This is a genomic window from Mycolicibacterium xanthum (assembly GCF_019710635.1).
GTDB lineage: Bacteria > Actinomycetota > Actinomycetes > Mycobacteriales > Mycobacteriaceae > Mycobacterium > Mycobacterium xanthum.
Map to the genome: position 1 here is coordinate 57,208 of NZ_JAIFZS010000044.1, position 51,258 is coordinate 108,465.

50 protein-coding genes and 1 pseudogene (1 of these 51 only partly in view) are annotated in these 51,258 nt (G+C 69.4%); 19 read left to right on the top strand and 32 right to left on the bottom strand.

The genetic code is table 11. The features are described 5' to 3' along the window. Together JDV09_RS17275 and JDV09_RS17280 are read right to left on the bottom strand one after the other, a co-directional pair. Nucleotides 1-324: the start of an aromatic ring-hydroxylating oxygenase subunit alpha gene (locus JDV09_RS17275; protein ID WP_221370364.1), read on the bottom strand. It extends 1,062 nt beyond the left edge of the window; only the first 324 of its 1,386 coding nucleotides appear in the window; it begins with the start codon at nt 322-324; its stop codon lies off the left edge, out of view. 10 nt (nt 325-334) lie between these two features. Then, a complete protein-coding gene (locus JDV09_RS17280; RefSeq protein WP_221370365.1) occupies nt 335-1,189 on the bottom strand; it encodes an SDR family NAD(P)-dependent oxidoreductase in 855 nt (284 codons plus the stop codon). A gap of 139 nt (nt 1,190-1,328) precedes the next feature. Between JDV09_RS17280 and JDV09_RS17285 the strand changes: the two genes are divergently transcribed. The 5 genes from JDV09_RS17285 to JDV09_RS17305 all read left to right on the top strand — a co-directional run bounded on the left by JDV09_RS17285 (nt 1,329) and on the right by JDV09_RS17305 (nt 7,613). Beyond that, nucleotides 1,329-2,912: an SMP-30/gluconolactonase/LRE family protein gene (locus JDV09_RS17285; RefSeq protein WP_221370366.1), complete on the top strand. Its 1,584-nt coding sequence runs from the start codon at nt 1,329-1,331 to the stop codon at nt 2,910-2,912. Continuing rightward, the gene (locus tag JDV09_RS17290) at nt 2,909-3,748 is read left to right on the top strand and encodes a GntR family transcriptional regulator (RefSeq protein ID WP_221370367.1); all 840 of its coding nucleotides are present in this window, start codon (nt 2,909-2,911) and stop codon (nt 3,746-3,748) included. Before JDV09_RS17285 ends, JDV09_RS17290 begins: the two co-directional genes overlap by 4 nt. After that, on the top strand, nt 3,745-5,256 hold the full coding sequence (locus JDV09_RS17295; protein WP_221370368.1) for an AMP-binding protein: 1,512 nt from the start codon (nt 3,745-3,747) through the stop codon (nt 5,254-5,256). Before JDV09_RS17290 ends, JDV09_RS17295 begins: the two co-directional genes overlap by 4 nt. 1 nt (nt 5,257) lies before the next feature. Then, a complete protein-coding gene (locus JDV09_RS17300; protein WP_221370369.1) occupies nt 5,258-6,031 on the top strand; it encodes an SDR family NAD(P)-dependent oxidoreductase in 774 nt (257 codons plus the stop codon). A gap of 88 nt (nt 6,032-6,119) precedes the next feature. Further along, on the top strand, nt 6,120-7,613 hold the full coding sequence (locus tag JDV09_RS17305) for an acyl-CoA synthetase (RefSeq protein WP_221370370.1): 1,494 nt from the start codon (nt 6,120-6,122) through the stop codon (nt 7,611-7,613). 1 nt (nt 7,614) lies between these two features. Here the strand turns inward: JDV09_RS17305 and JDV09_RS17310 are convergent, their stop codons facing one another. After that, nucleotides 7,615-8,688 carry an NAD(P)H-dependent amine dehydrogenase family protein gene (locus tag JDV09_RS17310; RefSeq protein ID WP_221370415.1) on the bottom strand — a complete coding sequence of 358 codons (1,074 nt, stop codon included), beginning with the start codon at nt 8,686-8,688 and terminating at the stop codon, nt 7,615-7,617. Between the two features lie 191 nt (nt 8,689-8,879). Between JDV09_RS17310 and JDV09_RS17315 the strand changes: the two genes are divergently transcribed. Further along, complete coding sequence (locus JDV09_RS17315; protein ID WP_221370371.1) at nt 8,880-9,545, top strand: NAD(P)H-binding protein; 666 nt, start codon at nt 8,880-8,882, stop codon at nt 9,543-9,545. On the opposite strand, the gene JDV09_RS17320 is transcribed toward JDV09_RS17315, so the two are convergent. Genes JDV09_RS17320 through JDV09_RS17350 form a run of 7 tightly spaced genes read right to left on the bottom strand, consistent with a single transcriptional unit; the run spans nt 9,532 to nt 17,403 of the window. Next, on the bottom strand, nt 9,532-10,794 hold the full coding sequence (locus tag JDV09_RS17320; protein ID WP_308124153.1) for a class I SAM-dependent methyltransferase: 1,263 nt from the start codon (nt 10,792-10,794) through the stop codon (nt 9,532-9,534). The two genes, JDV09_RS17315 and JDV09_RS17320, sit on opposite strands and share 14 nt — an antisense overlap. Next, entirely contained in the window at nt 10,791-11,237 is a 447-nt protein-coding gene (locus tag JDV09_RS17325; RefSeq protein WP_221370372.1) for a type II toxin-antitoxin system Rv0910 family toxin, read from the bottom strand. Before JDV09_RS17325 ends, JDV09_RS17320 begins: the two co-directional genes overlap by 4 nt. Nucleotides 11,238-11,240: 3 nt before the next feature. Continuing rightward, a complete protein-coding gene (locus JDV09_RS17330; RefSeq protein WP_221370373.1) occupies nt 11,241-11,456 on the bottom strand; it encodes an antitoxin in 216 nt (71 codons plus the stop codon). A gap of 10 nt (nt 11,457-11,466) precedes the next feature. Then, the gene (locus JDV09_RS17335) at nt 11,467-13,854 is read right to left on the bottom strand and encodes an HAD-IC family P-type ATPase (protein ID WP_221370417.1); all 2,388 of its coding nucleotides are present in this window, start codon (nt 13,852-13,854) and stop codon (nt 11,467-11,469) included. 60 nt (nt 13,855-13,914) lie between these two features. After that, nucleotides 13,915-15,528, bottom strand: a complete 1,614-nt coding sequence (locus tag JDV09_RS17340; RefSeq protein WP_221370374.1) for a serine hydrolase — start codon at nt 15,526-15,528, stop codon at nt 13,915-13,917. A 28-nt stretch (nt 15,529-15,556) separates the two neighbouring features. Further along, nucleotides 15,557-16,666 carry an MBL fold metallo-hydrolase gene (locus JDV09_RS17345; RefSeq protein WP_221370375.1) on the bottom strand — a complete coding sequence of 370 codons (1,110 nt, stop codon included), beginning with the start codon at nt 16,664-16,666 and terminating at the stop codon, nt 15,557-15,559. A 2-nt stretch (nt 16,667-16,668) separates the two neighbouring features. After that, nucleotides 16,669-17,403, bottom strand: coding sequence for an enoyl-CoA hydratase (locus JDV09_RS17350; protein ID WP_221370376.1), 735 nt, complete (start codon nt 17,401-17,403; stop codon nt 16,669-16,671). Nucleotides 17,404-17,429: 26 nt separating this feature from the next. On the opposite strand from JDV09_RS17350, the gene JDV09_RS17355 reads away from it, so the two are divergent. Continuing rightward, nucleotides 17,430-18,902: an acetyl-coenzyme A carboxylase carboxyl transferase subunits beta/alpha gene (locus JDV09_RS17355; protein WP_221370377.1), complete on the top strand. Its 1,473-nt coding sequence runs from the start codon at nt 17,430-17,432 to the stop codon at nt 18,900-18,902. A 4-nt stretch (nt 18,903-18,906) separates the two neighbouring features. On the opposite strand, the gene JDV09_RS17360 is transcribed toward JDV09_RS17355, so the two are convergent. Continuing rightward, nucleotides 18,907-19,191 (bottom strand): hypothetical protein, encoded by a 285-nt coding sequence (locus JDV09_RS17360; protein WP_221370378.1) that lies wholly within the window; start codon nt 19,189-19,191, stop codon nt 18,907-18,909. Nucleotides 19,192-19,373: 182 nt separating this feature from the next. Between JDV09_RS17360 and JDV09_RS17365 the strand changes: the two genes are divergently transcribed. Next, complete coding sequence (locus JDV09_RS17365) at nt 19,374-20,528, top strand: epoxide hydrolase family protein (protein ID WP_221370379.1); 1,155 nt, start codon at nt 19,374-19,376, stop codon at nt 20,526-20,528. On the opposite strand, the gene JDV09_RS17370 is transcribed toward JDV09_RS17365, so the two are convergent. The 6 genes from JDV09_RS17370 to JDV09_RS17395 form a co-directional block, all read right to left on the bottom strand. Next, entirely contained in the window at nt 20,485-22,896 is a 2,412-nt protein-coding gene (locus JDV09_RS17370; protein ID WP_221370380.1) for a plasma-membrane proton-efflux P-type ATPase, read from the bottom strand. The genes JDV09_RS17365 and JDV09_RS17370 overlap by 44 nt on opposite strands. A gap of 40 nt (nt 22,897-22,936) precedes the next feature. Next, the gene (locus tag JDV09_RS17375; RefSeq protein WP_221370381.1) at nt 22,937-24,820 is read right to left on the bottom strand and encodes an ABC transporter ATP-binding protein; all 1,884 of its coding nucleotides are present in this window, start codon (nt 24,818-24,820) and stop codon (nt 22,937-22,939) included. Next, nucleotides 24,817-26,778, bottom strand: a complete 1,962-nt coding sequence (locus JDV09_RS17380; RefSeq protein ID WP_221370382.1) for an ABC transporter ATP-binding protein — start codon at nt 26,776-26,778, stop codon at nt 24,817-24,819. Before JDV09_RS17380 ends, JDV09_RS17375 begins: the two co-directional genes overlap by 4 nt. A gap of 279 nt (nt 26,779-27,057) precedes the next feature. Next, nucleotides 27,058-27,603, bottom strand: a complete 546-nt coding sequence (locus JDV09_RS17385; protein WP_221370383.1) for a chromate transporter — start codon at nt 27,601-27,603, stop codon at nt 27,058-27,060. Further along, a complete protein-coding gene (locus JDV09_RS17390) occupies nt 27,600-28,184 on the bottom strand; it encodes a chromate transporter (RefSeq protein ID WP_221370384.1) in 585 nt (194 codons plus the stop codon). The genes JDV09_RS17385 and JDV09_RS17390 overlap by 4 nt, the downstream gene beginning before the upstream one ends. Continuing rightward, the gene (locus JDV09_RS17395) at nt 28,177-29,157 is read right to left on the bottom strand and encodes a phospholipase D-like domain-containing protein (protein WP_221370385.1); all 981 of its coding nucleotides are present in this window, start codon (nt 29,155-29,157) and stop codon (nt 28,177-28,179) included. Before JDV09_RS17395 ends, JDV09_RS17390 begins: the two co-directional genes overlap by 8 nt. Nucleotides 29,158-29,267: 110 nt before the next feature. Here JDV09_RS17395 and prrA point away from each other — a divergent pair, with 110 nt between their 5' ends. Further along, nucleotides 29,268-29,978: a two-component system response regulator PrrA gene (gene prrA, locus JDV09_RS17400; RefSeq protein ID WP_221370418.1), complete on the top strand. Its 711-nt coding sequence runs from the start codon at nt 29,268-29,270 to the stop codon at nt 29,976-29,978. A gap of 82 nt (nt 29,979-30,060) precedes the next feature. On the opposite strand, the gene JDV09_RS17405 is transcribed toward prrA, so the two are convergent. Together JDV09_RS17405 and JDV09_RS17410 are read right to left on the bottom strand one after the other, a co-directional pair. Continuing rightward, nucleotides 30,061-30,423 carry an FKBP-type peptidyl-prolyl cis-trans isomerase gene (locus JDV09_RS17405; RefSeq protein WP_221370386.1) on the bottom strand — a complete coding sequence of 121 codons (363 nt, stop codon included), beginning with the start codon at nt 30,421-30,423 and terminating at the stop codon, nt 30,061-30,063. Nucleotides 30,424-30,624: 201 nt separating this feature from the next. Then, entirely contained in the window at nt 30,625-31,377 is a 753-nt protein-coding gene (locus JDV09_RS17410) for an SDR family oxidoreductase (protein ID WP_221370387.1), read from the bottom strand. 68 nt (nt 31,378-31,445) lie between these two features. Here JDV09_RS17410 and JDV09_RS17415 point away from each other — a divergent pair, with 68 nt between their 5' ends. Continuing rightward, nucleotides 31,446-33,032 (top strand): phytoene desaturase family protein, encoded by a 1,587-nt coding sequence (locus JDV09_RS17415; protein ID WP_308124154.1) that lies wholly within the window; start codon nt 31,446-31,448, stop codon nt 33,030-33,032. A 10-nt stretch (nt 33,033-33,042) separates the two neighbouring features. On the opposite strand, the gene JDV09_RS17420 is transcribed toward JDV09_RS17415, so the two are convergent. Genes JDV09_RS17420 through JDV09_RS17430 form a run of 3 tightly spaced genes read right to left on the bottom strand, consistent with a single transcriptional unit; the run spans nt 33,043 to nt 35,044 of the window. Beyond that, entirely contained in the window at nt 33,043-33,684 is a 642-nt protein-coding gene (locus JDV09_RS17420) for a hypothetical protein (protein WP_255605508.1), read from the bottom strand. Beyond that, nucleotides 33,681-34,367, bottom strand: a complete 687-nt coding sequence (locus JDV09_RS17425) for an MspA family porin (protein ID WP_221370389.1) — start codon at nt 34,365-34,367, stop codon at nt 33,681-33,683. The genes JDV09_RS17420 and JDV09_RS17425 overlap by 4 nt, the downstream gene beginning before the upstream one ends. A 53-nt stretch (nt 34,368-34,420) precedes the next feature. Next, nucleotides 34,421-35,044, bottom strand: a complete 624-nt coding sequence (locus tag JDV09_RS17430; RefSeq protein WP_308124155.1) for an MspA family porin — start codon at nt 35,042-35,044, stop codon at nt 34,421-34,423. Nucleotides 35,045-35,432: 388 nt separating this feature from the next. Between JDV09_RS17430 and JDV09_RS17435 the strand changes: the two genes are divergently transcribed. Next, the gene (locus JDV09_RS17435; RefSeq protein ID WP_255605509.1) at nt 35,433-35,948 is read left to right on the top strand and encodes an Rv2240c family protein; all 516 of its coding nucleotides are present in this window, start codon (nt 35,433-35,435) and stop codon (nt 35,946-35,948) included. Between the two features lie 31 nt (nt 35,949-35,979). Beyond that, on the top strand, nt 35,980-36,666 hold the full coding sequence (locus JDV09_RS17440; RefSeq protein WP_221370392.1) for a sensor domain-containing protein: 687 nt from the start codon (nt 35,980-35,982) through the stop codon (nt 36,664-36,666). Between the two features lie 3 nt (nt 36,667-36,669). Here the strand turns inward: JDV09_RS17440 and JDV09_RS17445 are convergent, their stop codons facing one another. The 5 genes from JDV09_RS17445 to pdxH form a co-directional block, all read right to left on the bottom strand. Continuing rightward, the gene (locus tag JDV09_RS17445; protein WP_221370393.1) at nt 36,670-37,092 is read right to left on the bottom strand and encodes a MarR family winged helix-turn-helix transcriptional regulator; all 423 of its coding nucleotides are present in this window, start codon (nt 37,090-37,092) and stop codon (nt 36,670-36,672) included. Then, complete coding sequence (locus JDV09_RS17450; protein WP_221370394.1) at nt 37,082-38,539, bottom strand: MFS transporter; 1,458 nt, start codon at nt 38,537-38,539, stop codon at nt 37,082-37,084. The genes JDV09_RS17445 and JDV09_RS17450 overlap by 11 nt, the downstream gene beginning before the upstream one ends. A 134-nt stretch (nt 38,540-38,673) precedes the next feature. Beyond that, nucleotides 38,674-39,978 (bottom strand): citrate synthase, encoded by a 1,305-nt coding sequence (locus JDV09_RS17455; RefSeq protein ID WP_221370395.1) that lies wholly within the window; start codon nt 39,976-39,978, stop codon nt 38,674-38,676. A gap of 103 nt (nt 39,979-40,081) precedes the next feature. Continuing rightward, a complete protein-coding gene (locus tag JDV09_RS17460; protein WP_221370396.1) occupies nt 40,082-40,729 on the bottom strand; it encodes a TetR family transcriptional regulator in 648 nt (215 codons plus the stop codon). 154 nt (nt 40,730-40,883) lie between these two features. Then, on the bottom strand, nt 40,884-41,540 hold the full coding sequence (gene pdxH / locus JDV09_RS17465) for a pyridoxamine 5'-phosphate oxidase (RefSeq protein WP_308124156.1): 657 nt from the start codon (nt 41,538-41,540) through the stop codon (nt 40,884-40,886). Nucleotides 41,541-41,607: 67 nt separating this feature from the next. Here pdxH and JDV09_RS17470 point away from each other — a divergent pair, with 67 nt between their 5' ends. The 3 genes from JDV09_RS17470 to JDV09_RS17480 all read left to right on the top strand — a co-directional run bounded on the left by JDV09_RS17470 (nt 41,608) and on the right by JDV09_RS17480 (nt 43,880). Beyond that, a complete protein-coding gene (locus tag JDV09_RS17470) occupies nt 41,608-42,726 on the top strand; it encodes a citrate synthase 2 (RefSeq protein ID WP_221370397.1) in 1,119 nt (372 codons plus the stop codon). Then, nucleotides 42,723-43,343, top strand: coding sequence for a maleylpyruvate isomerase N-terminal domain-containing protein (locus tag JDV09_RS17475; RefSeq protein ID WP_221370398.1), 621 nt, complete (start codon nt 42,723-42,725; stop codon nt 43,341-43,343). The genes JDV09_RS17470 and JDV09_RS17475 overlap by 4 nt, the downstream gene beginning before the upstream one ends. Nucleotides 43,344-43,427: 84 nt before the next feature. After that, nucleotides 43,428-43,880 carry a VOC family protein gene (locus JDV09_RS17480; protein ID WP_221370399.1) on the top strand — a complete coding sequence of 151 codons (453 nt, stop codon included), beginning with the start codon at nt 43,428-43,430 and terminating at the stop codon, nt 43,878-43,880. Between the two features lie 9 nt (nt 43,881-43,889). Here the strand turns inward: JDV09_RS17480 and JDV09_RS17485 are convergent, their stop codons facing one another. Next, nucleotides 43,890-45,569 (bottom strand): FAD-dependent oxidoreductase, encoded by a 1,680-nt coding sequence (locus JDV09_RS17485; RefSeq protein ID WP_221370400.1) that lies wholly within the window; start codon nt 45,567-45,569, stop codon nt 43,890-43,892. A gap of 33 nt (nt 45,570-45,602) precedes the next feature. Further along, the gene (locus JDV09_RS17490; RefSeq protein ID WP_221370401.1) at nt 45,603-46,631 is read right to left on the bottom strand and encodes an AurF N-oxygenase family protein; all 1,029 of its coding nucleotides are present in this window, start codon (nt 46,629-46,631) and stop codon (nt 45,603-45,605) included. 207 nt (nt 46,632-46,838) lie between these two features. Here JDV09_RS17490 and serC point away from each other — a divergent pair, with 207 nt between their 5' ends. Together serC and sepH are read left to right on the top strand one after the other, a co-directional pair. Next, nucleotides 46,839-47,966 (top strand): phosphoserine transaminase, encoded by a 1,128-nt coding sequence (serC, locus tag JDV09_RS17495; RefSeq protein WP_221370402.1) that lies wholly within the window; start codon nt 46,839-46,841, stop codon nt 47,964-47,966. A 182-nt stretch (nt 47,967-48,148) separates the two neighbouring features. Further along, entirely contained in the window at nt 48,149-48,928 is a 780-nt protein-coding gene (gene sepH / locus JDV09_RS17500; protein ID WP_221370403.1) for a septation protein SepH, read from the top strand. On the opposite strand, the gene JDV09_RS17505 is transcribed toward sepH, so the two are convergent. Next, a complete protein-coding gene (locus JDV09_RS17505; protein WP_221370404.1) occupies nt 48,896-49,177 on the bottom strand; it encodes a DUF2537 domain-containing protein in 282 nt (93 codons plus the stop codon). The two genes, sepH and JDV09_RS17505, sit on opposite strands and share 33 nt — an antisense overlap. Continuing rightward, nucleotides 49,174-50,025, bottom strand: a complete 852-nt coding sequence (locus JDV09_RS17510; protein ID WP_221370405.1) for a TrmH family RNA methyltransferase — start codon at nt 50,023-50,025, stop codon at nt 49,174-49,176. Before JDV09_RS17510 ends, JDV09_RS17505 begins: the two co-directional genes overlap by 4 nt. A gap of 73 nt (nt 50,026-50,098) precedes the next feature. Here JDV09_RS17510 and JDV09_RS17515 point away from each other — a divergent pair, with 73 nt between their 5' ends. Both JDV09_RS17515 and JDV09_RS17520 read left to right on the top strand, forming a co-directional pair. Further along, nucleotides 50,099-50,356: a DUF2530 domain-containing protein gene (locus tag JDV09_RS17515; protein WP_221370406.1), complete on the top strand. Its 258-nt coding sequence runs from the start codon at nt 50,099-50,101 to the stop codon at nt 50,354-50,356. A gap of 10 nt (nt 50,357-50,366) precedes the next feature. Next, entirely contained in the window at nt 50,367-50,819 is a 453-nt protein-coding gene (locus JDV09_RS17520) for an SRPBCC family protein (protein WP_221370407.1), read from the top strand. Nucleotides 50,820-50,964: 145 nt separating this feature from the next. Here the strand turns inward: JDV09_RS17520 and JDV09_RS17525 are convergent. Next, nucleotides 50,965-51,258: pseudogene (locus tag JDV09_RS17525) on the bottom strand (HNH nuclease); the annotation flags it as partial.

Genomic DNA, 51,258 nt, shown 5'->3' on the forward strand with positions numbered 1-51,258 from the left:
CTTGGCGCACTTCGCACCCTCGGGGGTGTCGACCAGCCGACGGCCCCGGTGCATGCAGACGTTGTGGTGCGCCGCGAACGCACCTCCCGAATCGCCGGCGGCCGTCCTCACGACGATGATCGAGTCGTCGAGGATGTCGTAGGTCAGGTAGCAGCCGACCTCGGGCACCTCCTCGACCCTGCCGACCTGCAGCCAGACCTTGCGCCACAGCCGATCCCGCTCCGCGCGCGCGTACTCCTCGGAGACGTAGGCCTCCACTGGGATGGTCATCGGCTCGGCGAGTTCTTCGGACGCGGACGTCTCGGATGCCTTCATGTCGGTCATCGCTTACCTCCTAGAACCGTTTGATGGTGCTGCGGAATGTCTCGTCCTTGAGGAACAAGGACGTGTGGTCGGCGCCCAGATGGCTCCATTTGAGATTCAGGCCGCCGTCGACCAGCAGCGTCTGGCCGGTGATGTAGCCGGCCAGGTCGGACAGCAGGAACAGGATCGCTCCCGCCTGCTCCTCGGGTGTGCCGCGCCGGCCCATCGCGATGGCCTGGCGGTCGCGGTCCGGGTCGTCGTCGACGTACATGCGCGACGCCGCGGTCTCGGTGACCCCCGGCGCCACCGCGTTGACCCGGATCCCATCGGTGGCCAGTTCCACCGCCATGGTGCGGGTCATCGCGACCACCGCCGCCTTGGCCGTTCCGTAGGCGATGTGAAACGGCGCAGTGTTCATCCCGCTGATCGACGACACCGACACGATCGACCCGGGGTTGCCCTGCCCACGGATCTCCGCCGCCACCGCCTGGCTCATGAAGAACGCGGTCTCCAGGTTGGCGGTGAACAGCGCGCGCCAGTCCTCGCGGGTGACCCGGGTGCACGGCATCCACGTCGACGGTGCGGCGCCGCCGGCGACGTTGACGAGACCGTAGAGGTCGCCGTCGGTATGCCGGACCGCGTCGAGCACCGTGGCGATTCCGTCATCGGTGGACGCATCGGCCGAGACCGGCACGACCGACAGCCCCAGCTGCGCCAACGGGGCGACGTGCTCGTCGAGGTTCTCCCTGGAGCGACTGACCGCGACGACCGTGGCGCCTGCTTCGGCTGCCATCCGGGTGACCGTCGTGCCGATGCCGCCGCCACCGGCACCGGACACCACCACGATGCGGCCGTCCAGCCGCACTGCCGTTCCGGCTTCGGTCATCGCATATTGTCCGGACAAATAATCGTACTCTGCATATTGCAGAACACTATTCCGCAGTTGTTATCCAGCCGTCAAGGGCGATCTCAGCGGACTGGCGGCACTATTGTCTGGACTAAGCCTGGTTGATAACGTCCGAATGATGAACGCCCGTTACGTCGCGCAGAACCCGTCCGCAGCCCAGGGTTGGCGGCTGGAGCGGGTGACCGCCCCCAGTCGGCTGTTCGGCGCGAACGGCCTGCGTACCGGCCCCGACGGGCGCGTGTACGTCGCCCAGGTCACCGGCAGCCAGATCAGCGCGGTGGACCTGAGCACCGGCGTGATGGACACCGTCAGCGCCAAGGGCGGCGACATCATCGCCCCCGATGACGTCGCCTTCGGCGCCGACGGCACGCTCTACGCCACCGAGGTGATGGACGGGCGGGTCAGCGCGATGGACACCAACGGGAACACCCGGGTGCTGCGCGACGACCTGCCGTGCGCGAACGGCATCACCGTGCACCGCGGCCGGCTGTTCGTCGGGGAGTGCCGCGACGGTGGCCGGCTGATGGAGTTGCCACTCGACGGCGGCCAGCCGCGAATCCTGCTGGAGAACCTGCCCTCGCCCAACGCGATGGAGGTCGGCCCGGACGGGCTGCTGTATTTCCCGCTGATGACCGCCAACGAGATCTGGCGCATCGACCTGGACCGGCCCGGCGAGCCCGAGCGCGTCGCCGCCGAGCTCGGGGTGCCCGATGCGGTGAAGTTCGACTCCGACGGATACCTGGTGTCCACCCAGGTCGCCAGCGGCCAGGTGTTGCGCATCGATCCGCGAACCGGCGAGAAGACCGTGCTCGCCCAACTCAACCCGGGCCTGGACAACCTGACATTCGTCGGGGACCGGCTGTTCGCGTCGAACTTCACCGGCGAGATCACCGAGATCCTGCCCGGTGGGCAGACCAGCACGCTGCTGCCCGGTGGGCTGAACTGGCCCCTGGACCTGACCGTCGCGGACGGCACGCTGTACGTCGCCGACGGCACCTACTTCTACGCCGTGACACCCGACGGTGGGCTGCAGACCGTCGGCATGCTGTTCTCCCCCGGTTACCCCGGCTTCCTGCGCGGGGTCACCGCGGTGTCACCCGGCGAGTTCGTGGTGACGACGTCGGGCGGCCAGGTCGCGCGCTACCGGCCGGAGGCCGGCGAAACCGATTTCCTGGCAACCGACTTCGACCAGCTCTACGGTGTGGCCGTCGACGACGGCGGCACGATCGTATTCGCCGAGCTGGGCACCGGACGGGTGCATTCGCTGCGGTCGGGCGCGGTCGAGACGCTGGCCGGCGGGTTGCGCGAACCGGTGGGCGTGGCGTTCGACCCCGACGGCGCACCGCTGATCGCCGAGTCCGGCGCCGGGCGCGTGGTGCGGCTCGCCGGCGGCGGGGTCGACACCCTGGTGGACGGCCTGCAGCGGCCACAGGGCATCGAGGTCGCCGACGGGCGGCTCTACATCGTCGATGCCGGAGCCAAGGAGCTCGTCGAGTTCGACCTGGCCACCAAGTCGCGCACCACCATCGCCGCCGGCCTGCCCGTGGGCCCGCCGCCGGGGGTGGAGCCCAAGCCGCTGAAGGGCATGCCGCCGTTCTCCGGACCGCAGGGGCCGTTCGCCGGTGTCACCGCCGGCCCCGACGGCACCCTGTACGTCTCGGCAGACGGCGACGGCAGCGTGTTGGCGGTCCGCCGGACATGACGGCCACCAACGGTGATCATCGCTACCTGCAGGTGGCGCGCACCCTTCGCAAGGAGATCGTCGACGGGGTCTACCCGGTGGGCTCTCAGCTGCCCACCGAACACGAGCTGTGCCAGCGCTTCGCGGTCAGCCGCTACACCATCCGCGAGGCGCTGCGCCGGCTGCGTGAGGACAACCTGGTGTCCTCGCGCCCCCGGGCCGGCACCCTGGTGGTCCCCCGCCCCGACACGAATTCCTATGCCCAGGACGTCATGTCGATCGACGACCTGCTGGCCTTCGCGCAGGGCGCCCGGTTCGCGATCGACACGAACGCGATGGTCACCGTCGATCAGAAGCTGGCCGAACGCACCGGCCTGAAACCGGGCACCGAATGGCTTGCCGTCACGGGATATCGGCGCACCGACGACGATTCGGCGCCGATCTGCCGGACCGAGTACTACATCAACCGCAGCTTCGCCGCGATCGGCAGGCTGCTGCACCGGCACAGCGGACCGATCTTCCCGCTGATCGAGGATCTGTTCGGCGTCAGCATCGTGCAGGTGCACCAGGAGATCACCGCCGTCATGCTGCCGCCCGAGCTGGCGGGCCCGCTTCGGGTCGAGCCGGGCACCGCCGCCCTGCAGATGCAGCGCACCTACACCACCTCCGACGGTGCGATCGCGCAGGTGACCGTCAACACGCATCCGTCGTCGCGATTCCGGCACGCGATGACGATGCGCCGCGTGCGGGACGCACGATCAGACCTGAGTCGGGACGCACGATCAGACCTGAGTCGGGACGCGCAATCAGACCTGAGTCGAGACGCACAATCAGACCCGGGAAGAGAGGCACCGTGACCGGCACGCTGGCCGACGCGCTGCGGGACGCGGCGGCCGCCACCCCCGAACGCGTCCTGGTCCGCGACGGGGTCGCCGATCTGACCTGCCGGGAGCTTCTGGACCGCTCGACGGCGCTGGCGCATGCGCTGGTCCGGCGCATGCCGGTGGGCAGCGTCGTCTCGTTCATGGTGCCCAATTGGCATGAGGCCGCGGTGATCTACCTCGGGGCCACGCTGGCGGGGATGGTGGTCAACCCGATCCTGCCGTCACTGCGCGATCACGAGCTGTCGTTCATCCTCTCCGACGCCGGCACCCGCGCGGTGTTCATCCCGCAGACCTTCGGCGGCCACGAGTACGCGACGATGCTGCACCGGGTGGTCGCCACACTGCCGGACCCACCGGAAGTCGTCGTGCTGCGCGGCGACGCGAGCGGCCACGGTGACTTCACCGCGTTCACCGACCTGCTCGCCGAGCCCGGCGACGGCCCGCTGCCGAGCCTGGATCCGGCGGCGACCCGGATGGTGCTCTACACCTCCGGCACCACCGGGCGCCCGAAAGGTGTACTGCACAAACATGAGTCACTGCACGCGCTGATCATGCAGTTGGGCCGGTACTGGCGGATCGATCCGGGCGACACGTTCCTGGTGGCGTCCCCGATCGCGCACATCGGCGGGTCGATCTATGCGTTCGAGATACCCCTGCTGCTCGGCGCGCAGGCGGTGCTGATGGAGCGCTGGGACGCCGACGCCGCGGTATCGCTGATGCTCGAGCACCGCTGCACCCACATGGCCGGTGCGACACCGTTCCTCGAAGGTCTGCTGGCGGCGGCGCAGCGGTCCGGTACCCGCCTGCCCGACCTGAAGGTCTTCATCTGCGGCGGCGCATCGGTTCCCCCGTCACTGATCCGGCGTGCCGCCGAGTACCTCGACGATGCCCTGGTCACCCGCGTGTACGGCTCGACCGAGGTTCCGGTGACGACCGTCGGTTCCCTCGACGACATCGATCACGCGGCCGACACCGACGGCAGGCCCGGCATCGCCGACGTCGTCGTCGTCGACGGCGAGATCCGGGCCCGCGGGCCGCAGATGCTCACCGGATATCTGCACCCCGAAGACGATCTCGATGCATTCGACGAGGCGGGCTACTTCCGTACCGGCGATCTCGGACACCTCACCGACGACGGCTATCTGGTCGTGACCGGGCGGGCCAAGGACATCATCATCCGCAACGGCGAGAACATCTCCCCCAAAGAGGTCGAGGACATTCTCGTCACCCATCCCCACATCGCCGAGATCGCGGTCGTCGGGATTCCGGACCGCCGCACCGGCGAGCGGGCGTGCGCGGCGATCGTCGCAGCCGATTCGGTCGGGCCGGATGTCGCCGAGCTGAAGGAATTCCTGGTCGCCCGCGGGGTCGCGAAGTTCAAGGTGCCCGAACAGGTGGTGCTTGTCGACGCATTGCCGAAGAACGACGCGGGCAAGGTGCTCAAGCACCGGATCAGGGCCGAGCTGTCGAAGGAGTCATGAGATGCAGGTAGCGATCGTCACCGGAGCCAGCAGCGGCATCGGATTCGGCTGTGCGACAAAGCTGGCCGAGGACGGGATGGCGGTGCTGGGCACCGGCCGGGACCCCGATCGGCTCGCCGAGCTGGAGAAGTCGGTCGGCAGCGACCGGGTGGCGACGCTCGCGGTCGACCTGACCGCCGACGATGCGCCGCAACGCATCGTCGATGCCGCCCTGGACCGGTGGGGCCGCATCGACTTTCTGATCAACAACGCGGGCGTCGGCTCCCCGAAGCCGCTGCACGAGACCGACGACGAATCCCTGGACTACTTCCTCGGCCTGATGCTGCGCGCGCCGTTCCGGCTGGCTCGCGACGTGATCGGGCAAATGCAGCCCGGGTCGGCGATCATCAACGTGACGTCGACCTTCGCCGTCGTCGGCGGCTTGCGGGGCGGGGCGTACTCGGCCGCCAAGGGCGGGCTGACGGCGCTGACGGGTCACATCGCGTGTCAGTACGGCGCGCAGGGAATCCGGTGCAACGCGGTCGCTCCCGGTGTGACGCTGACCCCGATGGTCGCCACCCGGCTCGAGGACGAGCGGTTCCGCAAGATCAACACCGAGATGACGCCGCACACCCGGTTGGGCCGGGTCGAGGACATCGCCGCCACGGTGGCGTTCCTGTGCTCGGATGGCGGCAGCTTCATCAACGGCCAGACCATCGTGGTCGACGGCGGCTGGAGTTCGACGAAGTACCTGTCCGACTTCGCGCTGAACTCCGACTGGGTTGCGCGCCGATGAGCGCTCGCGCGAAGAGCAGAGTGTCCGATGAGCGCTCGCGCGAAGACGAGCCCTCGGGCGAGGAGCCATCGGTGAAGAGGAGACAACAGTGAACCTGTTCGCACTGCTGGACCAGGCCGCGGCCCGGCACGGCGGCCGCGGCGCGGTGTATCACGGTGAGCGGCAGGTACATACGTTCGCCCAGCTGCGCGAGCGCGCACTGCGCCTGGCCACCGGCATCGGTGAGCTCGGCCGCGGTGCACGTATCGCGGTGGCCAGCGAGAACAGCCCCGAGATCGTCGAGTTGATGTTCGCGATCTGGGCGGCGGAGTGTTTGGTGGTTCCGATCAACTACAAGCTGCACCCGCGCGAGATGGAGCAGATCCTCGACGACTCCGGCGCATCGCTGGTCTTCGCATCGCCGAAGATCGGCGCCCAGCTGTCGGCCTCGACATCGGTGACCATCGAGATCATCGGTGAAGACGGGTACCGGAGTCGTTGTGCCGCAGCAACTGCGGGTACGCCGCGCCATACCGATCCGGCCAGCCTGGCCTGGCTGTTCTACACCAGCGGCACCACGGGCCGGTCCAAGGGCGCCATGCTGTCGCACCGCAACCTGATGGCGATGACGGTGTCGCACCTCGCCGACTTCGATTCGCCCGACCAGAACTGCAGCCTGATCCACGGCGCCCCCATGTCGCACGGATCCGGGCTCTACATTCCGCCCTACATCGCGCGGGCCGCCCGCCAGGTGGTGCCGGCCTCCGGCGCGTTCGAGCCGCCCGAGTTCCTCGACCTGTGCGAGCACCATCCAGGTTGCAGCGCGTTCCTGGCGCCGACCATGGTCGCCCGGCTGGTGCAGACCGGACGCGCCCGGCCGGCCAACCTGAACAGGATCGTCTACGGCGGCGGCCCGATGTACGTCGACAGCCTCAAGAAGGCGATGGGCGCATTCGGGCCGATCTTCGTCCAGCTCTACGGGCAGGGCGAGGCACCGATGACGATCACCGGCCTGCGTCAGAGCGACCACGTCGCCAATCAGGTCGCCGGAGACGGATGGGCACCGGATTCGGTGCTCGGCTCGGTCGGCTACGCCCGCTCCGGTGTCGACGTCGCCGTGCTGGGTACCGACGGTGAGCCGGCAGGCATCGGTGAGATCGGCGAGATCGTCTGCCGCGGCGACGTGGTGATGTCGGGGTACTGGAACAACCCGGAGGCCACCGCGGCCACGCTGCAGGACGGGTGGCTGCACACCGGGGACATGGGATCGTTCGACGAGCACGGATTCCTGACGTTGCGCGACCGCTCCAAGGACGTGGTGATCAGTGGGGGTAGCAACATCTACCCGCGCGAGGTCGAGGAGGCGCTGCTCGAGCACTCTGGCGTGGTCGAGGCCGGCGTGGTGGGCGCGCACGACGAGGAGTGGGGCGAGATCGTCGTCGCGTTCATCGTCGGTGAGGTTTCCGCGGCCGACCTGGATGCGCACCTGCTGGACCGCATCGCGCGGTTCAAGAGGCCCAAGCGCTACGAGTTCGTCGACGAGCTGCCCAAGAACAGCTACGGCAAGGTGCTCAAGCGGGAGCTGCGGGCCCGGCTGGGCTGACTCACCACATCAACCCGCGCAGCAGCGCGGTCGGCGGGATATCCTCTGCCGCAATCAGTCCGGGCGGAGCGTCGCACACCCAGTCGATCGCATTGACCACGCGTGCGGCTGTGGACAGGCACCCGGCGTCGGTGGCATCGAGCAGCGGGTGCAACAGGTGGGTGTTCATCTCCACCCGCGGCTCACCGTCCACCACCACCCGGTGAATGCCGACCAGGTCACCGGGCGGGAAGTCCCACTGCGGCGCCGCCGCGCGGGTGAGCCGGTTGATGTGCTCGACGGTGATCACCGGTATGTCGCCGCGCACCCCCTCGACGGCGAACCGCACCGCGGCCAGCCCGCCCGGCTCGACCGTCGTCATCGTGCATTCGATGCGCTCGGTGGTGTGCCACGGTTCGAAACGTTCGCGGACATCGTCGAGCTCCACGTCGAGGTGGCCGGCCAGGTTGCGCACCAACCCGCCGAAAAGCGCGGTGATCACCCCGGGCTGGAACGCCATCGGCAGGTCGTCGTCGGCGGTGCTGCCGAAACCCATAGCGGTGCCGGTGTATTCGAAGTCGTCGTAGTTTCCGTAATCGAAGATCTCCTGCACGGTCACCGAGCGTGCGCGGGTGACCAGGCTCAACGCGGCGTGCACGGCCGTGTCGCCCGAGAAGCCCGGGTCGACACCGTTGACGTAGAGCGAGGCGTTTCCGGCCGCACAGGCGCGCTGCAGCGGCCCGGTCAGCCAGTCGTCGGCCTGCCGCGGCGTGACCAACCACACCATCGACGTCCCGACCACGTTGATCCCGGCGGACAGCAGTCTCGCCAGCTGCTCGACGGCCTGCATCGGCCGCGTCTCGCCCAACGCGGTGTAGACCACGCAGTCCGGCCGCAGCGCGATCAGCGCGTCGAGATCGCCGGTGGCGATGATCCCGGTGGGTTCGGTCAGCCCGCACAACTCCGCGGCGTCCCGGCCGATCTTGTCCGCACCCGAGGCGTGCACCCCGACAAGTTCCAGATCCGGCCTGCCGATGATCGCCCGCAACGAATGGCGCCCCACGTTGCCGGTGGAGAATTGGACCACCCTGCGCATTCTCGGCATCCGTCCCATCGTCCGTCGCTGGCCGCGGTGAGCGCCCACCATCCTAGATCGCGACGTGCGCCGGCGGATCGAACCGGCCGCAACGGTCGACATCGGTCTGGTATCAATGGAGTTCGAGTCCGGGTGCCGCACTGCGGTGCGGTTCGCCGAGCCGACACGTCGACTTCTCGGAGGTGATCCGCATGCGCGTCGTCATTGCCGGTGGGCACGGCAAGATCGCCTTGGCCACCGAGCGCCTGCTGACCGACCGCGGGGACTCCGTCGCGGCGATCATCCGCAACCCCGACCACGCCGACGACGTACGCGCCGCCGGTGCCGACCCGATCGTCCTCGACCTCGAGGACACCGACGTCGAAGCAGTCGCGGCACACCTGAGCGGCGCCGACGCGGTGATCTTCGCCGCCGGCGCCGGACCCGGCAGCGGGGCGGCCCGCAAGCTGACCGTCGACCGGGACGCCGCCATCCTGCTCGCCGACGCCGCCGAGGCCGCAGGCGTGCACCGCTACGCGATGATCTCGGCGATGGCCGCCGACGTCGCGGCCCCCGACGCTGCCGGCGATCCGGTGTTCGTGGCCTACCTGCGGGCCAAGGGCGCCGCAGACGACGAGGTACGGTCCCGGTCTGCTCTGCACACGACGATCGTCCGACCGGGGCTGCTGACCGACGAACCCGGAACCGGCCGGGTGCAGATCGCCGCGCGCACCGGACGTGGCGCCATCCCCCGCGCGGACGTCGCCGCGGTGCTGGTGGCGGTGCTGGACTCGCCGGAGACCGCTCAGCACACCTTCGAGGTGATCGCGGGCGCCGACCGCGTCGGCGACGCGGTGGCCGCCCTCACCCGGGACTGACGGGCCGGCGCGCCAGTATCTGGTCGACGCCCATCCGGCCCTCCTCGAACGCCAGACCCCCGCCCACCAGGTAGAGTCGCCACACCCGCGCGACCTCCTCGCCGAGCAGTGCGACGAACTGCTGATAGCGGTCCTCGAACGTCGCGATCCAGGCGTCCACGGTGCGGGCGTAGTGTTCGCGCATCGCCTCGACGCCCAGCACCTCGAAACCGCTGTCCTGCAGGAACTTCACCGTCTGCCACAGCGGGCGCATGTGCATGTCCGGGGCGATGTAGGACTCGATGAACCGCCCGCCGCCGGGTGCGGCGCCGGCCCGCCGCGACATCTGCTGCAGCAGCAACCGGCCCCCCGGCCGCAGCGCGCGCAGCATCAGGGCGGTATACGTCGGGTAGTTCTGTTCCCCGACGTGCTCGCCCATCTCGATCGAGCTCACCGCGTCGTACTCCCCGTCCTCGTCCAGCTCGCGATAGTCCTGCAGCCTGACCTCGACGAGGCCGGAAAGCCCCAGTGCTGCAACGCGTTCAGCGACGAACCTGCGCTGCTGTTCGGACAGCGTGACCCCGGTGGCCGCCACGCCGTACTCGCGTGCGGCGTGGATCACCATCGAACCCCACCCGCAGCCGACGTCGAGCAGCCGTTGCCCGGGCCGAAGCTCCAGCTTTCGGCACACCAGTTCCAGCTTGGCGGTCTGCGCGTCGTGCAACGACTGCCCGGGGTCGGTGAAATAGGCCGACGAATACGCCATGTGCTCGTCGAGCAGCAGCTCGTAGAACGCATTGGACAAGTCGTAGTGATGGGCGATCGCCGCGCGGTCCCGTCGGCTGGTGTGCAGCCGGCCCGACAATCGGGCCTCCGACACCGGGGGCCGGGGCGGCGGACCGATCACACCCAGTCGCACCGCCACCAGCCCCACGGCCAGCTTGTCGCGCACCGTGAGCGGCAGGTCGACCGACTGCGAGCGCGCACTGCGCCAGGCCCGCCGGAAGCCCTCGGCGAGGTCGCCCTCGACGTCGATGTCGCCGGTCACGTAGGCGCGCGCCAGGCCCATCTCCCCCGGCGCCCACAGCAGACGGCGCAACGCCCGCCGCGACCGGATCACCAGGACCGGGCCGTCCGGCGGGCCGGCTTGCGAACCGTCCCACGCCCGCACCCGCACCGGCAGGTCGACCCCGACGGCGCCGCGGACCACCGCGGCCAGCCGACCGGCCACCGTCGGTCGGACCGACGGGTGAACGCCGTCCGCACTCACGACACCGCGAAGACCGCCTTGAAGCGGTTCAGCGACTCCTGGATGTCGCTCTTGAGCGCACCGGCCACCACCATGCCGATCGGCCCGAACAGCGCGGGCCCACCGAGGTGGACGTCGAAGGTGACCGTCGAGGCGTTCGGGTCGGCCTCGACGGGCCTGACCTTGCCGATCAGCTTGACCTTGACACCGCCCTTACCGTCGCCGTTGAGCGTCATCGCCTCCGGCGGCCGGTAGTGCACAACCGTCCAGCGCACCCGGTTGGCCATGCCCTTCACCTCGACGATCGAGTCGAGCATGGTGCCCTTCTCGATGACCTCCGGAGGCTTAGAACGCCACACCCGGTGAATGGACAGCCATTCCCGGTACCGCGACAGGTCCGACGCGCCGTCCCAGGCCTGCTCCGGCGACAAGGGCACGTCGACGGAAACCGACAGCTTGGCCACGGCTCAGCCCTGCGGCGGGGGCGGTGACGCGGGCGGCTCCCGGTCCGGCGTGGTGTTGTCGGCGACGGCCTTCTTGGCCGCGTCCTGCACCTTGTCGACCGTCGAGGCGTATTTGCCGTGCGTCTTCTGGTCGACGATGTCGGCGGCCTTGTCGATCGCGGTGTCCACCTTGTCGGCGTTCTTGGAGAGCAGATCCTTGGCCTTGTCCAGAAATCCCATGTGCCTCACCCTACCGCTCGGGCTGGCGCCACAATCTGCGGCGTTCCCCCAGGACCGCCCCCTGCACCCACCAGATCACCTCGACGGCGAGGGCAGCGAGCAGCCCGATGCCCAGCGCCGTCGACGTGGTGACGAGATTCGACGGATCGAGCATGAACAGCTTGCGTGCCAGCGGCATGCTGAAGATGACGACGTAGGCCAACGCCGAGGTCGTGACCAGTGCCACCCGCCACCATTCGTACGGGCGGGCCACCACCGCGAGTACCCACAGCGCCGAAACCAACAACGTGATCAGCGCCGCGGTCGAGGCCTGGGTCTGCTCGACCTCGCCGGCCGCCCGTCCCTGGTAGGCCAGCAGGTAGGAGGTGAACGTCGCGGCGCCGACGACCAGGCCGGACGGCAGCGCCGAGGTCATCACGCGGCGTACGAATCCGGGATGGGCCCGCTCGTTGTTGGGGGCCAGCGACAGGATGAACGCCGGGATGCCGATGGTGAACCAGGCCGCGATGGTCACGTGGATCGGCTGGAACGGGAACAGCAGCGGGTCGGTACCGAACAACCGGGCCGACAGCCCGGCCAGGCCGACCATGATCGCCAGCAGCACCGAGTACACGGTCTTGGTCAGAAACAGGTTGGACACCCGCTCGATGTTGCCGATCACCCGGCGCCCCTCCCCGACCACGAAGGGCAGGGTGGCGAACTTGTTGTCCAGCAACACGATCTGCGCGACCGCGCGCGACGCGGAGCTGCCCGAACCCATCGCGACACCGATGTCGGCGTCCTTGAGCGCGAGCACGTCGTTGACGCCGTCGCCGGTCATCGCGACGGTGTGGCCGCGCGACTGCAGGGCGTGCACCATCGCGCGTTTCTGGTCCGGGCGCACCCGGCCGAAGGTGGTGCAGTGGTCGAGTACGTCGGCCAGGCCCTCGGTGTCGTCCGGCAACTCGCGGGCGTCCATGGTGTCGCCGGCCAGGCCGAGCGATCCGGCCACCGCGCCGACCGACACCGCGTTGTCCCCGGAGATCACCTTGATCGACACCTTCTGCGAGGCGAAGTAGTCCAGGGTGTCGCGCGCGTCCGGACGCACCCGCTGCTCGAGCACCACCAGCGCGGCGGGTGTCACGGTGCCCGGCGCGGCCGGATCGTCGACCGGCCGGTCGCTGGAGCACAGCAACAGCACCCTCAGGCCGTGCGCACCGATGCGCTCGGCCTCCTCGGCAACCGGTGAGGCCGGATCCAGCAGGACATCGGGCGCCCCGATCACCCAGTTGCCGCGCTCGCCATACGATGTGCCGCTCCACTTGGTGGCCGACTTGAACGGCGCCGACGCGGTTGCCGTCCAGCCGGGCGGCATCTTGTAGGCCTCGGCGATCGCGGCCATGCTGGCGTTGGGCCGGGGGTCGTCGTCGGCGAGCTGGGCCAGCACGTCGGCGACGTGCCGGCCGTCGAGCGTCCTCAGATCGGCCACCCGCATGCCGTTCTCGGTCAGCGTGCCCGTCTTGTCCGCGCACACCACGTCGACGCGGGCCAGGCCCTCGATCGCCGGCAGTTCGTTGACCAGACACTGCCTGTGCCCCAACCTGATCACCCCGACCGCGAACGCGATCGACGTCATCAGCACCAGGCCCTCGGGCACCATCGGCACCAGCGCACCGACCATCCGCAGCACGGACTCTCGCCAGCCTGCCCCGGTGGTGAACAGCTGGGTGTAGATGATCAGCGCACCCGCGGGGATGAGCAGGTAGGTGATGAACTGCAGGATCTTGTTGATCCCGTTGCGCAGTTCGGATTTCACCAGCGTGAACTTGCTGGCCTCCTCGGCCAGCTTGGCGGCGTACGCCTCACGGCCGACCCGGGTGGCCCGGTAGGCGCCGCTGCCGGCCACCACGAAGCTGCCCGACATCACCGTGTCGCCGGCGTCCTTGGCGATCGGGTCGGCCTCGCCGGTCAGCAGGGATTCGTCGACCTCGAGGTTGGTCTCCTCGAGAATCTCGCCGTCCACCACGATCTGATCGCCGGGCCCGAGTTCGATCACGTCGTCGAGGACCACCTCGTTCGGCGGCAGCGGGCCGGTACCGGACCGCCTGCGCACCACGGGTTTGGCCTGCCCGACGATCGCGAGCTTGTCCAGCGTGTGCTTGGCCCGCAACTCCTGGATGATGCCGATGGCGCTGTTGGCGATGATCAGCAGGCCGAACGCGCCGTTGATCACCGAACCCGTCGAGAGGACGATCACGAACAGCACGCCGAGAATGGCGTTGATGCGGGTGAAGACGTTGCCGCGGACGATCTCCGAGACACTGCGCGCCGCGCGGGTGGGGACGTCGTTGGTCTTGCCTTCGGCGACGCGCTGCTCCACCTGGGGGTCGGACAGCCCGGCCGCCACCGACGTCGTCAACGGTGCCGTCTTCTCTTCGCGCAAGCGCTCATCGGTGCCGTCTTCTCTTCGCGCAAGCGCTCATCGGAAGAACTCCCCGTAACCTTCGTCGTCGAAGTACTCCAACGTGAGCCGGTCGCCGTCGAACGTCGCCTGCGACACCGTCCCCGGCGGAGCGTTCTCGGATACGAACGAGAACGTGAATACGTCGCCGTCCCAGGGCTTGAGCTGGTAAACGCCCTTCGGACCGAGGGTCAGCTCGAGCGCACCGTCACGCTCGGTGACCGTCGCCGGGCCCCAGAAGTCGTTGCGGTAGACGCCGACGTATGACGAGAGCGGTTGCGGCGGTGCCGCGTTCGGCGGCGGCTGCTTGCCCACCAACTCACCCACCGGCTGCTGCATCTGCTCGAACGGCTTGCGGTACAGGCCCCACCAGTCCTCCCGGATCTTGCCGAACTGCACCAGGTCGGCGAACTCGGCGGTCAGCGTCTCCGCAACCCCGCTCGGAGTGGCGTTGGTCAGCGCCACGATCGCGACGTCCGCCGACGGCAGGATCAGGAAGTTCGTCCCGGCGCCGAGCTCGAAAGCGCCCGAATGGCTGAGCTGCATCCGGGCGCCCGACGTGGTCCCGACGTTGAACCCGTACCCGTAGGTGCCCGACCGTGCGGCGGGCTCGGGCGCGCGGTCCGAGACCACCTGCGGGGTCAGCGCGGGCAGCAGCGCCTTCGGGTCGACGAGCTGCTTGCCGTCGTGCTCGCCGTCGGCCAGCACGAACGCCAGCCACCGGGTCATGTCGTTCACCGACGAGCTCACCCCGCCGGCCGGGGACTGCGGCTGCGGGTCGCGCACGTACTGCGGCGCATAGTGGCCGTCCACGTGGATGTGCCCGACCGCGCGGTCGGGCCGTGCCACCCAGTCGCTGAACTGGTAGCTGGTCGACGTCATGCCCAGCGGGGCGAGCAACGCCTCCCGGGTGAGATCCTCCCAGGACTTGCCGGCGTTTGCGGCGACCGCCTCGGCGCCGGCGGTCAGCCCGAAGTTGGTGTAGGCGTAGGAGATCCGGAACGGGTCGAGCGGGAAGTCGCTCAGCCGCTCCAGGATGTAGCGCCGGTCGTAGCCGAGTTCCTCGAGCTTGTCGCCGGCGTGGTCGGGCAGGCCGGACCGGTGGGAGAACATGTCACCGACGGTCACCATCGGGGTGACGACCGGGTCCGACAGCGCGAACCACGGCAGCTTGGACACGATCGGGGTGTCCCACGACAGCCCGTTCCGCCCGATCTGCTGGGCCACCACCGTGGCGCTGATCGACTTGGACAGCGACGCCAGCTGGAACACCGTGTCGGCGTCGATCCGGTTGTCCTCGGTGTCCGGCAAGTCGACGTTCTTCACGCCGAACCCTTTGGCGTATACGGTATCTGAACCGTGCACCACGGCCACCGCCATACCGGGGATCCCCGACTTGGTCATCAGGTCCTCGACCAGGCCGTCGAGGGCGGCCACCGCGTTGTCGACCGCGTTCTCGGGTAGCGGCATCGCCGGCATCAGCGGCGGCGGCACGTCGGCGGGCTGGCCGGCCGGTGGAGACGCGGCCGGCGGGGCCGATGACGAATCGGTGGATTCGGAGGTCTCGGCCTGGCAACCGGCGAGCACGATCACCAGCAGCGCGGCGGCGGCCAGACGGGCCGGTGAGTTCATGCTCAGCACCGTAACGTGTCGGGGCCGCTCACAGCCGCCACCACGGGTCGAAAGTCGACTCCGGGTTCACCCGCGCCCCCGGGATCGGTACCGCGATGCGCACCCGCTCGGCCTGCGCGGCGGCGAGCAGGCGCTCGGCCGGCTCGGACCATGGGTGCGGGGCCAGCCGGAAGGTGGCCCAGTGGATGGGCACCATCAGGCTGTCCGGGTCGGCCAGGTCGCGGTGCGCGCGCACGGCCTCCTCGGGGTTCATGTGGATGTCGGCGAAGGCCGGGTGGTAGGCGCCGATCGGCAACAGGGTCAGGTCGAACGGACCATGCTCGGCGCCGACCTCGGCGAAGCTCTTCGTGTAGCCGGTGTCGCCACCGAAGAACGCGCTGTGCGTCGGGCCGGCGACCACCCAGGATGCCCACAGCGTGGTGTCGCGGGAGAACAACCGGCCGGAGAAATGCCGGGCCGGCGTGCAGATCAGCGTCAGGTCACCGATGCGGTGCACCTCGTGCCAGTCCAGCTCGACGATCCGGTGCTCCGGGATGCCCCACTTGCGCAGGTGCGCGCCGATGCCCAGCGGCACGACGAACGGCGCCCGTTGGGTGCGCGCCAGCGCGACGACGGTGTCGATGTCGAGGTGGTCGTAGTGGTCGTGGCTGATCAGCACGGCGTCGACGGCCGGCAGCGCCTCCAGCGCCAGCGGCACCTCGTGCATCCGCTGCGGGCCGACCGACCGCGACGGCGAGCAGCGTTTGCTCCACACCGGGTCGGCGAGCACCCGGTAGCCGTCGACCTCGATGAGCACGCTGGAGTGGCCGAACCAGCTCGCGGCGGCGGGCGGGGCCGCGATATCGGCCGGCGGCGCGTCGGCCAGCGGAATCGGCCCCCGCGGCTTGCCGTGCGACCCGGTGTTGGCGAGGTCGCGCAGCAGCGTGCGTTGCACGTCGCGATCCATCGTGATGCCCGACGGCGGCTCCAGGTTGACGAACTTCCCGTCCCGGAAATGCGGCGAGCGACGCGCGAAGGGTGCGATCTCGGCCGGGGTCGCCCCCAGCGATGCGGGGGTGCCCTGCAGCGCACGCAGCACCCAGCCACCGACCAGCAACGACGCCGTGCCGAAGCCGAACCGCACCGCCGCCCGCAGCACCGTCAGGCCCCCTGGAACTTCGGTGCCCGCTTCTCGATGCGGGCCACCTGTGCCTCGATGATGTCCTGGCTGGACCACGCGCGGTCGAAAAGCTCCTGGTGGGCCGGCCAGGGATCCTCGTAGGCGCCGTCGTCGTTGAGCACCCGCTTGGCGTGCTGCAGGGCCAGCGGAGCGAACCCGGAAATCTCCTGGGCCCACGCCTGCGCGTCGGCCAGCGTGCCGATCCGGTTCGCCATCCCGGTCTGCAGCGCGGTCTCGGCGGTCAGCCGCTCGGCCGCCAGCAGCATGCCGCGCGCCCGCCCGGCGCCGACCAGCGACGTCAGCCTGCGGATGGTCCAGTTGTCCAGGGCGATGCCGTACTTGGCGACCGGGAACTGGAAGTAGGCCTCCGGATCCACCACCCGCAGGTCGCAGATCATCGCCAGGATCACGCCGGCCCCGATGGCCGGGCCGTTGATCGCGCCGATCACCGGGATCGGCGCGGAGTCGATGGCCAGGTTCAGCGCCTTGGCCTTGTCCGGCAGCTCGTCGGCGACGCCCTGGCCACCGGACAGGTCGGCTCCGGAGCTGAACACGTGGCCCTGCCCGGTGATCACGATCGCGCGGACGTCGTCGGCGGCCGCCGTCTCGATCGCCTCGCGCAGGCCGTCGACGAGTTCGGCGTTGAGCGCATTGCGGCGCTCGGGGCGCTGCAACTCCAGGGTCAGCACGTGGCCGTCACGGGTCTCACCAATCATGGCTCCACCTTAGTTAGCCTTCTTCTGTGAGCCGGATCAGCGCCGTGGCGCTGCGCGACGCCCTGCTGGACGACGGGTCCTTCGTCAGCTGGGACGGTCCGCCACTGACGGTGCCGATGTCGCGGTCCTACCGCGAGGAACTGGCCACCGCGGCCCTGCAGACGGGTTTCGACGAGTCCGTGCTGACCGGGGAGGGCCGGGTGTTCGGCCGCCGGGTGGCGCTGGTGGCCTGCGAGTTCGACTTCCTGGCCGGGTCGATCGGGGTGGCGGCCGCCGAACGGATCGTCGCCGCGGTGCGCCGCGCCACCGCCGAGGGGTTGCCGCTGCTGGCGTCGCCGAGTTCGGGCGGCACCCGGATGCAGGAGGGCACGGTCGCGTTCCTGCAGATGGTCAAGATCGCCGCGGCCGTCGAACTGCACAAACGGGCCCACCTGCCCTACCTGGTGTATCTGCGTCACCCCACCACCGGCGGCGTGTTCGCGTCCTGGGGGTCGCTGGGGCACGTCACCGCCGCCGAGCCCGGGGCGCTGATCGGGTTCCTCGGCCCGCGGGTCTACGAACACCTCTACGGCGAGCCGTTCCCACCGGGCGTCCAGACCGCCGAGAACCTGCAACGCCACGGCGTCGTCGACGCCGTCGTCCCGCTCGCGATTCTGCGTTCGACGCTCGACCGCACGCTCAAGGTCGTCGCCGACGAACCGGGCACACCCCCGCCGTCCCCGCCGCCCGAGCCGGTGCCCGACATTCCCGCGTGGCGGTCGGTGGAGGCCTCGCGCAGGCCGGACCGACCCGGGGTCGGCTACCTGCTGCGGCACGGCGCCACCGAGCGGGTGCTGCTGTCCGGCACCGGGCAGGGCGAGGCGGCGACCACGCTGCTGGCGCTGGCCCGGTTCGGCGGGCAACCCGCCGTGGTGCTGGGGCAGCAGCGGGTGGTGGGCGGCCTGGTGGGACCCGCCGCGCTGCGGGAGGCGCGCCGCGGGATGGCGCTCGCGGCCGGGCTGCAGCTGCCGCTGGTCCTCGCCATCGACACCGCCGGCCCCGCGCTGTCGGCCGAGGCCGAGCAACAGGGGCTGGCCGGGGAGATCGCCCGCTGCCTGGCCGACCTGGTCACCCTGGACACCCCCACGGTCTCGGTGCTACTGGGCCAGGGCAGCGGCGGACCCGCGCTGGCGATGGTGCCCGCCGACCGGGTGCTGGCCGCGCTGCACGGCTGGCTGGCGCCGCTGCCACCGGAGGGCGCCAGCGCGATCGTCTACCGCGACGTGGTGCACGCACCCCAGCTGGCCGACGCGCAGGGCATCCGCTCGGCCGATCTGCTGCGCGACGGCATCGTCGACGCGATCGTTCCCGAGCATCCCGACGCCGCCGACGAACCGATGGCGTTCACCGAGCGGCTGTCGGCCACGATCGGCGTGGAGCTGCATGCGCTGCGGTCGGTCCCCGCCGAACGGCGGCTGGCGGCCCGCCTGGACCGCTACCGCCGCATCGGCCTGCCCTGAGGGATCACGCCGAGATCCCCACCACCGCCAGGCCGAGCTGCAGCAGGCATCCGCCGATCGCCACCCGCGCGGCCGGGCGTTTGCGGATCAGCAGGAACACCGCCACCGCGATGGTGGCGAGGAAGAGAACCAGCCCGAAGTGGGGCATCGGGGTCGGGTTCCCGTCGGTCAGCAGCAGCGTGGCCCGCCACAGGAAGCCTTGCACCATCAGCAACACCACGGTGCCCGCGAAATCGCGCAGCCGCCGGTTGTCCGGCTCGTCATCCGGCGGGCGCGCTGGCAGGCTCACCCGCCAATCCCACCACAGCTCCAGCCCCGTTGAGGCTGCGGTGGCGGCGCCGTTCTGCGAGCGAACCACACCGTCAGCGCAGTATGAACGGGCCTGCGGCGTCCAGGCCGGGCTCATCAGCTGTGGTGCGGGCGGTGCCGATAGTGGCCGCCCACGGACGCCCGGCCATGCCACGATGACCCATGGCCCCGATCCAGCCCTTCCGTATCGCAGTCCCCGACGCCGATCTGTCCGATCTGCGGGAACGGCTGCACCGCACGCGCTGGCCAGACGCCGAGTGTGTCGACGACTGGAGCCAGGGCATTCCACTGGCCTACACCCGCGAGCTCGCCGAGTACTGGGCGAGCGAATACGACTGGCGGGCCCGGGAGGCAGCGCTGAACCACTTCGATCAGTTCACCACCGACATCGATGGACTCGCCATCCACTTCATCCACCACCGATCCACCCGACCGGACGCCTTTCCGCTGCTGATCACCCACGGATGGCCCGGGTCGATCGTCGAGTTCCACAAAGTAATCGAGCCGCTCAACGACGCCGGCTTCCACGTGGTGTGCCCGTCACTGCCGGGATACGGATTCTCCGGCAAGCCGACCACCACGGGTTGGGGCGTGGAACGCATCGCCGCGGCGTGGGACGAGTTGATGCTGCGGCTCGGGTACCGGCACTACGGCGCCCAGGGCGGGGACTGGGGCGCCGCGGTGACCACCCAGATCGGCCGTAACCAGGGCCACTGCGTCGCCATCCACACCAACATGCCGCTCGGCCGCCCACCGAAAGACCTGACCGACCCCACACCCGACGAGATCGCCGCACTCGAGCGCGTCGGCTACTACCAGCGCTGGGACTCCGGCTACTCCAAGCAGCAGTCCACCCGTCCGCAGACGCTGGGCTACGGGCTGACCGACTCACCGGTCGGCCAGCTGGCCTGGATCGTCGAGAAGTTCTGGTCGTGGACCGACTGCGACGGCCACCCCGAGAACGTGCTCACCCGAGACGAACTGCTGGACAACGTGATGCTGTACTGGATCACCGGCTCGGGAGCATCGTCGGCACGGCTGTACTGGGAGAGCTTCGGCAGCTTCGCCGGTGGCCAACGTGTCACGCTGCCGACCGGTGTCGCCGCGTTCCCGAAGGAGATCCTGCGCGCACCGCGGCACTGGTGCGAGGACAACTACACCATCACGCACTGGACGGAGATGCCGCGCGGCGGGCACTTCGCCGCGTTCGAGCAGCCCGAGTTGTTCGCCGGGGACGTGGCGGGATTCTTCGAACGGTTCCGCGGCGCCGGACTCATTCCTTCGCCGGCACCTGGGCAGGCAACAGACGCAGGGTGAGCAATTTGGCGCGGTCCTCGACGAGGAACCACACCAGCGAGTACCCCCAGACCAGTCCGGCCAGCGCCCAGCCGATCGGCGTGATCAGCAACCCGTACACCGCGATCATGGTGGCGAGGCACTGCGTGCCGATCACCGCGCCCAGTAGCACCGGCGACGGCGCGGGCCGGGTCCAGAACGGGCCGGTGGTGCGGGTGACGAACACCGTCAGGTGCCCGGACACCGACAACTTCAGGTAGATCAGGGTGCGCAGGGTGTCCTGGTCGAGGTGCAGGCCGAAGCGTCCCAGCGCCAGCAACCCGAACGTCTCGACCACACCGAGCGTGCCGAGCACGGTGGCCAGCACCAGCACCCGGTGCATGTCCCAGGTCACCGGGCGTGGGGCGCCCCGCACCCGGTCGTAGGCGATCGACAGGATGGCACCGTCGTTGAGCACCGCCAGGAGCACGATCATGATGGCCGTCACCGGGAAGAAGTTCAGCGCCACGATCGAGATGGTGATCAGCAGCAGCACCCGGATGGTCTCGGTGATGCGGTAGATGGCGTAGCTGTCCATCCGGGCGAAGATCTCCCGGGCCTGTTTGATCGCCTCGACGATGACCGACAGCCCGGGCGCCAACAGCACCACGTCGGCGGCCGCGCGGGCGGCGTCGGTGGCACCGGCCACCGCGATGCCGGCGTCGGCCTGTTTGAGCGCCGGCGCGTCGTTGACACCGTCACCGGTCATCCCCACGATGTGGCCCTCGGCCTGCAACGCCTTGACGATCGTGTACTTGTGCTCGGGAAAGACCTGCGCGAAGCCGTCGGCCCCTTCGATCAACGCCACGGTGGCCTTGTCGCTCTTGTCCTCGAGTTGGTCGGCGGGCAGGATCCGGTCACCGATCCCCACCTCGCGACCGATCTGCTCGCCGATCGCCACCTGGTCGCCGGTCACCATCTTGATGTCGACGCCGAGCCCCTTCGCCGCGGTGACGGTTTCCGCGGAGTCCTCCCGCGGCGGGTCGGCCAGTGCCAGCACCCCGAGCACACGCCAGTCGCCGCCGGCGTCCTTGCGGGCCAACCCGAGGGCGCGCTGGCCGTGCTCGGCGAACCGCTCGGCCGCTTGACCGACCTGCGCGGCGACCGGATCGGCGGCGGCCAGCTTCGCGATCACCTGCGGTGCGCCCTTGGTGACGGCGAACCGGGCGCCCTTGCCGTCCACCGCGGTGGCCTCGGTGCGCTTGTGCACCGGATCGAACGGGGAGAAGTCGCTCACCTGCACTCCGTCGGGCACCGACGCGGCCGCCAGCACCGCATTGTCGATCGGGTCGCGGTCCTCGGCGCGCGAAGCGACGGCCGCCGCGGCCAGCAGGGCCTCGCGCTCGATTCCGGGCGCGGTCCACACGTCGGCCACCCGCAGCGCGTTCTGGGTCAGCGTGCCGGTCTTGTCGCTGCACAGCACGTCCATGCCACCGAGTTCCTCGATCGCCGGCAGATGGCTGACGACGGCGTGGCTGCGCGCCAGCTTACGGGCGCCGACGGCCATGGTGACCGAGAGCACGGCCGGCAGCGCCACCGGAATGGAGGCGATGGTGACCACGAGAGCGAACTGCACGGTTTCCAGCGGCGCATTGCCCCGCACCAGCGACACCGCCACCGTCAGGGCCACCAGCACCAACGCGGCGACGATCAGGTAGTGGCCGATCCGCAGCACCGCCTGCTGGAAATGACCGACGGACCCCGCCGTCTCGACGAGTTTGGCGGTGGAACCGAAGTAGGAGTTCCCCGCGGTGGCGTAGACCACCGCGTCGCCCTCGCCGCGAACGACGATCGACCCCGAGTACAGCTGGCCGCCCCGATGACGGTCCACCGCAAGGGATTCTCCGGTCAATGCGGACTGGTCGACCTGCAGCGTCACATCGTCGATGAGCCGGGCGTCGGCCGGCACCACGTCGCCCAGGCGCAGCCTGACGACGTCACCGGGCACCAGTTCGCGCACCGCCACCGAGGTCCACCCGCCGTCGCGACGCGCGGTGATGCTGCCGGCCAGGCGCTGCTTGAGCGCGGCGATCGCGCTGGCGGCCTGGTGTTCTTCGACGAACGACACCAACCCGTTCATCGCCAGCAGAACCGCGATCACAATGGCTTCGGGCCAGTGTCGCACCACGATCGAGAGCACCAGGGCGACCTCGATCATCCATGGGATCGGCGCCCAGAAATAGCTGAGAAAGGCCAGGATCGGATTGCGGGTCTTCTCGGCGATCTCGTTGGGACCGTACTTCTCCAGCCGCTGGGCGGCCTCGGCAGTGCTCAGGCCTGCCGGCGAACTGTCCACCGAGCGGAACACCTCGTCGAGGGACGGCTCCTTCGTCTTCTCGTCGGCACTCACCCTGTCCAGTTCACCAGCATCGGCCCCATCCCGCCATCAATCAGGACAGCGATTTGAGCCAGGCGTCGTGAAGTGCGGCGTAGTGCCCCTGGCCACCGACGAGTTCGTCCGGGGGACCGTCTTCGACGACGCGGCCGTGTTCGAGAACCAGGACGCGGTCGGCGATCTGGACCGTGGAGAGCCGGTGGGCGATCACCAGCGCCGTCCGGTCGGCCAGGACCGTCTCCAGTGCCCGCTGCACCATCCGCTCGCTGGGGATGTCCAGCGACGAGGTGGCCTCGTCGAGGATCAGCACGGCGGGGTCGGCGAGGAGGGCGCGCGCGAACGCGACCAGCTGTCGCTGACCCGCGGACAGTCGCCCGCCGCGCCTGGCGACGTCGGTGCGGTATCCGTCGGGCAGTACCTCGATGAAGCCGTGCGCGCCGACCGCTCGGGCCGCGGCCCGGACGTCCTCGTCGGTGGCCTCCGGCCGGCCGAACCGGATGTTGTCGGCGACGGTTCCGCCGAACATGAAGTTCTCCTGGGTGACCATCACGACGTGGCGACGCAACTCGGCCTGGGCGATATCGCGCAGGTCCACCCCGTCGAGCGTCACGGTGCCCGCCACCGGATCGTAGAAGCGCGTGATCAGCTTGGCGATCGTCGTCTTGCCCGCACCGGTGGTGCCGACCAGCGCGACCGTCTGTCCGGCCGGGACCGCCAGATCCAGCCCGGGCAGCACCGGGTGTCCCGGCACGTATTCGAACCGCACGTCGCGCAGCGCGATCTCACCGCGGACGACCGGCAGCGCGACCGGCCTGGCGGGATCGGCGATACCGGGCTTCTCGGCCAACACCCCGGCAAGCTTCTCCAGCGCCGACGCCGCCGACTGGAACGTGTTGAAGAACTGTGAGATCTCCTGCATCGGCTCGAAGAACATGCGCAGATACAGCAGGAACGCGGCGAGCGTGCCGATGGTCATCTCACCGTGCAGCACCCGGTAGCCGCCGTAGAGCAGCACCACCCCGGTGGTGATGTTCCCGACCAGCTTGACGCCGGGCATGAACACGGCCAGCAGCTTGAACGTCTTCTCGTTGATCGCCCGGTAGCGGTCGGCGACGTCCTCGAAGATCTCCTGGTTGCGCGGCTCGCGCCGGTAGGCCTGCACCGCCTTGATGCCCGTCATCGTCTCGACGAACTGCACGATGACCAGCGCGGCGCTCTCGCGCACCTCGCGGTAGGTCTTGGCCGACTCCCGGCGGAACCACCACACCAGCGCCACCAGGAACGGGAACGCCGCCAGGCACATCAGCCCGAGCTTGACGTCGAGGACGACCAGCAGAACGGCGGTGCCCGCCAGCGTCAGGACCGCGGTGATCAGCCCGTCGAACCCGGTCTCGAGCATGTCCTGGATGGCTTCGACGTCGTTGGTGGACCGGCTCACCACCCGGCCCGAGGTGTAGCGGTCGTGAAACGCCACGTCCAGACGCCCGAAATGCCGGAACACCCGCCTGCGCAGCTCGAGCAGCACCCGCTGGCCGGTGCGGCCGGAGCGGCGCAGGAAGTACATCCGGCTGGCGCCCTGCACCGCGACGACGACACACAGTGCCGCGACGATCGTCATCAGGGTGCGGGCCGACCCGCCCGCCAGCAGCGGCGGGATGCCGTCGTCGATGCCCTTCTGCACCAGCAACGGCACCGACAGCCGCGCGGCGTTCTGCACCACGACGACGACGGCGAGCACCGCCAGCGTCCACCGGTAGGGCCGCAGCAGGGTGCCCAGCAGAGCCCGCGCCTCCTGCCGGCGCGGCCTGGTCTCGTCGATCGGCAGATCGGTGTTCTCGTCGAACCGCCCCCGCCATTCCTGCCGGGTCCCCTGCCCTTCGCGCAAGCGCTCATCGGCGGCGGTCTGCTCTTCGCGCAAGCGCTCATCGCCGGCGGTCATGGCCGTCGCTCCAGGATCTCGCGGTCCAGGCGGTGCTGTCCGTCGATGTCCTCGCGCAAGCGCCCGGCGATGCCGGTCTGCTCCCCGCGCAAGCGACCGTCGATGTCGATCTGCTCCTCGCGCAACCGCCCGTCGACGTTGAGCTCGCGCTCGGCGCCGTCGTCGAGCTCGTCGTCGGCGGCCAGCAGATACCGGTACTGAGGGACGGTGGCCAGCAGCTCGGCGTGGGTGCCGACGTGGGTGATCGTTCCGTTCTGCAGCAGCGCGACCCGGTCGGCCAGCATCACCGTCGAGGCGCGATTGGCCACCACGATGCCGGTCACGGACTCGAGCACCCGGCGCAGCGCCTCCTCGACGACCGCCTCGGTGTGCACGTCGAGCGCCGAGAGGGTGTCGTCGAGCACCAGGACCCTGGGTGCGGCGAGGATCGCGCGGGCCAGCGAAAGGCGTTGGCGCTGACCGCCGGACAGGCTCATGCCCTGCTCACCGATCCGGGTCTGCAGGCCGTAGGGCAGGTCGTCGACGAAGTGCGCGGCGGCGGTGTCGACGGCTCGGTGGATCTCCTCGTCGGTGGCCGGGTCGTCCCGGGACCGGCCCAGCGTGAGGTTCTCGGCGACCGACATCGAGAACAGCGTCGGGTCCTCGAACGCGGTCGCCACGGCGCGCCGTAACGCGTCGAGCGACAGGTCGCGGATGTCTCGGCCGTCGATGCGGATCTGCCCCTCGGTGACGTCGTAGAGCCGCGAGATCAGCGCGGCGAGAACGGACTTGCCCGAACCGGTGGACCCGACCAGCGCCAGCGTCTCGCCGGGCTCGACGGTGACGGTGACGTGGCGCAGGGCCCACTCGTCACTGTCGGGGAACCGGAAGCCGACGTCCACCAACTCGAGCCGTCCGCCGCGCGGCGTCCGGTCGACGGGTCCGTCGGTGATCTCCACCGGCGCGTCGAAGATCTCGGCGATCCGGTTGGCCGCGGTGAACGACTCCTGGGTCATCGACAGCAGGAACCCCAGCGAGGCGATCGGCCACACCAGCGACAGCATCATCGTGATGAACGCGACGAGGGTGCCCATCGTGACGTATCCGTGGCCGGCGGCGTAGGCCCCGAAGCCCAGCACCAGGATCAGCGTCAGGTTCGGGATGATCTCCAGCAGCGTCCAGAACCTGGCCGACACCGACACCCGGCTGACCTGGGTGTCGTACAGGTCGGTCAACTGCTCGTCGAACCGGTCGTAGACGTAGTCCTCCCGGCCGAACGACTTGATCACCCGCAGCCCCAGCGCAGATTCTTCGACGTGCGTGGCGACGTGGCCGGCCTGATCCTGCGCCAGCCGCGACAGCCGGGTGTACTCCTGCTGAAAATGCAGCACCGTCACGGTGATCGGCACGATCGACACCAGCACCACGACGCCCAGCGGCCAGTACATCGCCAGCAGGATCGCGGTGACGACGGTGATCTGCAGAACGTTGAGCATCAGGAAGATCAAGCCGAACGACATGAACCGCCGAATCGTGGCGAGGTCGTTCATGATCCTCGACAGCAGCTGGCCGGACTGCCAGCGGCCGTGAAACGCCATCGGCAGGATCTGCAGCCGCGCGTAGAGGTCCTTGCGGATGTCGGCCTCCACCCCCATGGTGGCCCGCGACACCAGCCAGCGGCGGATGAACCACAGCACCGCCTCGGCGGCGCCGACGCCCATCGCCGCGGCGCCGAGCAGCCACAGTCCCTGCTGATCCTGGTGCCGCACCGGGCCGTCGATCACCGCCTTGGTCATCAGCGGAATCGCGACGGTGGCCACCAGGCTGGCCAGTGCCGTCACGACCATCGCGATCCAGCGCACCCGGTAGGGCATCAGGTACGGCAACATCCGCCACAGGTCCGAGCTGGGGCGGGCTCGTCGCGGTGGCGGTGCGATCGCGGGGGCGCTGTGCAGCGCGCTGGGCCGGGCGTCAACCACTCCGCAGACCTTCCCACCGCCGGCAACCGGTCAACCCGTTTGCCGAACTCGCATTCCGGCAGCGGAAGTTCGAGTGCGGCCCTGCCGGAATGCCATTTCGGCGGTCAGCGGCGCCGAACTGGGTCGGGCTGAAGAACGCCTCGGCGCCGGCCGGCGCACGCAGCTCACCGCCCCGTGCCTGCGTCTGCCGGTACAGGGACTGTCGCGCGACCGTCTCCAAGCTCATGAATTCACCGTAGGACCTCAACAACGATTGAGGTCAACCGCTTCCGCCCGGGCCTACACGATGCTGAAATAGCCCAGCACGGCCGCGCCCGCCACCACCACCAGCGGGTTGACCTTGGTGAACACGAAGATCACGGTGCACACGGCGGTCAGCAGATAGGCCCGCCAGTCATGGTCGGCCGCCCGGCTCATCACCAGCGACGTGGCCAGGATCAGGCCGACGGTCATCGGCGCGAAGCCCTTCTCGACGGCGATACGCCATTTCGACTGCTCGGCGCGCTGCCAGAACTGCGTCACGACGAATACCAGGCCGGCGGCCGGGATGATCATCGAGGCGGTGGCGACCAACCCGCCGAGGATCGCGCCGGGCACACCGCCGGCCTGCAGGCCGGCGCCGTACCCGATCAGCGTGACGATCAGGATGCTGGGACCCGGCGCCGCCTGGGAGACCGAGAACACGTCGGCGAACTGGCGACTGGTCAGCCAGTGGTAGTCGTCCACCGCGCTCAGGTGCATCTCGGGCAGCACCACGTTGCCGCCGCCGATCGACATCAGTGACAACGAACCGAACAGCAGAACCAGCTCGAGGTAGGTACTCACGACGCGGACCGTCCCGAGTTCTCCGGCTCCCCGGTCCGCCGCCGCGGCCAGGCCCACAGCAGGCCCAGTGGTGCGACGATGGCCAGCACCACGATCAGCGGCCAGCGCACCACGCCGCTGAGCAGGAAGGCCAGGGCGAAGAGCGCCACCGGCACGAGGCCGGTCAGACAGACCCGGCCGGTTTTGATGACCATCGTGAAGGTGAGCGCGACCGCCGCCGAGGATGCCCCGTGCAGTGCCCCGTCGACGGCGGGGATCTCCTTGAACCGGAAGTAGGCGAAGGCCGCCACCAGCATCAAGGTCACCGGGACGGTGATCAGGCCGAGGATGGCCGCGACCGCACCGGCCGCGCCGCGCAGCTTGGTGCCCGCGAAGACCGCGAGGTTGACCTGGTTGGCCCCCGGAAGGATCCGGCACATGGTCATCGCGGAGAGGAATTCCTTCTCGCCGATCCAGCCCTTCTCCACGACCAGCACCTCACGGGACCACGCCGACAGACCACCGCCGAACGACGCCAACGCGATGTGGTTGAAGGCCAGCGCCAGCTTCACCAGCGGGACCCGCGGGGCCGGCTCACTCATGCAAGAGTTCCGGGTCGAACGGGAAGTCGTCCTCGACGTGCCCGACCGGGTCCAACGGATCCGGCGCGTCGTAGCGCTTCCCGGACTTCCAATCCTGCTTGAACACCGTGCGCAGCCGCCCGACGATCGCGGGGTCGTCGAGCACCACCCCGAGTTCGCGCCGCAGATCGAACGCGCTGCGGTCGATGTTCATCGAGCCCACCAGCGCCCGTTGCCGATCGACGATCACCAGCTTGGCGTGGGCCCGGAAGTTGCGCTGCTTGCGCACCTTGACGCCGAACTTGTGTAGCGTGCGCAACGACGCGAAGGTGTCCAGCACGTCGCTGTCGCTGATGCCGTGCCGGCCGCCGCACAGCACCCGGACCTTCGCCCCCCGCGCCGCCGCGGCGACGATCCGGTCGAGGATGACGGTGTCGACGAACTTGGGGTGCTGGACCTCCAGCAGTTCGGCCGCCGTGTCCATGAACTGGGCCATCACGTTGCGTGAGTTGGCGTTGCTCCACAGCAACCCGGTGTCGACACCGGGCTCCCAGTCGTGGTGCCCCCAGTCGGCCTCGAATCCCTCGATGACCTGCGCCACCTGAGCCGGGTCGGCGGTCACCACGCCGAAATCACGGGTCCGGGTGAAGTACTTGGTGCACAGGTTGAAGGTGGCGATCAGGGCGGTGTGATCGTCGGCCACCATCGACTTCTCGTGAGTGACGTAGAACGCCGGGTTCGACCACGCCACACTGACGCCGGCCTCGTCGAGGCTGGCGTAGGTCTCGTCGTTGGCGCGCTCCCCGCCCGACTTGGCCGCGTTGAGCATCACCCGCACGTCGACCCCGGCACGGCTCCGGGCGATCACCGCGTCGACGAGATCGTCGTCGGTGAACGTGAACTGCTTGATGCGCAATGTGCGGTGTGCCGAGCCGATGAAGTCCAGCACGGGGTCCAGCCCGTCGTCCGGCTCCACGATCAGCACAGGGGCCATGGGCGGACGGTAACAGCTTCAGGTTATCGGCAGCTGACGCACAGCTCTGACACGCAGGTCAGCCGGGCTCGCGCCCAGCGTCCCGCGAACCGGCGGATCCATCAGGCAAGATTGCGGGCATGGACAGTGGTGTGGGCTCCCCCCGGGTGCTCGTGGTCGACGACGATCCCGACGTCCTGGCCTCGCTGGAGCGCGGCCTGCGGCTGTCCGGGTTCGAGGTGTTCACCGCGGTGGACGGGGCCGAGGCGCTGCGCAGCGCGACCGAGACCCGCCCCGACGCGATCGTGCTCGACATCAACATGCCGGTTCTCGACGGTGTGTCCGTGGTGACCGCGCTGCGCGCGATGGACAACGACGTGCCGGTCTGCGTGCTCTCGGCCCGGTCCTCGGTCGACGACCGGGTGGCCGGCCTGGAGGCCGGCGCCGACGACTACCTGGTGAAACCGTTCGTGCTGGCCGAGCTGGTGGCCAGGGTCAAGGCGCTGCTGCGCCGACGCGGCGCGACCGCGACGTTCTCCTCGGAGACCATCACCGTCGGTCCGCTGGAGGTGGACATCCCCGGCCGGCGCGCTCGCGTCGAGGGCGTGGACGTCGACCTGACCAAGCGGGAGTTCGATCTGCTGGCGGTGCTCGCCGAGCACAAGACCGCGGTGCTGTCCCGCGCGCAGCTGCTGGAGCTGGTCTGGGGCTACGACTTCGCCGCCGACACCAACGTCGTCGACGTGTTCATCGGCTACCTGCGGCGCAAGCTGGAGGCCGGGGGCGCGCCACGGCTGCTGCACACCGTCCGCGGCGTGGGGTTCGTGCTCAGGCAGCAGTAGGCCGCCGGTGCCGAAACCGAACTTGTGGTCGACTCGTCGCCGATTTCACGCACATTTGTTCAGTTTCGGCGGGTCTGACGGGTCAGCGGGTGCCGAGCAGGTCGATGACGAAAATGAGCGTCTTGCCCGACAGCCGGTGCCCGCCACCGGCAGGACCGTAGGCCTGCTCGGGCGGGATGGTCAGCTTGCGGCGCCCGCCGACCTTCATCCCGGGGATACCGTCCTGCCAGCCCTTGATCAGGCCGCGCAGCGGGAACTCGATCGACTGGCCGCGGTTCCAGGAGCTGTCGAACTCCTCGCCGGTGTCGTACTCGACTCCGACATAGTGCACCTCGACGTTGGCGCCGGGCACGGCCTCGGGGCCGTCGCCGACGACGAGGTCGTCGATGACGAGCTCGGTCGGTGCCGGACCGTCGGGGAAGTCGATCTCAGGTTTGGTCGCCATTCGACCACCCTAAACCGCGCCGTCAACGGGCCTGCGCGAGCGGTTCCTCGTCGTCGACGCCGCTTGCGGCTGCCGGGTGGCACCAGGGTGACGACCCACCTGAACCGGGCCGAACGGCCGGACCATCAGGCACGCATCGCGGGCACCGAAAACCATTGACGGACAACCCACGTCATGCGGAGTCGATCGTCTGAGCCGCCGCTAGACCGCCGGGCGCACCTCCTCGGGCTGCAGCCATTCGGTGGGCCGCAGCAACACGATCTCGGGCACGATGCAGGCCGCGGACAGGCGGGTGGTCATCCGGACCACCTCGGCGACATCGCGCGGGGTGATCATCGCCGATGCGGCGATGCTGTCGCGGAACGGGTCCGCCATCGGGGTATCGACCAGGCCGGGACACACCGCGGTGGCGCGGATACCCGAGGTGGCCAGCTCGTCGTGCAGCGACTCGGTGAACCCGACCACGGCGGCCTTGGTCGCCGAGTACGAGGACAGCGTGGCCTCGCCGCGCTTGCCCGCGTTCGACGCGGTGTTGACGACCTGGGCCGATCCGCGCTGCCGCACCGCCGATTTCAGCAGCCCCAGACATTTCCCGGTCAGCAGCACCACGGCCCGGATGTTGACCGCCAGCTGGTTGTCCAGGAAGTCGGCGGTGATATCGCCGACGAGTCGGTGCCCGGACACCCCGGCGTTGTTGACCAGGATGTCCAGCGACCCGAAGGTCTGGGTCTGGAATGCGACGATCTCGTCGAGGAAGGCCTCGTCGGCCACCGAACCGGCGAGGTGGTGCACCGGTGGCCCGTCGGAGCCGGCCAGCGCGTGCGCCGCCGCGGCCAGCTTGACCGGATCGCGGGCCGCCATGGTCAGCGCGAAACCCTCCTCACGTAACGCCTGGGAGACGGCCAGACCGATGCCGCTCGACGCTCCGGTGACCACGGCGCTGCGCGAACTCATCCGGCCATTACATCTCGGGGGCTGGGGATCCGCTCGGCGGCCGGCGGGTGGGGATGCACACTGTAGGCGTGTCCCCCGATCAAGACCCGGCGTACGACGCCGTCGTCGTCGGCGGCGGTCACAACGGCCTGGTCGCGGCCGCCTACCTGGCCCGCGCCGGGCGCCGCGTGCTGGTGCTGGAGCGGCTCGACCACGTGGGCGGCGCGGCCGTCTCGGCGCTGGCCTTCGACGGGGTGGCGGCCCGGTTGTCGCGCTACTCGTATCTGGTCAGCCTGTTGCCCGGCCGTATCGTCGAGGATCTCGGCGTCCGGATCCCACTGGCCCGCCGCCGGTACTCCTCCTACACCCCGGACCCGGCCACCGGCGGGGCGACCGGCCTGCTGATCGGTCCGCCGCACACCTTCGGTGCGGTCGGCGCCGCGGCCGACGAGAAGTACTTCGCGGACTTCGGCCGCCGCTGCCGGCTGGTGACGCAGCAGCTGTGGCCGACGTTGACCGAGCCGCTGCCCGTGCGCGCCGCCGTCGACCGGGTGGTGGCCGACGGCGGTGCCGATGCCACCGCCTTCTGGCGGGAGCTCACCGGCAGGCCGATCGGCCAGACCATCGCCGAGGCGGTACACAGCGATCTGGTGCGCGGGGTGCTGGCCACCGACGCACTGATCGGGACGTTCGCCGCGCTCGACGAGCCATCCCTCGTGCAGAACGTCTGCTTCCTCTACCACTGGCTCGGCGGCGGAACGGGCGAGTGGAACGTACCGGTCGGCGGCATGGGTGCGGTGAGCGCGGCGCTGGCCGGTGCCGCCAACGGATTTGGAGCCGAGATCGTCACCGGCGCAGAGGTGTTCGCGGTCGACCCGGACGGTGAGGTGCGTTATCGCATCCGCGGCGACGAACACCGTGTGCAAGCCGGGGCGATCCTGGCCAATGTGACACCGACGACGCTGAGCCACCTGCTGGGTGAGCAACCGCCGCCGGCCGCGTCCGGAGCCCAGATCAAGGTCAACATGATGCTGACCCGGCTGCCCCGGCTGCGTGACGGTGCGGTCAGCGCCGAGCAGGCGTTCGGGGGCACCTTCCACATCAACGAGACCTTCACCCAACTCGAATCGGCCCGGGCGCGTGCGGCCGGCGGCCAGTTGCCTGATCCCCTGCCGGCCGAGATCTACTGCCATTCGCTGACCGACCCCACCATCCTGTCCGGGGAACTGCGTACCGCCGGCGCGCAGACCCTGACGGTGTTCGGGCTGCACACCCCGCACCAGCTGACGGCCCCGGACCCGGACCGGATGCGCTTACGGCTGACGGCTGCGGTCCTGGATTCGCTGAACTCGGTTCTCGCCGAACCGATTCAGGATGTCGTGATGAGCGACGCCTCCGGCCGTCCGTGCATCGAGGCGGCGACGACTGCCGACCTGGAGGCCACCCTGGGGATGACCGCGGGCAACATCTTCCACGGCGCACTGCAGTGGCCGTTCGCCGAGGACGACGATCCGCTGGACACGCCGGCCCGCCGCTGGGGTGTGAGCACCGGACACGCACGAATCCTGTTGTGCGGGTCGGCCGCCCGCCGTGGTGGCGCGGTCTCCGGAATCGGCGGGCACAACGCGGCGATGGCCGTGCTGGAAGGGTCGGCCACGCGCTCCCGGGGGAACTGACGATCCCGAACTATTCAGTCGGCGCCGATGGCGGTGCCGGAGGTGGCGGTAGATACTCCACGAGACCCGGCGGGATGTTGGTCCCCGGCAGCGGTGCGGTACCGGGAAGTGGCTGGCCCAGCTGCGATTCCGGCATCTGACCGAGCATTCCACCCGTCAGCCGGCCGTCGCGGTACATGTCGAGGAACCGACCGAACCACTCCAGCCGACCGAGGTCGGCGTTCTCCTCGCCCGGGGGTACGCCGAACTGGACGCCCTCGCCGGGTGCGGACGGCTCGAGGTACTGACCGAGCGTGTAGGCATTGTTGAAGATCGACAGGTTCGGCGGCGTTCCGGGTCCGGAACCGGGCGGCGACGGAACCGGTTGCTGCCCGAGGACCGTCATGGGGTCGAGCCCCGTGATTGCGGGCTGCCCGAGCAGACCCGACCCGGCCGAACCGGTCTGGGCGAGCAGGTCGGGTCCCAGTGGTACGCCGATACCGGGTAGCGACGGCCCCACCGGCTGGGACGGGGCCACCACCGGCGCGGGCGGCACGGCGGGGGGGACGGGATCGGCCGGGTCGGCCGATGCGGATGCGGCGAAGGCGATCGCCGCCCAGGCCGTCAGCAGGCCGACCAGCACTCGTGTCGGGTACCCCATGGCGCGTCTCATACGGCCTTGGTGACGCCGTAGTAGGCGACCACGTCGCTGGTGTCCGCGGTGGTACTGGTCAGCGTCGCGTAGGACCGGATGAACGACTGCCCGATACAGCCGTCGACCTTGATGTGGATGTCCTTCAGGGTGACCCGCACCGGCGCCTCTTTGAACGTCTTCTTGTCGACCGAGACCTGCGTCACGGTACCCGGCCGCGGGTGGATCTCGACCTTGCCCGAGATCGGCGCCGACAGTCCGCCGGGGACGGGTGAACCGATCGAGGACCCCGAGGTGCCGATCCCGGCCTGGCCCAACAACCGCATCTGCTTCAATTCGGCTCCGCAGCCGATCTGGTAGCCGACATCGAGCGTGCCGCCGGTCAACTCGGTAATGCCGTTGCCGGTTACCGCGCCGGCGAAGGTGCCGCCGACCAGGTACTCGCGCGACGATGTCGCGGTGGTCAGCGGCGCCACCGGCAGCTGGCTTTCGTCCGAGGCCACGACCGTGATCGTCCACCCGTCGGGCGTGATCACGGTGCCCGGTGCAGCCGACGCCACCACACCATTGTCCGGTGGCGGTGGTACGGGGTCGCCGGGCACCGGACCGGGCGGGGCGGGTTGCGCAGAAACCACCGGCGGCGTCGCCACCGACGCACCGACAACCAACACCCCGATGGCAAGCGCGGCAGATTGTCTCAACATGATGTGCTGGTGCCTCCCATCGAAGGAGCCGACGATGTCATGCGCGCCATGAGTCACACGGCGGTGGTGACGCCGAGATAGGTGACGACGTCGTCGGTGTTGTCGGTCGAGCTGACCAGCGTCGCATAGGAGCGGATGAAGGACTGCCCGGCGCACTGGTCGACCCTGACGCGGACACCGTTGACAGATATCCGGGACGACGTGCCCTTGAACGACTTCTTCTCGATGGAAACGGTGTTGGTGGCACCCGGCGAGAGGTAGACCTTGCCTTCCAGGGAGGCGCCGAAGCTGAACATCGGCGCCCCAACAAGAGGAACGTTGATCGACGGGGTCATCGACCCATTGGGGCTCATCTCGTATTCCTCGTTGATGATCCCGCAGCCGATCTGCTGGCCGGCCTCCAGCGTGCCGCCGGTCAGCTGGGTCGATCCCGCGCCGGTGATCTCGGCGCTGTAGGTGCCGCTGACGAGGTACTCGCGAGAGGTGATCGCCGTCGTCAGCGGCGCGACCGGAAGGTGCGACTCGTCGCTGCCGGTCACCGTCAGATGCCAGCCGTCCGGGGTCTCGAGCACCCCGGGGGGTCCGGAGGGCACCACGCCCGCCGGAGCGGGAAGCGGCGGACCCGGCTCTCCGGGCGGTGGGCCCGGCGCCGGCTGTGCCGATGCGGACGGTGCCACGATCCCGGGAAAGATCACACAGCAAACGGCCAGAGCAGCAAGACGTCGTGACATACCGGCCTCTCGTGGCTGAATGACCAGCCTTTCGCAAATACTCGACAAGTGTCAAAACAGCCTGACGCGAGGAGTATCGTAGCGGCCGGTTTCCCAATGGTAAATGAAGAGCAAATGGCCCACGCTGGTAATACCCGGACCTCGTCACGGTTGCGGCGGCCCGCGCGCGATCCGTTATCTTTCAGTCGCGGGACGCGGCGGCGACAGCCAGGATCCGAACACCGCTGGGACCTCGATGGCCTCTGACGTCGCGGCGGGACCGCTTTGCGGGCAGGATCGCATTGATGACCTGGGGAGGTGTCGGATGGGGTGGGCAGTCGCACGGTGGCGGCGGTTGATCGCACCCCCGACGCTCGCGCTGGGCCTCGGGTGTGCGCTCGCGGCGAGTGCGTCGGCCGATCCCGCCGACGCCGCTGGAACCGTCGATCCGGCGGCAGGCCCCGTCCAGGTGATGGCTCCGACGACCGCCGGCGCAAACCCCGCTGCGGTGTCGGCGTGCGGCGATTTCGCGATCGTTCTCGACAGCACGTCGCTCTACTACGAGAACTTCGCCGAGGCCCTCGAGACCTACGATCAGCCCGGCTACACCGACATGATCAGGAGCAGCAACGTGCTGAGCCGGACCGCGCTGCGCCAGGGAGCGGCCGAAGCACTGTCGGCGGCGAACACGCCGGGTCTACCGCCGGAGATCGCTTCTCCGATGCGATCGTGGTCGCTGGGCGCAACCAAACTGCTGCTCAAGATGGGCCTCAGGGGAACCGGCGAGACCCTGGACACCACGGTGATGGAGATGAACGGCGACGCCTATGCCGTCCAGGAGGCCTGCGCGGCCGCCGGCACCCACGCATGACACCGGATCCACTGCCCGGCCGGAGAGCCCGATGAGGAAGGCGGCCGGCGGGCTGGCACTGCTGACCGTTGCGCTGGCCGGTTGCGCCTGTGCACCCGCACCGGAGACGACGGACGCGCCCGTCGTCGCGGCTTCGTCACTGGACGGGCTGCTGCTCGACGCTGCCGAAGTCGATGCGGTGATGGGCGCCCGGCTGACACCGCTGACGCCCGTCACCGCGATGGGCGACAACCGCAACCTGCTGCCCAACCTGAACTGCCTCGGCGTCTGGCAGACCACCGAGGCGGCCGTCTACGGGGAACGCGGCACCGGCAACTGGCTGGGCGTACGCCGGCAGACACTGCGGGAGCCGGACAGCGATCAGTGGAACAGCGTCGCGGTGCAGTCCGTGGTGCTCTACGAGAGTGCGGACACGGCACGCGACTTTTTCACCCGGTCGGCGGGCAGGTGGGCCGAGTGCACCGACCACCGCGTCAACATCACGCTCAACGACAAACCTCTCCCCCGTTGGCGCAGCGGCGAACTCGCGCAGACCGACACCCGGCTGACGATGCCGATCACCCGCGGCACCGGCGATGACGTGCGCACCTGCCAGCACGTGCTGGCGCTGGCCGCCAACGTGATCATCGACGTACAGGCGTGCAGATTCCAGAACACCCCGGTCGACCAGGCCGCCGACATCGCGACCGCCATCGAGGCCAACGTCGCGGCCGGCTAGGGCTCAGCTGTCCCTGAGCTTGTTCAAGATCCTGCGCAGCTCGGCCAGATCCCGGTCCGACAACACCGCCAACGCCTCGGGCGCCGGGTCGTGCACGGCGTCGATCCCCTGCACCGCCTGCCGGCCGGCATCGGTCAGTGACACCACCTTGCTGCGCCGATTGGACGGGTCGACCCGGCGGATCACCAGACCGCGGTCCTCGAGATCGTTGACGGCGACCGTGGCCGCGGGCGCATCGATCGTCGCCGCGGCGGCGATCTGCTTGACCGTCATCGGAGTCCGGTTGAGCCGCCGCAGGATCCGGATTCGGCTGAACGGTAGGCCCGACTGCTCGACGACCGCCCGTTTCCAGCTGTCACGGTTCTCGATGACGAATGCGGCCAGGTCACGCCAGACGTCGTCGCCCGCCGACCCGTCATCGGGCATGTGCACCCTCCAGTCGCGCAGCTTCGCCGGAGATCAGCGGCGCGAGGCGCTCGGCCGAGCGCACCCCCCGGGACGACGTCGCGTACAGGCCCAGTCCCAGGATCCCCAGGCCGAGAACGACACAGATGAACCACATCGGGCGGGCGGCCGCGGCGATGTCGGCGCCCAGCGTCGCCATCGCAACACCGGCCACCGAACCGCACAGCGCCACACCGATGCTCACCCCCACCTGCCTGCTGGTCGACGTCACCGCCGAGGCTGCGCCGGCCCGGTCGAGCGGCATGCCGCTCACCGCGGCGTTGGTGATCGGAGCGTTGACCATCGAGAACCCGACGCCGAACACCGCGAAGACCACCAGCATCTGCCACACCGGCGTCGCCGCGGTCAGGAACGTCAGCATCGTCGCGGCCGCCGAGATCAGCACGCCCGCGGCGACCAGCGACGGGCGGGCCCCGAAGCGGCCCACCAGCCGGCCGGACAGCGGCGAGAACAGCAGCGCACCGATCGCGATCGGCAGGTAGATCAGGCCGGTGTGCATGGCCGAGAACCCGCGCTGGCCCTGCAGATACAGCGACATCATGAACAGGAACGCACCCCAGGCGGCGAAGGCGCTGACCGCGCTGACGGTCGCCGCCGTGAACGGGACGCTGCGGAAGAACCGCAGGTCGAGGAACGGGTCGGGGCGGCGGGACTCATAGTGCAGGAACGCGCCGAACGCGACGGCCGCCAGGACCGCGACGGCCACCACGCGGGGATTGGTCCAGCCGAGTCCGGGACCCTCGATCAGGGTGTAGACGACACCGAACAGGAACAGCACCGCCAGCGCCTGCCCGACCGGGTCGATGTTGCGCATCGTCGCGGACTTGGACTCCGGGACGAACACCGCGGTCAGCACGATCGCGGCGGCGCAGATGGGCAGATTGATCCAGAACACCGAGCGCCAACCGATGGATTCGATGAGCAGGCCGCCGACGATCGGGCCCATCGCCATCGATATCCCGACCACGCCACCCCACACCCCCAGCGCGCGGGCTCGCTCGACACGACCGACGAATATCTGCGAAATGATCGACAACGCAACGGGGTTGAGCATCGATCCGCCGATGCCCTGGAGCAGTCGCGCGGCGATCAGCGTGTCGATGGTCGGGGCGAGGCTGCAGGCCAGCGATCCGACGGCGAAGATCGTCAGCCCGATCTGGAACACCCGCCGACGACCGAACCGGTCCCCGGTGGCCCCGGAGAGCATCAGCAGCGACGCCAGCACCAGCGTGTAGACGTCCACCACCCACTGCATCTGCGCGGACGTGGCGCCCAGATCGGTGCGGATCGACGGGATCGCTACGTTGACGATGGTGGCGTCCATCGACACGATGAGCAGGCTCAGGCAGCAGGAGACCAGGATGACGGCCTTGCGCCTGGGCGTCGTCGTGTCGACGGTGTCAATCACACAACAATTGTGAAACTACAACTGTCTGAAATGCAAGCGGCACAGGTGTGACGCTGACGACCGGCGAGCGCACGGAAACTGCCGCCAATCGCGGCGCGTCGGCGTGCAGACATGCACGCTCGCGGGAAAGAAAGTCAGCGGGAGTCGAGGCCGACGTAGTCGCGCTCGGTGTACCCGGTGTAGATCTGGCGGGGCCGCCCGATCTTGTTGGGCTCCCCGTGCATCTCCCGCCAGTGCGCGATCCAGCCGGGCAGCCGTCCCAGCGCGAACAGCACCGTGAACATCCGGGTCGGGAAGCCCATGGCCCGGTAGATGACGCCGGTGTAGTAGTCGACGTTGGGATACAACTTGCGCTCGACGAAGAAGTCGTCGGTCAGCGCGATCTCCTCGAGCGACTTGGCGATGTCGAGCAGATCGTCCTGCACGCCGATCTTGCCGAGGATCTTGTCGGCCTGCTCCTTGACGATCCGGGCGCGCGGATCGTAGTTCTTGTACACCCGGTGACCGAAGCCCATCAGCTTCACGCCGTCCTCGCGGTTCTTCACCTTCTTGACGAAGGACGCGACGTCGCCGCCGTCCTTGCGGATCTTCTCCAGCATCTCCAGCACCGCCTGGTTGGCGCCGCCGTGCAACGGGCCCCACAGCGCGTTGATGCCGCCCGAGATCGACGTGAACAGGTTGGCCTGCGACGAACCCACCAACCGCACCGTCGACGTCGAGCAGTTCTGCTCGTGGTCGGCGTGCAGGATGAACAGCATGTCCAGCGCCCGCACGATCTCGGGGTCGACCTCGTAGGGCTCGGCGGGGAACCCGAACGTCATCCGCAGGAAGTTCTCCACCAGCGTCAGCGAGTTGTCCGGGTACAGGAAGGGCTGACCCTCGGACTTCTTGTAGGCATAGGCGGCGATGGTCGGCAGCTTGGCCAGCAGCCGGATGGTGGACAACTCGACCTGCGTGGGGTCGAACGGATCCAGCGAATCCTGGTAGTAGGCGCTCAGCGCGTTGACCGCGCTGGACAGCACGGGCATCGGGTGCGCATTGCGGGGAAAGCCGTCGAAGAAGCGCTTCAGATCCTCGTGCAGCAGGGTGTGCCGCTGGATCTGGGTGGTGAACTTCTCCAACTGCACCTTGGTGGGTAGCTCGCCGTAGATCAGCAGGTAGCTGACCTCGATGAACGTCGACTTCTCGGCGAGTTGCTCGATGGGGACGCCGCGGTAGCGCAGGATGCCGGCGTCGCCGTCGATGTAGGTGATCGCGCTCTTGGTGGACGCGGTGTTGACGAAACCGCCGTCGAACGTCGTGTATCCGGTCTTGGCCAGCAGCGGCCCCAGCGCGATGCCGTCGGCTCCCTCGGTGGCCTTCACGATGTCAAGTTCGAGCTCGCCACCCGGGTACTTCAGTACGGCGTGCTCCTGCCCGGCTTCGGCGTTTTCGGCCACTGGGATCCCTTCGGTGTCTATCGGTCAATCCGAGGTCACTGAGTCTGCCTACAGAAGGTAGTCCCATTCCCGCGGTCATGCCCGCGGGGGGCGGGCTGTTCGCTCAGACCGGTCGCAGAGCAGCGAATTCGTCGACCAATTCGGCGTAGGCGGCCTCGAACATCGCCACCAGGCGCTCGATGGTCAGGTCGGCGGCGGCGGTCACGCTGTCCATCACGTCTCTGAGCGTGGTCATCAGCACGGCCCCCCACACCGCGGCGACCAGCTTGACCCTGCGATCGTCGACTGTGGCGCCCATCCGTCGGGCCAACACCCGGTCGACCGAGGTCGCGCGGTACTCGAGCACCGCCTGCCGCAGCGCGCCCGAGGAGACGACGATCCGCACGATCTGCAGCAACCGGTCCGATGTCAACCCACCCGCGGTGGCTTTCCTGCTGCGCTCGGCCATCGCGATGTAGGCGCGCCGCAAGGCTTCGAAGTGGCTGATCTCGGGCGGCTGTCCGGCGAGCTCGACCGCCGCCTGCTCGATCACCTCGTCGATCAGCGCGATCGCGATCGCATCCTTGGAGGCGAAGTAACGGCTGAACGTCCGGGGCGAGACGTCGGCGATGGCGGCGATCTGGTCCACGGTCGTTTCGTCGAAACCCTGCTGCTCGCACAACCCCACGGCCGCGTCGATAAGGGTGGCGCGGGTGCGGCGCTTCTTGCGTTCCCGCAAGCCCAGCTCGGGCTCCCCCCTCACCATGACCACGTCAGGATGCTAGTCCCGGAGGTTGTGAATTTCGTGAGAATCGGCTGTGGCCGGACAGTCGGTCACCGGGCGGAAATGCCGGCGGCGGTCGGCCGGCGGCGACCCGGTACCGCGAACACCCTGCCCGCGGCCGGGGCGGACGGTTTCCGGTCACTCAGGGCTGCAGCCGCTCGACGACGCCATCCCGGACACGAATCCTGTTGTGCACCCGGTTCTCCCGGCCCTGCCAGAACTCGACGACCTCCGGCGCGATCAGGTAACCGCCCCAGTGCGGCGGCACCGGCACCTCGTCGACACCGGCGAACCGCTCGGTGACCTCGGCGAGCCGATCCAGCAGCGCAACGCGGGAGGCGATCGGCCGGCTCTGCTGCGAGGCCCACGCCCCGAGTTGGGACCCGCGCGGGCGCTGGGCCCAGTAGTCGGCCGTCTGCTGCGCAGACACCTTGCTGACCGGCCCGCGCACATGAACCTGGCGTCCCATCGCGTACCAGGGGAAGGTCGCCGACGCGTAGGGGTTGGCCGCCAGCTGCTCGCCCTTGTCGGAGTCGTAGTTGGTATAGAAGGAGACACCGGACTCATCCACGCTCTTGCACAGGACCGTGCGCGTGACCGGCCTACCGTGGCCGTCCACGGTGCCGACGACCATCGCGTTGGACTCCGCCACCCCGGCCTGCTGGGCCTCGGTCATCCAGGCGTGCAGCAAGGCGACCCAACCCACGTCCAGCCAGTCGGCGTCCAGGTCGCTGCTGCCGTCCTTCTCCACCGATCCGTACTCGACCCGCATCCGTGCGAGGTGATCAGAAGTACCCACGGACCAACGCTACGCCCGGGGCCCCACTGCCTGCTCAGCTACCGGACCCGGGTGCAAGAATCGGCCCATGACTTTGGTGCCGAAGGATTTCGCCCCCGGGCTGGCGGGTGTGGTGGCGTTCGAGACCGAGATCGCCGAGCCGGACAAGGACGGTGGGGCACTTCGCTACCGCGGCGTCGACATCGAGGACCTGGTCGCCCACCGGGTCACCTTCGGCGACGTGTGGGGCCTGTTGGTGGACGGCCACTTCGGAAACGGGCTGCCCCCGGCCGAGCCGTTCCCACTGCCGATCCACAGCGGCGACGTCCGGGTCGACGTGCAGGCCGGGCTGGCGATGCTGGCGCCGATCTGGGGCTATCGCCCGCTGCTGGACATCGACGACGACACCGCCCGCGACCAGCTCGCGCGCGCCTCGGTGATGGCACTGTCCTATGTCGCGCAGTCCGCGCGCGGCATCTACCAGCCCGCGGTGCCGCAGCGCACGGTCGACGAGTGCCAGACCGTGACCGCTCGCTTCATGACCCGTTGGCAGGGCGACCCGGACCCGCGCCACGTCGAGGCCATCGACGCCTACTGGGTCAGCGCCGCCGAGCACGGTATGAACGCCTCCACGTTCACCGCGCGCGTCATCGCGTCCACCGGCGCCGACGTGGCCGCCGCACTGTCCGGCGCGATCGGCGCGATGAGCGGCCCGCTGCACGGCGGCGCCCCGGCCCGGGTCATCCCGATGATCGAGGAAGCCGAGCGCAGCGGTGACGCCCGGGGGGTGGTCCGGGGCATCCTGGACCGCAACGAGAAGCTGATGGGCTTCGGGCACCGGGTCTACCGCGCCGAGGACCCACGGGCGCGGGTGCTGCGGGCGACCGCCAAGCGCCTGCACGCGCCGCGGTACGAGGTGGCGGCCGCGCTGGAGCAGGCGGCGCTGACCGAGCTGCGCGAACGCCGGCCCGACCGGGCGATCGAGACCAACGTGGAGTTCTGGGCGGCGGTGATCCTCGACTTCGCACAGGTCCCGCCGAGGATGATGCCGGCGATGTTCACCTGCGGCCGCACGGCTGGCTGGTGTGCCCACATCCTCGAGCAGAAGCGGCTGGGCAAGCTGGTGCGGCCCTCGGCGATCTACGTCGGACCCGAGCCGCGCAGCCCCGAGTCCGTCGAGGGCTGGAACCTGATCAACCGGACATGACCCCGGCCCGATCGCGGGAGGTGTTCACCGCCGCGGCGGAGAGTTTCGCGGAGCTGGTCCGGCTCGTCCCGGAATCGAGCTGGCAGGATCCGGGCCTGGGCGACTGGTCGGTGCGCGACCTGGTCGGGCGCACGTCGCGCTCGCTGATCACGGTCAGCACCTACCTGCAGACCGAGGCGCGCCGCGAGGACGTCGACGGTCCGGCGGGGTACTACGTGGCGATACAGGAGGTCACCGCGGGCCTGGGCGCCGCCGCCATCGTCGAACGTGGCCGCCGGGCCGGCCGCGAGCTGGGCGCGGACCCGGTGGGCGCCGTGGACGCCCTCGTCGCCAGGGCGCTGGCCGATCTGGCCGCGGTCGACGACCCGCTCATCGAGGTGATCGGCGGGCTGGGCATGCGGCTGAGCAACTATCTGCCGACCCGCACGTTCGAGCTGGCCGTGCACGGCCTGGACATCTCCCGCGCGATCGGCATCGAACACCGCCCGCCCGCCGAGGTGCTGGCCGACGCCGCGGCGCTGGCCGCGCGCATCGGGGTGGCGCTGGGCAGTGGGCCCTCGGTGCTGCTCGCGCTGACCGGCCGCACCGGCCTACCCGGCGGCTTTTCGGTCGTCTGAGCCGATGAGTTTCCCCGCGCCGACCGGTCAACACGAGTGACCGGCGCAACCGCGACCGGAACACTCTCGAGCTGAGGAAGACCCATGGCGATCGACAACACCCCGATGCTGGTACCGCACCTCGTCGTCGGCGACGCCGCCGCGGCGCTGGACTTCTACGCCCAGGCGTTCGGCGCCGAGGAGATGGCCCGCATACCCGGCCCCGACGGCAAGCTGATGCACGCGGCGATGCGGATCAACGGGGCCATGTTGTTCCTGAACGACGACTTCCCGGAGTTCAACGACGGAAAGTCGAGCACCCCGACCGCGCTGGGCGGCACCCCGGTGACGATCCACCTGCACGGACCCGATGTCGACGGCCGGTTCCAGCGGGCGCTCGACGCCGGTGCCACCGTGGTCAACCCGTTGGAGGACCAGTTCTGGGGGGACCGCTACGGCATCGTGCGCGACCCGTTCGGCCACCACTGGTCGCTGGCCGAGTCGGTGCGCGACGTCGACATGGCCGAGATCATGGCCCAGATGGGCGGCGCGGGCTGACTCCCTCGCTCAGCGCCGCAGCCCGGCCAGCAGGCGCTGGTGCAGCGGCGGGGTCTGGGCGGCGGCCGCGACGTCGAGCATCTCGGCGACCGAGGCGAACTTGTCCCGCGGTCGTACGGAGCCGCCGCGGGCCACCTCGGCGTCGTCGATGGCCTTCCATCCAGCGGCGTCGATCACCTCGGGCCGACGTTCACGGACGAACCGGTCCAGCGTCGACGACCTGTGCACCGGGGCGGCCAGCAGTCCGTCGTTGTAGTCGGCGACCAGGTTGCGCACCGTCTGCGCGGCGCAGGACTTGTTGGTGCCGATGAACCCGGTCGGGCCCCGCTTGATCCAGCCCGCGACGTAGCTTCCGGTCACCGGCGCACCCGAGCCCGGGTCGACGACCCGGCCGCCGTCGTTCGGGACGATCGCGGCGTCGGTGTCGAACGGCAGGCCGCCGATCGGCTTGCCGCGGTAGCCGATCGAGGTCAGCACCAGGCCGGCCGGGATCCGCTGCACCTCGTCGGTCCCGGTCACCGTGAACTCGATGCCGGTGACGTGCGAGCCGCCGAGGATCCGCTGCGGGCTCAGACCGTAGGCCAGCCGGATCCGCGGAGTGGTGACCGGAGCCGACGCGTCCCCGAGCTTGGCCAGGATCTCCAGCTTGTTGCGGATCAACTGGTCGGTGGCCTCGGCGAGGTCGGCGACCACCCGTGCGTGGTCGCCGGCGCTCAGCACCACCTCGCAGGCCGACGCCAGACCGATCAGTTCCGGCAGCGTGAACGCCGACGCCGCGGGCCCGCGGCGGGCGACGATCACCACCTCCTGCACTCTCGAGTCCCGCAGCGCGGCGAGCGCGTGGTCGGCGATGTCCGTGCGCCCCAACGTATCCGGGTCGGTGGTCAGGATGCGCGCGACGTCGAGGGCGACGTTGCCGTTGCCGACGATGACGGCCCGGTCGCCGGACAGGTCCACCGGCAGGTCGCGGAAGTCGGGATGCCCGTTGAACCACGCGACCACCTCGGTGGCGGTCGAGGTGCCGGGCAGGCCGATGCCGTCGATGTCGAGGCGGCGGTCGTCGGAAGCACCGACCGCGTACAGCACGGCGTGGTGTCGGGCGAGGAGCTCGTCGTGGGTGAGGTCCGATCCCACCTCGACGTTGAGGTAGAACCGGAACCCGGACCGGGCGGCGATCTTGTCGAAGAGCCTGGTCACCCTCTTGGTGGTCTGGTGGTCGGGCGCCACGCCCGCGCGGACCAGGCCGTAGGGCGTCGGCAGCTTCTCGAAGACGTTCACCCGCACACCCTGCTGGGTCAGCAGCTCGTCGGCGGCGTACATCGCTGCGGGCCCCGAGCCGACGATGGCGACCGTCAGCGGACCGTCGGGGCGCGGGTGCACCTCGGGCGCCTCGATCACCGGCGCCAGCTTGGACGTCGGGGGCAGCTTGCCCGTGCGTTTCGGATAGAACGCCGCGTTGAGCTCGACGAACGGGAGCTGGTCGGGCGTCAACCGGGTGTCCGGGGCGATCGCCCCGACCGGGCAGGCCGTGACACAGGCGCCACAGTCGACGCACGCCACGGGGTCGATGTAGAGCATTTCCGCGGTGGTGAAGCCGGGCTCGTCGGGCGTGGGATGGATGCAGTTCACCGGGCACGCGTAGACACACGATCCGTCGCTGCAACACGACTGGGTGATGACGTGGGGCATGGAGGTCCTGAGGGATCCGGCGCGGCAGACCGGTTACGCGGCGGGGGCCACGTGCTGGCGGGCCGGCTCGCTGCGGTAGCGGCTGGGCCTGCCGTCGATCTTGCAGATCCGCCACATCAGCTTCGCCGGCGGGTTCATCAGGCCGGTGTCATGGCAGAGCATCCGGACGTCACCGAACATGTCGCGCAGGAACTGGCGGGCGTCCGGGGTTCCGAAGAAGATCTCCTTCTTCACCGAGCGCGGGATGTCGAATTCCTTCCAGAACGCCTTGGGCGGTACCACGATCGCCTGGCAGAGCAACCGCATCACCATCGGGACGTACAGCGAGAGCAGGAATCGCTGCCGGCGGTTCAGGTTCGGCACCCGCTTGTGCAGGTATTCGTGGGCGAACGAGATGTGGCGGGCCTCCTCGGCGACATGGATCGCCATCACGCGTTCCATGATCGGGTGCAGGGCCTTGCCCTCGCGCAGCACATTCTTCTGGGTGTGGTCGATGGGCTCCTCGCCGGCCAGCACGCCGAAGAAGAACGGGATCGGCAGCGGGCCGGCCACCAGCGGGATGAACTGGGACAGCCACTTGAGCATCCGGGGCATGCCGGGCACGTCGGCGCCGATGCGGTTGACCATCTCCTGGAACATCATCGTGTGGTTGCACTCCTCGACGGACTCGTGGAGGCAGTAGCGGTACTCGGGAGAGCCGTTGGGCACCCAGAACGCATAGTTCATCAGGCCCCGGATCAGGATCGACTCGAAGTGCAGACCGACCTTAGCGACGTTGGCCTGGCGCCACATGCCGATCTCGATCTGGCGTCCGCGCGGCTGCGACCGGTACCAGGCGTGCTTGCCGAGCGGGTCGGTCGCGGGCAGGATCCAACGCTCATCGTCGGGCGTCACGGCAAATTCGGGCGAGTCCCAGTCGATGTCGGTGTAGGGATTGAAGTTCCGCCGGACCGATCCCTCCGACAGGGTGTTGAGGGTGTCGACGTACTCGGTGTCGTCGACGACGTCCATGTTGTTGCGCCAGCGCCGTATGACGCGCGTCCTGGCGGTCTTGACAGCCATTGCAGCCTCCCGTGCCGGTTTACATTCGTCTGCGCTGTGTCCAGTAACAGTACCCACGGTCCCAGGAATTAACCAGGGACTTCGCACAGGTGTGTTCCCGTTCGGTAGTCCACGTCACATGTGCTGTGGATCACTTCTACGGAGTCCGGTCGTCGGCCCGCTCACCCGCGGACCGGCACCCCGACGGCCGGTCTTAGGCTTGTCACCATGAGCCAGAGCACCCCGACCTCACTGGTCATCCCGCCCGAGCTGAAGCCCGTGGACGGCAGGTTCGGGTGCGGACCGTCCAAGGTCCGGCCCGAACAACTGCAGGCGCTGGCGGCGGCCGGTCACCTGTTCGGCACATCGCACCGGCAGGCGCCGGTGAAGAACCTCGTCGGGCGGGTCCGTGACGGACTTCGTCAGCTGTTCTCCCTGCCCGGGGACTACGAGGTGATCCTCGGCAACGGCGGATCCACCGCGTTCTGGGACGCGGCGGCCTTCGGGCTGGTCGACAAGCGCTCACTGCACCTGACCTACGGCGAGTTCAGCGCCAAGTTCGCATCGGCCGTCGCGAAGAACCCGTTCGTCGGCGACCCGGTGGTCATCAAGGCCGATCCGGGCAGCGCGCCGAACCCGGTGTCCGACCCGTCGGTCGATCTGATCGCCTGGGCACACAACGAGACCTCGACCGGCGTCGCGGTTCCGGTGCGCCGGCCCGCGGGCTCGGGTGACGCGCTGGTCACCATCGACGCCACCTCCGCCGCCGGCGGCCTGCCGGTGGACATCACCGAATCCGACGTCTACTACTTCGCGCCGCAGAAGAACTTCGCCGGCGACGGCGGTCTGTGGCTTGCGATCCTCTCGCCGGCAGCACTGGCGCGGGTGGAGTCGATCGCGGCGGCCGGCCGCTGGGTTCCGGAGTTCCTGTCGCTGCCCATCGCGATCGAGAACAGCGTGAAGAACCAGACGTACAACACGCCCGCAATCGGCACCCTGGTGCTGCTGGCCGAGCAGATCGACTGGCTGCTGGACAACGGCGGGCTGGACTGGGCGACCAAGCGCACCGCCGACTCCTCGGCACGGCTGTACTCGTGGGCCGAGGGGTCGTCGTTCGCCACGCCGTTCGTCAGCGACCCGGCGCTGCGCTCACAGGTCGTGGGCACCGTCGACTTCTCCGAGGACGTGGATGCGGCGGCCGTCGCGTCGGTGTTGCGCGCCAACGGCATCGTCGACACCGATCCCTACCGCAAGCTGGGCCGCAACCAACTTCGCGTCGGCATGTTCCCGGCCGTCGAGCCGGATGATGTCGGCGCGTTGACGGCCTGCGTCGACTGGGTGGTGGAGCGGCTCTAGCCGCGACCTCCGGCGGCGAGCGGCTCCAGCCGCGACCTCCGGCGGCGAGCGGCTCTAGCCGCGACCTCCGGCGGCGAGCGGCACAGCCCTGACCGACTGCCGCGTGTCACCGCGGTTACGGACTGATAACGCAGTAGGGTGACCTCCGTATCGGGCGCGGCGCCAGCCCGGAGGAGGTCGCAATGCGGGAACTCAAGGTCGTCGGATTGGACGTCGACGGCACGCGGATCATCTGCGAGACCGGCGACTCCGCGGAGAAGTTCGTCCTTCGCACCGATGATCGGCTGAGGGCCGCGGTACGCGGCGACCGGGTCGGCTCGAACCAAACCACGATCGATATCGAGGTCTCAAACGTGCTGCGCCCCAAGGAGATTCAAGCCAAGATCCGAGCCGGAGCGTCTGTCGAGCAGATCGCGGCAAGTGCCGGGGTGGCCATTGAGCGGGTCGAGCGATTCGCACACCCGGTGCTGCTGGAGCGCAGCCGGGCTGCCGAACTGGCCACCGCGGCGCACCCGGTGTTGCCGGACGGACCGTCGGTGCTGACCCTGTTGGAGACCATCTCCGCTGCCCTGGTCGCCCGCGGCCTGGACCCCGAGGCCACGACATGGGACGCATGGCGCAACGAGGACGGTCGCTGGACCGTGCAGATGGCCTGGAAGGCCGGGATGTCGGACAACGTCGCGCACTTCCGCTACTCCCCGGGCGCGCACGGCGGAACCGTCACCGCCTTCGACGACACCGCGTCCGAATTGATAGACCCGAACTTCGCGCGCCCGCTGCGGCCGCTGGCACCGGTCGCGCAACTGGCCCTCGAGGAACCGGACACACCGGTCGAGGCGCCGGGCGAGGCGCCCGAACCGGCACCGGCCACCAAGCCGCCACGCCCCCGCAAGGCTCACCCCACCGTCCCGGCCTGGGAGGACGTGCTGCTAGGCGTTCGCTCCAGCGGCGGCCAGCGCTAACAGCGCGATCCACGCACCGCCGACCCCGACCGCGGACCCCAACACGAACCAGCGCCACACCGGCACGGTGCGCCAGCCCCAGACCGTAGGTGCCAGCCCGCCGACCGCGATCAGGTTCAGGCCGACCGCCAACAGTGGATGGACACGTGCCAGCCCGATGCTGAGCACCACGATGGCCGCCGCCACCACCGCGGCGACGAACGCCGCCACGGTCAAACCCGTCGCCCACGGCGTGGAATCGTCGGTCATCGGCCCGCTGTCCGGTCGCCCACCGGCCCGAGCCTAGCCCGCTCGTAGAAGGCCAGCGCGGCGGCCGTGGCAACGTTCAGCGAGTCCGTACCGCGCGACATCGGGATCCGCACCCGCACGTCACTCGCGCGCATCGTGCGCTCCTGCAGACCCGGCCCCTCCGCTCCGACCAGGATGGCGACCCGCCGGTCCGCCAGATCGCCCATCGCATCGGCCAGCGACAACGCCGTCGGCCCCGGGGTCATCGCCAGCATTCGAAAGCCCGCCGCCCGAAGCACCTCGAGGTCTGCGGGCCAGTCGCTGGCCTTGGCGAACGGCACGAGCAACGCGTGTCCCATCGACACCCGTACCGAGCGCCGATACAACGGGTCGGCGCATCCGCTACCGAAGATCACCGCGTCGACGCCGAGTCCGGCGGCATTGCGGAAGATCGAGCCGAGGTTCTCGTGGTCGTTCACGCCCTCGAGGACGGCGACGGTGGCCGCACCGTCCAGCACCCGGGGCAGTGTCAGTTCGACCGCTCGCGGGGCGGAGGCCAGCACACCGCGGTTGAGGTGAAAGCCCACCACGTCGGCCATCACCTCGGCATCCACCCGATAGTAGGGGGCAGCGTGGCCGGCGAGGTCGCCGCGCAGCTCGGTCAGCCGACGGTCGGTGCCCAACAGGGCCCGCGGCACGAACCGGGACGCCAGCATGCGCTGGACGACGAGCACGCCCTCGGCGATCACCAAACCCTTTCCGCTGGGCAGATCGGGCCTGCGGTCGACGCTGTTGAGGTCACGGAAGTCGTCGAGCCGGGGGTCGGCGGGGTCGGCCACGTCGATGACGGCAACGTCGTTGAACGTCATGCGATTTCGTCGTGACCGGCGGCTTTCACAGCGACGAGACTACTGCGCACGCGATGGACTACGTTGAGCGGTGATGAGTTCCGACGAACCCGACGTCCGGCAGCCGCCGGAACTGCCCGCGGCCCTGCTCGCGCCGTGGCCCGTCATCGTCGTGATCACCTGCGGATGGCTCATCGCAACGGTGCTGGCGTTCACCGTCAGCGCCCTGCACGACTGGCGCCCGATCACCGTCGCCGGCCTGGGCGTCGGAGTGCTTGGCACGTCGATATTTCTGTGGCAACGTCACGCCGTGCGCCGCGGCGCCCGCGGCGCACAGCAGGGTCTCAGCTGAAGGAGGAACCATGGCAGCACCGGTGCTGCAGGCACAGATCGACATCAACGCCCCGGTGTCGAAAGTCTGGGCGTTGGTTTCCGATCTGGACAACATGCCGAGGTGGAGTCCGCAGTGCCGGTTGATGAAGCCGCTCGGGCAGCTGCGCGAAGGCGCACGGACCGTCAACATCAACCGCCGGGGCCGCCTGTTCTGGCCCACCACCAGCCGCATCACCGAATTGGTGCCCGAGCGCAAGCTGGCGTTCCGGGTCAGCGAAAACGGGACGGTCTGGAGCTACGAACTCGAACCGACCGAGACCGGCACCCGGGTGGTGGAGACCCGGCACGCCGAGAACGGCGTGAAGGCGGTGTCCAATCTGTTGGTGAACTCGCTGCTGGGCGGGGTGCCCGATTTCGAGCAGGAGCTCGTCGAGGGCATGAACGCGTCGCTGACCCGGATCAAGACCGCCGCGGAGAGCTAGAGCCAGCGAGCGGAAGCGCCTTCCAGGGCATGCCGCTGATGGCGCGGTAAGGGTGCGGCGATGCCAGCACCGCCGACCGCTCGTCCACCCGGCGGTGGCAGCGGCGAGAGCGCTGGGTCGCGACGCGGGGCCCGACCCCGGGCAGTCAGCTCGGTGGTGGGTCGGGGTCGCCGTGTAGGAGTTCGTCGGGGTGGTGGGCGTGGTTGATGCGTGGTGGGGTGGTGTCGTCGGTCCAGGCCAGGCGGCCGTTGCGGACTTCGGCGTTCCAGTGGCCGTTGGTCAGCAGCGCGTGGTCGGGTGCGCAGCCGAAGAACAGGGCGTCGGCGTCGGTGCGGCCGTCGGGGTGCCAGTCGGGGCTGTGGTGGACTTCGCAGTGGTAGCCGGGTGCTAGGCAGTCGGGGCGGGTGCAGCCGCCGTCGCGGGCGTAGCAGATGATGCG

Excerpts from the sequence above, each read along its gene's own strand:
- JDV09_RS17280 (WP_221370365.1), bottom strand. The coding sequence starts at position 1,189 with ATGACCGAAGCCGGAACGGCAGTGCGGCTGGACGGCCGCATCGTGGTG.
- JDV09_RS17285 (WP_221370366.1), top strand. The coding sequence starts at position 1,329 with ATGAACGCCCGTTACGTCGCGCAGAACCCGTCCGCAGCCCAGGGTTGG.
- JDV09_RS17290 (WP_221370367.1), top strand. The coding sequence starts at position 2,909 with ATGACGGCCACCAACGGTGATCATCGCTACCTGCAGGTGGCGCGCACC.
- JDV09_RS17300 (WP_221370369.1), top strand. The coding sequence starts at position 5,258 with ATGCAGGTAGCGATCGTCACCGGAGCCAGCAGCGGCATCGGATTCGGC.
- JDV09_RS17310 (WP_221370415.1), bottom strand. The coding sequence starts at position 8,688 with ATGCGCAGGGTGGTCCAATTCTCCACCGGCAACGTGGGGCGCCATTCG.
- JDV09_RS17315 (WP_221370371.1), top strand. The coding sequence starts at position 8,880 with ATGCGCGTCGTCATTGCCGGTGGGCACGGCAAGATCGCCTTGGCCACC.
- JDV09_RS17330 (WP_221370373.1), bottom strand. The coding sequence starts at position 11,456 with ATGGGATTTCTGGACAAGGCCAAGGATCTGCTCTCCAAGAACGCCGAC.
- JDV09_RS17340 (WP_221370374.1), bottom strand. The coding sequence starts at position 15,528 with ATGAACTCACCGGCCCGTCTGGCCGCCGCCGCGCTGCTGGTGATCGTG.
- JDV09_RS17350 (WP_221370376.1), bottom strand. The coding sequence starts at position 17,403 with ATGATTGGTGAGACCCGTGACGGCCACGTGCTGACCCTGGAGTTGCAG.
- JDV09_RS17365 (WP_221370379.1), top strand. The coding sequence starts at position 19,374 with ATGGCCCCGATCCAGCCCTTCCGTATCGCAGTCCCCGACGCCGATCTG.
- JDV09_RS17375 (WP_221370381.1), bottom strand. The coding sequence starts at position 24,820 with ATGACCGCCGGCGATGAGCGCTTGCGCGAAGAGCAGACCGCCGCCGAT.
- JDV09_RS17390 (WP_221370384.1), bottom strand. The coding sequence starts at position 28,184 with ATGAGTGAGCCGGCCCCGCGGGTCCCGCTGGTGAAGCTGGCGCTGGCC.
- JDV09_RS17395 (WP_221370385.1), bottom strand. The coding sequence starts at position 29,157 with ATGGCCCCTGTGCTGATCGTGGAGCCGGACGACGGGCTGGACCCCGTG.
- JDV09_RS17405 (WP_221370386.1), bottom strand. The coding sequence starts at position 30,423 with ATGGCGACCAAACCTGAGATCGACTTCCCCGACGGTCCGGCACCGACC.
- JDV09_RS17410 (WP_221370387.1), bottom strand. The coding sequence starts at position 31,377 with ATGAGTTCGCGCAGCGCCGTGGTCACCGGAGCGTCGAGCGGCATCGGT.
- JDV09_RS17420 (WP_255605508.1), bottom strand. The coding sequence starts at position 33,684 with ATGAGACGCGCCATGGGGTACCCGACACGAGTGCTGGTCGGCCTGCTG.
- JDV09_RS17425 (WP_221370389.1), bottom strand. The coding sequence starts at position 34,367 with ATGTTGAGACAATCTGCCGCGCTTGCCATCGGGGTGTTGGTTGTCGGT.
- JDV09_RS17440 (WP_221370392.1), top strand. The coding sequence starts at position 35,980 with ATGAGGAAGGCGGCCGGCGGGCTGGCACTGCTGACCGTTGCGCTGGCC.
- JDV09_RS17445 (WP_221370393.1), bottom strand. The coding sequence starts at position 37,092 with ATGCCCGATGACGGGTCGGCGGGCGACGACGTCTGGCGTGACCTGGCC.
- JDV09_RS17470 (WP_221370397.1), top strand. The coding sequence starts at position 41,608 with ATGACTTTGGTGCCGAAGGATTTCGCCCCCGGGCTGGCGGGTGTGGTG.
- JDV09_RS17475 (WP_221370398.1), top strand. The coding sequence starts at position 42,723 with ATGACCCCGGCCCGATCGCGGGAGGTGTTCACCGCCGCGGCGGAGAGT.
- JDV09_RS17480 (WP_221370399.1), top strand. The coding sequence starts at position 43,428 with ATGGCGATCGACAACACCCCGATGCTGGTACCGCACCTCGTCGTCGGC.
- JDV09_RS17485 (WP_221370400.1), bottom strand. The coding sequence starts at position 45,569 with ATGCCCCACGTCATCACCCAGTCGTGTTGCAGCGACGGATCGTGTGTC.
- JDV09_RS17490 (WP_221370401.1), bottom strand. The coding sequence starts at position 46,631 with ATGGCTGTCAAGACCGCCAGGACGCGCGTCATACGGCGCTGGCGCAAC.
- serC (WP_221370402.1), top strand. The coding sequence starts at position 46,839 with ATGAGCCAGAGCACCCCGACCTCACTGGTCATCCCGCCCGAGCTGAAG.
- sepH (WP_221370403.1), top strand. The coding sequence starts at position 48,149 with ATGCGGGAACTCAAGGTCGTCGGATTGGACGTCGACGGCACGCGGATC.
- JDV09_RS17505 (WP_221370404.1), bottom strand. The coding sequence starts at position 49,177 with ATGACCGACGATTCCACGCCGTGGGCGACGGGTTTGACCGTGGCGGCG.
- JDV09_RS17510 (WP_221370405.1), bottom strand. The coding sequence starts at position 50,025 with ATGACGTTCAACGACGTTGCCGTCATCGACGTGGCCGACCCCGCCGAC.
- JDV09_RS17515 (WP_221370406.1), top strand. The coding sequence starts at position 50,099 with ATGAGTTCCGACGAACCCGACGTCCGGCAGCCGCCGGAACTGCCCGCG.
- JDV09_RS17520 (WP_221370407.1), top strand. The coding sequence starts at position 50,367 with ATGGCAGCACCGGTGCTGCAGGCACAGATCGACATCAACGCCCCGGTG.